The 55,345-nt window shown below is 61.7% G+C and carries 56 protein-coding genes (2 of these 56 cut by a window edge); 29 read left to right on the top strand and 27 right to left on the bottom strand.

From position 1 onward, the window contains the following. From KUG85_RS14020 to KUG85_RS14010, 3 genes are all read left to right on the top strand, one after another. Nucleotides 1–474: the 3' portion of an HpcH/HpaI aldolase/citrate lyase family protein gene (locus KUG85_RS14020; RefSeq protein WP_223005637.1), read on the top strand. Its footprint begins 432 nt before the window's first position; the window shows 474 of its 906 coding nt (coding positions 433–906); its start codon lies off the left edge, out of view; it ends in the stop codon at nt 472–474. Next, nucleotides 471–677, top strand: coding sequence for a DUF1737 domain-containing protein (locus KUG85_RS14015; protein WP_065816784.1), 207 nt, complete (start codon nt 471–473; stop codon nt 675–677). Before KUG85_RS14020 ends, KUG85_RS14015 begins: the two co-directional genes overlap by 4 nt. Nucleotides 678–744: 67 nt before the next feature. Continuing rightward, nucleotides 745–1,125, top strand: a complete 381-nt coding sequence (locus KUG85_RS14010) for a DUF6693 family protein (protein ID WP_223005636.1) — start codon at nt 745–747, stop codon at nt 1,123–1,125. Nucleotides 1,126–1,156: 31 nt separating this feature from the next. Here the strand turns inward: KUG85_RS14010 and KUG85_RS14005 are convergent, their stop codons facing one another. Next, entirely contained in the window at nt 1,157–1,579 is a 423-nt protein-coding gene (locus KUG85_RS14005; RefSeq protein WP_007010726.1) for a metallopeptidase family protein, read from the bottom strand. A gap of 137 nt (nt 1,580–1,716) precedes the next feature. On the opposite strand from KUG85_RS14005, the gene ybgF reads away from it, so the two are divergent. The 6 genes from ybgF (at nt 1,717) to KUG85_RS13975 (ending at nt 10,007) form a co-directional block, all read left to right on the top strand. Further along, nucleotides 1,717–2,745, top strand: a complete 1,029-nt coding sequence (ybgF, locus tag KUG85_RS14000; RefSeq protein WP_255606410.1) for a tol-pal system protein YbgF — start codon at nt 1,717–1,719, stop codon at nt 2,743–2,745. Nucleotides 2,746–2,753: 8 nt separating this feature from the next. Beyond that, the gene (gene tilS / locus KUG85_RS13995) at nt 2,754–4,058 is read left to right on the top strand and encodes a tRNA lysidine(34) synthetase TilS (protein WP_223005635.1); all 1,305 of its coding nucleotides are present in this window, start codon (nt 2,754–2,756) and stop codon (nt 4,056–4,058) included. Nucleotides 4,059–4,202: 144 nt separating this feature from the next. Beyond that, entirely contained in the window at nt 4,203–6,143 is a 1,941-nt protein-coding gene (gene ftsH / locus KUG85_RS13990; protein ID WP_065816788.1) for an ATP-dependent zinc metalloprotease FtsH, read from the top strand. 292 nt (nt 6,144–6,435) lie between these two features. Then, entirely contained in the window at nt 6,436–7,788 is a 1,353-nt protein-coding gene (gene glmM, locus KUG85_RS13985; protein ID WP_007010722.1) for a phosphoglucosamine mutase, read from the top strand. Between the two features lie 330 nt (nt 7,789–8,118). Next, nucleotides 8,119–8,982 (top strand): outer membrane protein, encoded by an 864-nt coding sequence (locus KUG85_RS13980; protein WP_223005634.1) that lies wholly within the window; start codon nt 8,119–8,121, stop codon nt 8,980–8,982. A gap of 185 nt (nt 8,983–9,167) precedes the next feature. Continuing rightward, nucleotides 9,168–10,007 (top strand): outer membrane protein, encoded by an 840-nt coding sequence (locus KUG85_RS13975; protein WP_223005633.1) that lies wholly within the window; start codon nt 9,168–9,170, stop codon nt 10,005–10,007. Between the two features lie 166 nt (nt 10,008–10,173). On the opposite strand, the gene KUG85_RS13970 is transcribed toward KUG85_RS13975, so the two are convergent. From KUG85_RS13970 to KUG85_RS13960, 3 genes are all read right to left on the bottom strand, one after another. After that, a complete protein-coding gene (locus tag KUG85_RS13970; RefSeq protein WP_223005860.1) occupies nt 10,174–10,797 on the bottom strand; it encodes a LysE family translocator in 624 nt (207 codons plus the stop codon). 7 nt (nt 10,798–10,804) lie between these two features. Continuing rightward, the gene (polA, locus tag KUG85_RS13965; protein ID WP_223005632.1) at nt 10,805–13,717 is read right to left on the bottom strand and encodes a DNA polymerase I; all 2,913 of its coding nucleotides are present in this window, start codon (nt 13,715–13,717) and stop codon (nt 10,805–10,807) included. Between the two features lie 333 nt (nt 13,718–14,050). Next, complete coding sequence (locus KUG85_RS13960; RefSeq protein WP_223005631.1) at nt 14,051–14,482, bottom strand: Fur family transcriptional regulator; 432 nt, start codon at nt 14,480–14,482, stop codon at nt 14,051–14,053. A gap of 195 nt (nt 14,483–14,677) precedes the next feature. On the opposite strand from KUG85_RS13960, the gene KUG85_RS13955 reads away from it, so the two are divergent. The 4 genes from KUG85_RS13955 to KUG85_RS13940 are packed head-to-tail and all read left to right on the top strand — an operon-like array spanning nt 14,678 to nt 18,217. Continuing rightward, a complete protein-coding gene (locus KUG85_RS13955; protein WP_065816793.1) occupies nt 14,678–15,571 on the top strand; it encodes a metal ABC transporter substrate-binding protein in 894 nt (297 codons plus the stop codon). Then, a complete protein-coding gene (locus tag KUG85_RS13950; protein WP_223005630.1) occupies nt 15,568–16,473 on the top strand; it encodes a manganese/iron ABC transporter ATP-binding protein in 906 nt (301 codons plus the stop codon). The genes KUG85_RS13955 and KUG85_RS13950 overlap by 4 nt, the downstream gene beginning before the upstream one ends. Continuing rightward, nucleotides 16,470–17,345 carry a metal ABC transporter permease gene (locus KUG85_RS13945; protein ID WP_223005629.1) on the top strand — a complete coding sequence of 292 codons (876 nt, stop codon included), beginning with the start codon at nt 16,470–16,472 and terminating at the stop codon, nt 17,343–17,345. Before KUG85_RS13950 ends, KUG85_RS13945 begins: the two co-directional genes overlap by 4 nt. Further along, nucleotides 17,342–18,217 (top strand): metal ABC transporter permease, encoded by an 876-nt coding sequence (locus tag KUG85_RS13940; RefSeq protein WP_223005628.1) that lies wholly within the window; start codon nt 17,342–17,344, stop codon nt 18,215–18,217. The genes KUG85_RS13945 and KUG85_RS13940 overlap by 4 nt, the downstream gene beginning before the upstream one ends. A 352-nt stretch (nt 18,218–18,569) precedes the next feature. Here the strand turns inward: KUG85_RS13940 and KUG85_RS13935 are convergent, their stop codons facing one another. The 13 genes from KUG85_RS13935 to KUG85_RS13875 form a co-directional block, all read right to left on the bottom strand. Next, nucleotides 18,570–18,977 (bottom strand): RidA family protein, encoded by a 408-nt coding sequence (locus tag KUG85_RS13935; RefSeq protein ID WP_065816797.1) that lies wholly within the window; start codon nt 18,975–18,977, stop codon nt 18,570–18,572. A gap of 35 nt (nt 18,978–19,012) precedes the next feature. Continuing rightward, complete coding sequence (locus tag KUG85_RS13930; protein WP_223005627.1) at nt 19,013–19,699, bottom strand: ABC transporter ATP-binding protein; 687 nt, start codon at nt 19,697–19,699, stop codon at nt 19,013–19,015. Next, the gene (locus KUG85_RS13925) at nt 19,696–20,445 is read right to left on the bottom strand and encodes an ABC transporter ATP-binding protein (RefSeq protein WP_223005626.1); all 750 of its coding nucleotides are present in this window, start codon (nt 20,443–20,445) and stop codon (nt 19,696–19,698) included. The genes KUG85_RS13930 and KUG85_RS13925 overlap by 4 nt, the downstream gene beginning before the upstream one ends. After that, the gene (locus KUG85_RS13920; RefSeq protein WP_223005625.1) at nt 20,438–21,409 is read right to left on the bottom strand and encodes a branched-chain amino acid ABC transporter permease; all 972 of its coding nucleotides are present in this window, start codon (nt 21,407–21,409) and stop codon (nt 20,438–20,440) included. Before KUG85_RS13920 ends, KUG85_RS13925 begins: the two co-directional genes overlap by 8 nt. A gap of 10 nt (nt 21,410–21,419) precedes the next feature. After that, on the bottom strand, nt 21,420–22,340 hold the full coding sequence (locus tag KUG85_RS13915) for a branched-chain amino acid ABC transporter permease (RefSeq protein ID WP_223005624.1): 921 nt from the start codon (nt 22,338–22,340) through the stop codon (nt 21,420–21,422). Between the two features lie 201 nt (nt 22,341–22,541). Further along, nucleotides 22,542–23,678 carry an ABC transporter substrate-binding protein gene (locus KUG85_RS13910; RefSeq protein WP_223005623.1) on the bottom strand — a complete coding sequence of 379 codons (1,137 nt, stop codon included), beginning with the start codon at nt 23,676–23,678 and terminating at the stop codon, nt 22,542–22,544. Between the two features lie 185 nt (nt 23,679–23,863). After that, a complete protein-coding gene (kynA, locus tag KUG85_RS13905; RefSeq protein WP_407673669.1) occupies nt 23,864–24,703 on the bottom strand; it encodes a tryptophan 2,3-dioxygenase in 840 nt (279 codons plus the stop codon). Further along, nucleotides 24,700–26,319, bottom strand: a complete 1,620-nt coding sequence (locus KUG85_RS13900) for an AMP-binding protein (protein WP_223005622.1) — start codon at nt 26,317–26,319, stop codon at nt 24,700–24,702. Before KUG85_RS13900 ends, kynA begins: the two co-directional genes overlap by 4 nt. A 10-nt stretch (nt 26,320–26,329) precedes the next feature. After that, nucleotides 26,330–27,469 carry an acyl-CoA dehydrogenase family protein gene (locus tag KUG85_RS13895; protein WP_223005621.1) on the bottom strand — a complete coding sequence of 380 codons (1,140 nt, stop codon included), beginning with the start codon at nt 27,467–27,469 and terminating at the stop codon, nt 26,330–26,332. A 207-nt stretch (nt 27,470–27,676) separates the two neighbouring features. Beyond that, nucleotides 27,677–28,489 (bottom strand): enoyl-CoA hydratase family protein, encoded by an 813-nt coding sequence (locus tag KUG85_RS13890; protein WP_223005620.1) that lies wholly within the window; start codon nt 28,487–28,489, stop codon nt 27,677–27,679. After that, the gene (locus KUG85_RS13885) at nt 28,486–28,962 is read right to left on the bottom strand and encodes a MarR family winged helix-turn-helix transcriptional regulator (RefSeq protein ID WP_007010704.1); all 477 of its coding nucleotides are present in this window, start codon (nt 28,960–28,962) and stop codon (nt 28,486–28,488) included. The genes KUG85_RS13890 and KUG85_RS13885 overlap by 4 nt, the downstream gene beginning before the upstream one ends. Next, the gene (locus KUG85_RS13880) at nt 28,956–29,714 is read right to left on the bottom strand and encodes an SDR family NAD(P)-dependent oxidoreductase (protein ID WP_065816807.1); all 759 of its coding nucleotides are present in this window, start codon (nt 29,712–29,714) and stop codon (nt 28,956–28,958) included. The genes KUG85_RS13885 and KUG85_RS13880 overlap by 7 nt, the downstream gene beginning before the upstream one ends. A gap of 166 nt (nt 29,715–29,880) precedes the next feature. Then, complete coding sequence (locus KUG85_RS13875) at nt 29,881–32,172, bottom strand: bifunctional salicylyl-CoA 5-hydroxylase/oxidoreductase (protein ID WP_223005619.1); 2,292 nt, start codon at nt 32,170–32,172, stop codon at nt 29,881–29,883. Nucleotides 32,173–32,404: 232 nt separating this feature from the next. Here KUG85_RS13875 and KUG85_RS13870 point away from each other — a divergent pair, with 232 nt between their 5' ends. From KUG85_RS13870 to KUG85_RS13835, 8 genes are all read left to right on the top strand, one after another. Further along, entirely contained in the window at nt 32,405–33,235 is an 831-nt protein-coding gene (locus KUG85_RS13870) for an alpha/beta hydrolase (RefSeq protein ID WP_223005618.1), read from the top strand. A gap of 55 nt (nt 33,236–33,290) precedes the next feature. After that, on the top strand, nt 33,291–33,527 hold the full coding sequence (locus KUG85_RS13865) for an Lrp/AsnC ligand binding domain-containing protein (RefSeq protein ID WP_007010700.1): 237 nt from the start codon (nt 33,291–33,293) through the stop codon (nt 33,525–33,527). Nucleotides 33,528–33,606: 79 nt separating this feature from the next. After that, a complete protein-coding gene (locus KUG85_RS13860; protein ID WP_223005617.1) occupies nt 33,607–34,290 on the top strand; it encodes a D-lyxose/D-mannose family sugar isomerase in 684 nt (227 codons plus the stop codon). A gap of 80 nt (nt 34,291–34,370) precedes the next feature. Beyond that, a complete protein-coding gene (locus KUG85_RS13855) occupies nt 34,371–34,868 on the top strand; it encodes a hypothetical protein (protein WP_223005616.1) in 498 nt (165 codons plus the stop codon). A gap of 147 nt (nt 34,869–35,015) precedes the next feature. Beyond that, complete coding sequence (locus KUG85_RS13850) at nt 35,016–35,291, top strand: acyl carrier protein (protein ID WP_065816811.1); 276 nt, start codon at nt 35,016–35,018, stop codon at nt 35,289–35,291. Further along, nucleotides 35,292–36,506, top strand: a complete 1,215-nt coding sequence (locus tag KUG85_RS13845; protein ID WP_223005615.1) for a beta-ketoacyl-[acyl-carrier-protein] synthase family protein — start codon at nt 35,292–35,294, stop codon at nt 36,504–36,506. Between the two features lie 138 nt (nt 36,507–36,644). Continuing rightward, on the top strand, nt 36,645–37,901 hold the full coding sequence (locus KUG85_RS13840; protein ID WP_223005614.1) for an imelysin family protein: 1,257 nt from the start codon (nt 36,645–36,647) through the stop codon (nt 37,899–37,901). Between the two features lie 58 nt (nt 37,902–37,959). After that, a complete protein-coding gene (locus KUG85_RS13835; protein ID WP_223005613.1) occupies nt 37,960–39,480 on the top strand; it encodes a di-heme oxidoreductase family protein in 1,521 nt (506 codons plus the stop codon). On the opposite strand, the gene KUG85_RS13830 is transcribed toward KUG85_RS13835, so the two are convergent. Next, nucleotides 39,477–40,268 carry a GntR family transcriptional regulator gene (locus KUG85_RS13830; RefSeq protein ID WP_223005612.1) on the bottom strand — a complete coding sequence of 264 codons (792 nt, stop codon included), beginning with the start codon at nt 40,266–40,268 and terminating at the stop codon, nt 39,477–39,479. The two genes, KUG85_RS13835 and KUG85_RS13830, sit on opposite strands and share 4 nt — an antisense overlap. Nucleotides 40,269–40,514: 246 nt before the next feature. On the opposite strand from KUG85_RS13830, the gene KUG85_RS13825 reads away from it, so the two are divergent. The 3 genes from KUG85_RS13825 (at nt 40,515) to KUG85_RS13815 (ending at nt 43,212) form a co-directional block, all read left to right on the top strand. Then, nucleotides 40,515–41,405 (top strand): N-acetylmuramic acid 6-phosphate etherase, encoded by an 891-nt coding sequence (locus KUG85_RS13825; protein ID WP_223005611.1) that lies wholly within the window; start codon nt 40,515–40,517, stop codon nt 41,403–41,405. 40 nt (nt 41,406–41,445) lie between these two features. Beyond that, nucleotides 41,446–42,477, top strand: a complete 1,032-nt coding sequence (locus tag KUG85_RS13820; RefSeq protein WP_223005610.1) for an SIS domain-containing protein — start codon at nt 41,446–41,448, stop codon at nt 42,475–42,477. Nucleotides 42,478–42,570: 93 nt separating this feature from the next. Then, nucleotides 42,571–43,212 carry a LysE family translocator gene (locus tag KUG85_RS13815; RefSeq protein ID WP_065816817.1) on the top strand — a complete coding sequence of 214 codons (642 nt, stop codon included), beginning with the start codon at nt 42,571–42,573 and terminating at the stop codon, nt 43,210–43,212. A 12-nt stretch (nt 43,213–43,224) separates the two neighbouring features. Here the strand turns inward: KUG85_RS13815 and rlmN are convergent, their stop codons facing one another. From rlmN to KUG85_RS13795, 4 genes are all read right to left on the bottom strand, one after another. Next, nucleotides 43,225–44,451, bottom strand: coding sequence for a 23S rRNA (adenine(2503)-C(2))-methyltransferase RlmN (gene rlmN / locus KUG85_RS13810; protein ID WP_223005609.1), 1,227 nt, complete (start codon nt 44,449–44,451; stop codon nt 43,225–43,227). A 138-nt stretch (nt 44,452–44,589) separates the two neighbouring features. Beyond that, nucleotides 44,590–45,090, bottom strand: coding sequence for an invasion associated locus B family protein (locus KUG85_RS13805; protein WP_065816818.1), 501 nt, complete (start codon nt 45,088–45,090; stop codon nt 44,590–44,592). A 316-nt stretch (nt 45,091–45,406) separates the two neighbouring features. Continuing rightward, complete coding sequence (locus KUG85_RS13800) at nt 45,407–45,787, bottom strand: YkvA family protein (protein WP_007010686.1); 381 nt, start codon at nt 45,785–45,787, stop codon at nt 45,407–45,409. 73 nt (nt 45,788–45,860) lie between these two features. Then, nucleotides 45,861–46,157 carry a 4a-hydroxytetrahydrobiopterin dehydratase gene (locus tag KUG85_RS13795; protein ID WP_223005608.1) on the bottom strand — a complete coding sequence of 99 codons (297 nt, stop codon included), beginning with the start codon at nt 46,155–46,157 and terminating at the stop codon, nt 45,861–45,863. Nucleotides 46,158–46,215: 58 nt separating this feature from the next. On the opposite strand from KUG85_RS13795, the gene KUG85_RS13790 reads away from it, so the two are divergent. Further along, on the top strand, nt 46,216–46,689 hold the full coding sequence (locus tag KUG85_RS13790; RefSeq protein ID WP_223005607.1) for a low molecular weight protein-tyrosine-phosphatase: 474 nt from the start codon (nt 46,216–46,218) through the stop codon (nt 46,687–46,689). Here KUG85_RS13790 and thpR read toward each other — a convergent pair. Both thpR and KUG85_RS13780 read right to left on the bottom strand, forming a co-directional pair. Beyond that, entirely contained in the window at nt 46,638–47,237 is a 600-nt protein-coding gene (gene thpR, locus KUG85_RS13785) for an RNA 2',3'-cyclic phosphodiesterase (protein ID WP_223005606.1), read from the bottom strand. The genes KUG85_RS13790 and thpR overlap by 52 nt on opposite strands. A gap of 79 nt (nt 47,238–47,316) precedes the next feature. Beyond that, complete coding sequence (locus tag KUG85_RS13780; RefSeq protein WP_223005605.1) at nt 47,317–47,997, bottom strand: arylesterase; 681 nt, start codon at nt 47,995–47,997, stop codon at nt 47,317–47,319. Nucleotides 47,998–48,077: 80 nt separating this feature from the next. Between KUG85_RS13780 and KUG85_RS13775 the strand changes: the two genes are divergently transcribed. The 4 genes from KUG85_RS13775 (at nt 48,078) to KUG85_RS13760 (ending at nt 52,939) form a co-directional block, all read left to right on the top strand. Beyond that, nucleotides 48,078–48,779, top strand: a complete 702-nt coding sequence (locus KUG85_RS13775) for an ABC transporter ATP-binding protein (protein ID WP_007010681.1) — start codon at nt 48,078–48,080, stop codon at nt 48,777–48,779. Between the two features lie 11 nt (nt 48,780–48,790). After that, entirely contained in the window at nt 48,791–51,334 is a 2,544-nt protein-coding gene (locus tag KUG85_RS13770; protein WP_223005858.1) for an ABC transporter permease, read from the top strand. Between the two features lie 201 nt (nt 51,335–51,535). Continuing rightward, nucleotides 51,536–52,276 (top strand): Bax inhibitor-1/YccA family protein, encoded by a 741-nt coding sequence (locus tag KUG85_RS13765; protein ID WP_223005604.1) that lies wholly within the window; start codon nt 51,536–51,538, stop codon nt 52,274–52,276. Nucleotides 52,277–52,366: 90 nt separating this feature from the next. Further along, the gene (locus tag KUG85_RS13760) at nt 52,367–52,939 is read left to right on the top strand and encodes a GNAT family N-acetyltransferase (RefSeq protein ID WP_223005603.1); all 573 of its coding nucleotides are present in this window, start codon (nt 52,367–52,369) and stop codon (nt 52,937–52,939) included. Between the two features lie 213 nt (nt 52,940–53,152). Here the strand turns inward: KUG85_RS13760 and KUG85_RS13755 are convergent, their stop codons facing one another. The 3 genes from KUG85_RS13755 to acnA form a co-directional block, all read right to left on the bottom strand. Next, nucleotides 53,153–53,536, bottom strand: a complete 384-nt coding sequence (locus tag KUG85_RS13755; RefSeq protein ID WP_025031307.1) for a DUF2794 domain-containing protein — start codon at nt 53,534–53,536, stop codon at nt 53,153–53,155. A gap of 623 nt (nt 53,537–54,159) precedes the next feature. After that, nucleotides 54,160–54,882, bottom strand: coding sequence for a DUF1223 domain-containing protein (locus KUG85_RS13750; protein WP_255606409.1), 723 nt, complete (start codon nt 54,880–54,882; stop codon nt 54,160–54,162). 234 nt (nt 54,883–55,116) lie between these two features. Beyond that, nucleotides 55,117–55,345 carry the 3' portion of an aconitate hydratase AcnA gene (gene acnA, locus KUG85_RS13745; RefSeq protein ID WP_223005602.1) on the bottom strand. The gene runs 2,468 nt beyond the window's last position, so 229 of the gene's 2,697 nt are visible here — the last part of the coding sequence; the start codon falls outside the window, past its right edge; its stop codon occupies nt 55,117–55,119.

Here is a 55,345-nt window from a genome sequence, read left to right as displayed (position 1 = left end):
CGCGATCCGGCTGCGCGCCTCTCCTGTCTCGTTGCCGGCACGAACGACCTTGCCAAGGAAACCGGCGTCGAACTGACGGAAGATCGCCGCTATCTGGCGCCGTTCCTTTTCCAGCTTGTCATGGCGGCGCGGGCCGGCGGCATCTCGGTGCTTGATGGCGTTTCCAATGATTTCCGCGACCTCGACGCATTCGAGAAGGGCTGTCGGGAGGCGCGGTCGATGGGTTTCGACGGCAAGACGCTCATCCACCCGGCGCAGATCGCGCCGGCCAATGCGGTTTTTGCACCTTCCTCCGAAGCCATTGCCGAGGCCGAGGCCATCGTTGCCGCCTTCGCAGATCCCGAAAACGCCGGACGCGGCGTGATTTCGCTCAACGGGCGCATGGTGGAGCGCCTGCACCTGGAGATGGCGCAGACACTGCTCGAGCGCGCCAGCGCAATCAGACTCAAAGAGAGTGGGGAGACGGCCCGATGAGGCTCTATCGTTTTTTGACCGGCCCGGACGATGCAAGCTTCTGTCACAAGGTGACAGTGGCCTTGAATAGGGGCTGGCTGCTCCACGGTTCCCCCAGCTATGCCTATGATGCCGAGGCCAAATCGATGCGATGCGGCCAGGCTGTCTACAAGGAAATCGACGGGCTGGAATACACGCCGGAGATGAAACTTAGCGACTATTAATGTAATTAAAGTTGCGTCCCGGCTCGTTTCTTGCTTTCCTCTCTCCGGGCAAGGGAGGGGGGACGAAATGAACACGATCAATATCGTCAATACGGGAAATCACTCACCGGAAGAGAGTGGCTCCGTGCGGTTGCGTTGCAACTACTCAATCATGGAGGCGACCGGCTATATAATCATCTGGGCGGTTGTCTCTATTGTCACGCTCGGGATCGGCGCATTCTTCGCGATCTACTATTTCTACAAGTCGATCATCAACAAGACCTACCTGATAAACCGCGAAGGGCATGCCATCGCCAGGCTCGAGTGCGAACTCAACCTTGCCGAAATCATCGGGCACGTGATCCTCTGGATCATCCTGACCGTTGTCACGCTTGGAATCGGACTGCTGTTCTACATGTTCCGAACACTGCGCCTGTGCATGAACAAGACGCGGATGGTTCGCCTTTAGATCGTCCTTTTTTCGGTCCGATGCTCCAGGATCAGGCAACGGCCTCTTCGATCCGGGCCATATCGTCGTCGGATAAGCCGAAATGATGGCCGACCTCGTGAATGAGCACGTGGTTCACGATATCTCCGAGCGTTTCTTCGTTCTCGGCCCAATAGTCGAGGATCGCCCGGCGGTAAAGCGTGATGCGGTTGGGGCCTTCTCCGGTCGCCGGGTTCCAGCGTTCGGCGATGCCGCGCCCTTCAAACAGGCCGAGCAGGTCGAAAGGCGTCTCCAGAGCGAGATCGTCCATGATCTCCTCCGTGGGAAACTCGGCCACCTGGATGATGATCTCGCCGGTCAGCGTGCGGAAGTCATCGGGAAAATTCGCATAGGATTCAAGCGCCAGTAGCTCCATCTCCTGAAGCGAAGGCGAAAGCTGGCTTTCCCAGGCCCGTGTCTGATAGATGCGTGCCATTCCTAGTCCTTTGAGGCGCCATATAGCGGTTTATGTGGCCGCTTTCGAGTACGAAATGCGCCCCTGCATTCGGCGTCAGACATCAAAAATCAAAATTTGGCCGAAGTCTCGCGCCCTGATAAAGAGCAAATGGGGCGATGAACAGCCCCGTTGTCTATTGCGAAAGCGAGAGTGGAATGTTTTTGCGAACGGTTCTCGGCGGCGTTCTGGCGTTGCCGTTTCTTATGGCGGGGCAGGCGTTGGCGCTTGGCCCTGCGGCGCTTCCCTCGACGGGGTTTGCCAAGCAGAATGGCGGAAATGTCATTCTCGCCCAGGCGGGAGACCCGCGTGTCAGCGGCCTGGAAGAGCAGGTGCGCCAGCTCAACGGGCGGGTGGAAGAGTTGAATTTCCAGATCCTGCAAATGCAGGATCAGCTCCGGCGGATGCAGGAAGACAATGAATTCCGCTTCCAGGAACTGGAAAAGAACGGCGGGTCGGGTGCCGCGCCTGCCGGTGGTCTGCCGGATCAGCGAACCGAGCGCATGCCGTCAGACGGCGGCCTCGGGGGCGGACCTGGGGGCGGCCTCGGGGGCGACACGGCGAATGGCATGGAAAGCGGTACACAAAGCGCGTCGCGGGACGCGCCGACCGTGGGTGAGCCACCGCGTACGCTTGGAAGTGTCCGCTTCGATGCGAACGGCAACATTGTCGGCGGCGAAGTCGGCGAGCCCATCGACCTCACCCGGTCGGGCGAGATCGGGCCGATCGGGCAGGGTGATCAGGTTGCATCGCTCCCCTCGGCTGATGATCCGGAAGAACTTTACAGGAATTCCTACGAATTCATCCTGTCGGGCGATTACAAAACGGCGGAGGCCGGGTTCCGTCAGCACATCGAGCGTTTCCCGGGCGACACCCGCACGCCGGATGCGCATTTCTGGCTTGGGGAATCCCTTCTGGGGCAGGACCGCTACCGCGACGCCGCCGAGATTTTTCTGCGCGCCAGCCGCGAATACCCTTCGGCCGACAAGGCACCCGACATGCTTCTCAAGCTTGGCATATCGCTGGCGGCAATGAACCAGCGCGACGTGGCCTGCGTCACCTATAATGAAATTGGTCAGAAATACCCTGATGCTTCCACGGCGCTGCGTGAGCGCGTGAAGCAGGAACAGGCGCTCGCGGGTTGCTGAACCCGGCGATGCAGCCAGATCCGAGACAGATCTTCGACGGTATCGCATTTTCCCGACAGACCGGGGTGATTGCAGCGGTTTCCGGCGGTGGCGACTCCCTCGCCCTTCTTCTCCTTTTGAAAGAATTCCTTGATTTGCAGGCAGGCGCTCCGGCCCTCACGGCGGTGACGGTGGATCACGCCCTGCGAGCCGAGGCGGCCGAAGAGGCGCGCTTTGTCGCTGCCCTTTGTGCCAGCCGCGACATAGCTCATCGCACAATGGTCTGGCGCGGCGAAAAGCCGGCGACGGGCATTTCCGCTGCCGCGCGCTCGGCACGGCTGTCGCTACTGGCGCAGGCGGCACGTGAGGCGGGTGCCGGTCTGGTTTTCACCGGCCACACGCGCGACGACCAGGCCGAAACCGTTTCGATGCGCGCCGGGCGCGGCACGGGGCTGGGCATGGGGCTAGGCGGGGCGGGGATTGCCCCCGCTTCGCTCTATGAGGGTGCGATCTGGTTTGTCCGGCCGCTGCTTTCTCACGGCCGCGCCGATCTGCGCAGCTATCTGGCGTCACGGGATGTGCGCTGGATCGACGACCCGACCAATGACGATACGACCTATGAGCGCGTGCGCGTGCGCCGCTCGCTGACTGCCGAGATGGCGGCCAGACGAATTGCGGAAGCCGAGACCGCTGCCGCCCGGCGTATTGCGCTTGGCGCGCGCGCAGCGCGTCTGATCGATGGGCATGCACGCTGTGTTGCGCCGGGGCTCTATCGCGTTGATCCGGCGTTCGTCGAGGACGCGGACGCCGAGGCTGCGCTTTATGCCCTGCGGGTGTTGACGGCGATGGCTGGCGGCGGCCTGCACTTGCCTTCCGAAGATCCGTCGGCCCGTGTGCTTGCCGGGCTGCGCGCCGGGGTTTGCGCCACATTGTCGCGGGCGGTGATCGACCGACGTTCAAGCGGCATCTACCTTCACCGCGAACGGCGCAACCTGCCGACAGGAACCGGAGCGATGCGGGAGGGACTATGGGATCGACGCTACAGGCTTTCCGCGCCGGAAGGTCTGCACATTGCTCCGTTTGGCGCTGCAGCACGCGATCTTTTGCCGGAGGCGAACCCCACCCTGCCGCAGGATCTTCTTTTTGCAGCGCAATTTGCCGAGCCGGCTCTGTGGCGCGGCGATGTCTGCATTGGACCCGCGCGTATGGCGGTGCCGGGAAACGGGATCGGCGTGCCAGCCCCCTGGGCGCACCTGCTTCCATCCTTCGATATTGACGTCGCGCAGGCCCTCATTCGGCTGGTTGGCGGCAAAACAGTTCTAAAACTGCCATGAGCGCACCACATTCGGCATGGAAGCTTAACCTAAAGGTGAGCAGGTGGGGCGCCCTGGCTTGGCAAGGAAGCGCCGGCTCCCTATGTTAATCCTGACTACGAAAAACGGACGATCGCCGGGCTTCGGCGAGTATGCGGGACTTATATGAATCCGAATTACAGAAACTTTGCGCTCTGGGCGATTATCGCCGTTCTGCTGATTGCGCTCTTCAACCTGTTCCAGGCTCCCCAGCAGCGCGGTGCGACGCGCGATATCGCGTATTCGCAGTTTCTGGAAGAGCTTTCGTCGGGAAGCGTTGAATCGGTGACGATCACGGGCGATCGCATCACCGGCACCTATACGGGCAACCGCACCCCCTTCCAGACATACTCTCCGGGCGATCCCTCGCTGGTGCAGCGTCTTGAAGAGCGCGGCGTGACGATCAATGCCCGGCCTGAAAGCGACGGTTCCAACTCGTTCCTCGGCTATCTTGTCTCGTGGCTTCCCATGATCCTGATCCTTGGCGTGTGGATTTTCTTCATGCGTCAGATGCAGTCGGGCTCGGGCCGCGCCATGGGGTTCGGCAAGTCGAAGGCCAAGCTGCTGACCGAAGCGCATGGCCGCGTCACCTTCCAGGATGTGGCTGGCGTCGATGAAGCCAAGGAAGACCTTGAGGAAATCGTCGAGTTCCTGCGCGATCCGCAGAAATTCCAGCGCCTCGGCGGCAAGATCCCGCGTGGCGTGCTGCTTGTCGGCCCGCCCGGAACCGGCAAGACGCTTCTTGCCCGCTCGGTGGCGGGTGAGGCCAATGTGCCGTTCTTCACCATTTCGGGCTCGGATTTCGTGGAAATGTTCGTCGGTGTCGGCGCGTCCCGCGTGCGCGACATGTTCGAGCAGGCCAAGAAGAACGCGCCCTGCATCATCTTCATCGACGAAATCGATGCGGTCGGCCGTCATCGCGGTGCCGGTCTTGGCGGCGGTAACGACGAACGCGAGCAGACGCTGAACCAGCTTCTCGTCGAGATGGATGGCTTCGAGGCCAATGAAGGCATTATCCTGATCGCAGCCACCAACCGTCCGGACGTTCTGGACCCCGCGCTTCTGCGTCCGGGCCGTTTCGACCGACAGGTCGTGGTGCCGAATCCGGATGTGGCCGGTCGTGAGAAAATCCTGAAAGTGCATGTGCGCAATGTGCCGATGGCGCCGAATGTCGATCTCAAGATTGTTGCACGCGGCACGCCGGGCTTTTCCGGTGCGGACCTGGCCAACCTCGTCAACGAAGCTGCCCTGATGGCCGCCCGGCGCAACAAGCGCCTTGTCACCATGCAGGAATTCGAAGACGCCAAGGACAAGGTCATGATGGGTGCCGAGCGACGCTCGCACGCCATGACCCAGGAAGAGAAGGAACTGACCGCCTATCACGAGGCCGGCCACGCCATCGTTGCTCTCAACGTGCCGAAGGCGGATCCTGTCCACAAGGCGACGATCATTCCGCGCGGGCGTGCGCTCGGCATGGTCATGCAGCTTCCCGAGGGCGACCGCTACTCGATGAGCTACAAGTGGATGATTTCGCGCCTTGCCATCATGATGGGCGGGCGCGTGGCCGAAGAGCTAAAGTTCGGCAAGGAGAACATCACCTCCGGTGCTTCCTCGGACATCGAACAGGCGACGAAGCTTGCCCGCGCCATGGTCACCCAGTGGGGCTTCTCCGACGAGCTCGGCCAGGTGGCGTATGGCGAGAACCAGGAAGAGGTGTTCCTGGGCCATTCCGTGGCGCGCCAGCAGAACATGTCGCAGGAAACGCAACAGAAGATCGATAGCGAAGTGCGCCGTCTGATCGATGAAGCCTACGCGACCGCGCGCGACATCCTGACCAAGAAGAAAAAGGGCTGGATCGCCATCGCCGAAGGGCTGCTGGAGTATGAGACGCTTTCGGGCGACGAAATCCAGGCGCTGCTCAAGGGTGAGAAGCCGTCGCGCGATTCCGGCGACGACACGCCCCCGTCCCGCGGCTCGGCCGTGCCGAAGACAGGCACGCGGTCCCAGGGGCAGAAAAAGGGCGGCGATGAGCCCGAAGGCGGCATGGAGCCACAGCCGCAGGGTTGAAGAACCGTCCTTCGGACGGACGTCACTTCTAAAAAGCCGTGAACACCGTTTCACGGCTTTTTGCTATGGTTTGACCAAACCAAAGTCGCGCTACGGTTGAGTTTGCAGGGTTGTCCTGCCTCTTAACTTGCTATTAAGCATAATTCGCAAGCAGACGTTTATTTGAAAAGCGTTACACTGTCTCACAGAATTTGATGCAAACGAGTGCTGCTCCTGTGGCAAAGAGTGAGCGAGGGACGCCGCTTTGACAGAAAAACCAGACAAAGTGCGCCGAACGGGCAGCAAGGGTAAAATGGCAAAAAAATATTTTGGTACGGACGGGATTCGCGGTCGCGCGAACCGCTTCCCGATGACGGGCGAAATTGCGATGAAGGTCGGCATGGCGGCTGGCCTTTCGTTTCAGAATGGCAGTCATCGCCACCGGGTGGTGCTTGGCAAGGACACGCGGCTTTCCGGTTATATGATCGAGAATGCGCTGGTTTCGGGCTTTTGCGCCGCCGGCATGGATGTCTTCCTGCTTGGGCCCATACCGACCCCGGCCGTTGCCATGCTGGTGCGATCGCTGCGCGCCGATATCGGCGTGATGATCTCGGCTTCGCACAATCCCTATTACGACAACGGCATCAAGCTCTTCGGCCCGGACGGCTACAAGCTCTCCGACAAGATCGAAGGCCGCATCGAGGCGATGCTCGACAAGGAGGTCGAGCTGGCGCTTGCCGATAATGGCGGGCTGGGCCGGGCAAAACGTGTCGACGGTGTCCATGACCGCTATATCGAGTTTGCCAAGCGCACCCTGCCGCGCTCCATGTCTCTTTCGGGGCTGCGCATCGTGGTCGACTGCGCCAATGGTGCCGCCTACAAGGTTGCCCCTGCCGTGCTCTGGGAACTCGGCGCCGAAGTGGTGGCGATCAATGACGAGCCGAACGGCGTCAACATCAATGAGGATTGCGGCTCCACGCATCCGCTCGGCCTTGCCAAGAAGGTTCATGAGGTGCGGGCCGATATCGGCATCGCACTCGATGGCGATGCCGATCGCGTGGTCATCGTCGATGAGAACGGCACGGTGATCGATGGCGACCAGATCATGGCGCTCATCGCCCAGTCCTGGCACAAGGCCGGCAAGCTGCAGGGCGGGGGTGTTGTCGCCACTGTCATGTCCAATCTCGGGCTTGAGCGCTTTATGGGCGATCTGAAGCTCGATCTGCACCGGGTGAAGGTTGGCGACCGCTATGTGGTCGAGCGCATGCGTGCCAATGGGCTGAATGTCGGTGGAGAGCAGTCAGGTCATGTCGTCCTCTCGGATTTCTCCACCACAGGAGACGGGCTGGTGGCGGCGCTGCAGGTGCTGGCCTGCATCAAGCGCGAGAACCGCCCGGCGAGCGAGGTCTGCAAGAAATTCGAGCCGGTTCCGCAGCTGTTGAAAAATGTGCGTATCTCCGGCGGGAAGCCACTCGAATCGGCGCCGGTCAAGTCGGCCATTGCCGAGGCCGAGGCCCGGCTCGGTGGCAAGGGACGGCTTGTCATCCGCCCGTCCGGCACCGAACCGCTTATCCGCGTGATGGCCGAGGCTGACGATCCGGCGCTGGTTGAAAGCGTGGTGGATGACGTGATCAACGCAATCGCCGATTCGAAGAACGCAGCCTGACGCGGCAGAACAGAGACAGTGGAAAAGCCGGTGCTCAGCGCCGGCTTTTTTCGTTCCGGTGTTGCGTGTTCGCTTAAAGCTGGCGGTTGCCCTCATCTGTCTGCCCACGGCAGGGTGGATGTCTTCCTTCACCTGTTCGGTGGCCTCCCCGGCCCGGCACAAATGGGGCGCTTTGGTCCCTTGATCATGCAATTCCCGCAAAACGTGCATGCCGAACGTGGTTAAGGCTTAGGGTTAAGGCGTATTTAACTTTTTTCCTCAAATACTCCGGGCGAGTTGCAATTTGCCACTGTGCCCAGGGGGGCGCGGCAACGCCAAGGATGGGAAGATATGTTGAAGTCTATGAAGGTCTTCGGGGCGGCCTTGCTGCTAATCGCTCCGACCGCGGGCTATGCTGCAGATCTGTATGAGCCACCGATCATCGAAGCTCCCGAACCCCTGCCGCCCGTGATCCAGCCGGATCCGGCTCCGTCCTTCGGCGGCTGGTATATTCGCGGCGACATCGACTATCACTGGTCGAAGCTGCGGGGCACCGAATACATCACCTATGGAGACGCGCCGGGCGGCCTTCGCGGCGGAACGGCCTCCTTCGATACGACAGACCTCAAGGGCGCCATGTCGCTCGGGGCCGGTATCGGCTACCAGATCAACAAATACCTGCGCGCCGACCTGACGGCGGACTACTGGTTCAAGTCCGACTTCACCGGCTCCACCTCGGGCACCTGCGGCGTTAGTCCCTGTGTTTCCACGGATACGTCGGCTTACAGCGCCTGGCTCCTGATGGCCAACGCCTATGTGGATCTCGGCACCTATTACGGGTTCACGCCCTATGTCGGTGCGGGCATCGGTGGCGCCTACATCATGTGGGACGATCTGACGAACTCGATATCGGGTGGCAGCACCACCGTGCATGAGGGCTCCAGCAACTGGCGTTTTGCCTACTCGCTGATGGCGGGTACCTCTTACTGCCTCACCGAAAACCTCAATCTCGATATGGGCTATCGCTTCACGCGCGTCGCAGGCGGCCGCATGTTCGAATACGCTTCGGGCGTTGCACCGGGCTTTGACGATGGCTTCAACGTGCACGAGGCACGCGCCGGCCTGCGCTACCAGTTCGGCGGCAACTCGAACTGTGCACAGCCGCAGGTGGTCAGCTACGACCCGCCGCCGTTTGAACCGCCGGTTTATAAGTAAAATCAGCCAGTTGGAATTTCGACCGCCCGGCTTTGCGCCGGGCGGTTTTTTGTTTGCGCGGTGGTACTGAGCAAGTGCGGTAACCCTGCGTTAGCCTTAACCTCGGCTTAACCCGAATGGTTAACAATGCTCTCCAACAGCGGCGGGGGCAGCGTTTATCCGTCGCATTTTGCGGAGTTCGGATTATGCGCACCATCACCCGTTTGCTTGCTTCTTCGGTATGCCTGACGCTGATTTCGATCGGCGCGGCAGCCGCCGCTGACTATGATCCACCCATCATCATCGACCAGGCGCCTGACGTGGTGCCGGTGGAGATCGGCAGTGGCTGGTATCTGCGCGGCGACATCGGCTATTCGCTGAAGACCGAGGCGAAGGATCCCTTCACCTACCGGACATTTGACGGTGTCAGCTATGGATCGGCGTCGTTCGACAGCGTTTCCTTATCCGACAATTTCACGTTCGGCATCGGCGCCGGCTATTCCTTCACGGACTGGCTTCGCGCCGATGTGACGCTGGACCGTTTTTCGGCTGATTTCAGCGGCACGACCTCAAGCTCGTCTCCCTGCCCGGGAAGCCCGGGCGGTACCACCTGCCGGTCAGAGGATTCGTCCGAGGTGACCGGATACTCCATGCTTCTCAATGGATATGTTGACCTTGGCACCTATGTCGGCTTCACGCCTTATGTCGGTGCAGGCATCGGTTACACCTATCTTCGCTGGGATGATCTCTCCAACAGCTCATACTGCGTGGGCGGAAGTTGCGGTGGCACCGGTCTTGTCGGCACGACCACCCATGCCGGCGAGTCCGACTGGCGCTTTACCTATGCCTTGATGGCTGGCGTTTCCTACGATTTCTCCAACAACATGAAGGTCGATCTGGGTTATCGCTATCGCAATATCGACGGCGGTCAGATGTTTGGCTGGGATGCCGCCACGGCGGCGGCCGGAGCTACCGGAATTCAGGGCACCGACAGCGGCCTGTCGACGCACGAAATCCGTGTGGGTCTGCGCTACGAACTTTGGTGAACGCAGGATCGCCGTGCGTCCATCCGGACGCACAAAGGACGATCTAAAATATTGATGGAGCATCGGAATAGCCGAAAACCGGATTCCACTTTTCGGTCCGATGCTCTATTCACAAGCGGCCATCTGAAATGCGAGACCCCGCTCCTGCAGCGGGGTCTTTTCGTGCTCAACGCGCAGTCGACCAGCCGAACCACAGGGCGACAAGCGCGAGCAGAGCAGAAAGCGTCCGCCGCGCGATGCGTTCTCGCCGCGGGTCGGTCAAAAAGGGCTGCAAGCGGCTTGCTAGCAAAACGATAAGCCCGTGGATCAGCGTCGCAATGCCCACATAGACCATCGTCAGAAGCATGGTCTGCGGCGTGAGCGGCTCCAGCGGATTGACGAAGGTCGGCAGCACCGCGATATAGAAGACGGCAGCCTTCGGGTTGAGCAGGTTGGTGACCAGCCCGCGCAGGAAGTGTTGTCCGTCCGGCCTGTCGCCTGCCGAGACCACGTCAGTGCCCTGGCGCCAGCCATCCCAGGCCAGATAGAGCAGGAACAGAACGCCGGCCCAGCGCAGGCCCTCATAGAGCAGCACGGATGCCTGAATGATCTGTGCAACCCCGAGGGCTGCGACAATGCCGACAATGCCGAGCCCGAGCGCAACACCGGCGACGGTGGCAAACCCGGCGCGGCGGCCCTCCGACGCGGATATCAGCGCCAGATAGGCCATGTTGGGGCCGGGTGTGAGCTCGATCAGCGTGGACGCCAGGGCGAAAGAGGCGATGACGGTCAGATCGAGTCCCAGAAGCATCATCGTGTCAGTGGGCTTCGTCCCAGTTGCTTGCCGCGCGCGCCTCGACCTGTAGGGGAACGGAGAGGGCGCGTGCGGGAAGTGCCGCGTTCTCCATGACCTCGCAGATAACGGGAATGGCCTTCTCCACCTTGCTTTCCGGCGCTTCAAAGATCAGTTCGTCATGCACCTGAAGCAGCATCTGCACGTCTTCAAGACCGGCATCGGCAAGAGCGTTTTCCATGCGCGCCATCGCGCGGCGGATGATGTCGGCTGCCGAGCCCTGGATCGGCGCGTTGATCGCCGCGCGTTCGTTGAAGGCGCGCAGTTGCGGGTTTGAGGAGCGGATTTCGGGATAGTGTGCCCGGCGGCCGAACACGGTCTCCACATAGCCCTGCTCGCGTGCCTGGGTCTTGGTGGAATCCATATAGTCCTTGATGCCGGGGAAACGCTCGAAATAGCGCTTGATATAGGCGCTGGCCTCTTCACGCGGAATGCCGAGCTGATTGGCCAACCCGAACGCCGAGATACCGTAGATGATGCCGAAATTGATTGCCTTGGCGCGGCGGCGCACCTCCGGCGGCATGCCTTCCACCGGTACATCGAACATTTCCGACGCCGTCATTGCGTGAATATCGAGCCCGTCGGCAAAGGCTTTCTTGAGCTCGGGGATATCCGCCACATGGGCGAGCACGCGCAGTTCGATCTGGCTGTAGTCGGCCGAAATCAGCCTGGCGCCCTCAGGTGCCACGAAGGCGGTGCGGATTTTACGGCCCTCTGTGGTGCGGATCGGGATGTTCTGCAGGTTCGGTTCGGACGATGAGAGGCGTCCGGTCGTGGTGGAAGCAAGTGCGTAGGAGGTGTGCACCCGCTTGGTTTCAGGGTTGATGTAGCCCGGCAGGGCATCCGTATAGGTGGATTTGAGCTTGGTGACCTGGCGCCAGTCGACGATCTTGCGCGGGAGCTCATGGCCCGCGGCTGCAAGGTCTTCGAGCACCTGCGCCGAAGTCGACCACTGGCCGGTCTTCGTCTTGCTGCCGCCCGGAAGGCCCATCGTGCCGAACAGGATCTCGCCAAGCTGCTTGGGCGAGCCGATGGTAAAGCGTTTACCGGCCAGCTCGTAGATCTCGTCTTCGATGCCTGCTGCCGTCTGTGCGAAATCGCCTGAAAGCCGCGAAAGAATCTGCCGGTCGACGGCGACGCCGCGATGCTCCATGCGGCCGATCACCGGGATCATGGGCCGTTCGAGCCGCTCATAGACGGAAACGAGGCCTTCGGCGGCAAGCCGCGGCTTCAGCACCTGCCAGAGCCGGAGCGTGATGTCGGCATCTTCGGCGGCGTAGGCGGTGGCGCGCTCCAGATCGACCATGTCGAAGGTGACCTGCTTGCGGCCCGTTCCCGTCAGTTCCTTGTAGGGGATGGGTTTGTGACCCAGCCAGCGTTCGGATAGCGCGTCCATGCCGTGGCTCACCGTGCCGTGGCTGCCGGTTCCGGCATCGAGCACATAGGACATGAGCATGGTGTCGTCGACGCCGACGATCTCCACGCCGAGTCGATACATCAGCAGCCAGTCATATTTTAGGTTCTGGCCGATCTTGAGCACGGCAGGATTGGCCATGACGGCGCGGATCGCCTCCAGCGCGTCCTTCTGCGGTATCTGGTTCTCGATCAGTCCGCCGCCCAGAAGGTCGCCGTCGCCGCTCTTGTGGTTGAGCGGGACATAGGCGGCACGACCGGGTTTCGTGGCGAGCGAAAAGCCGCAGAGTTCCGCCTGCATCGGATCGAGCGAGGTGGTCTCGGTGTCGAAGGCGAGGATGCCGGTCTCGCAGGCTTCCTCAATCCAGCGCTTCAGCGTGTCCAGATCGCGGACGCATTCGTAGCCGGCATGGTCGAAAGTCTGCGCTGCGCCAGCTTCTGCGATACCGGCTGCAAGCTTCGCAGGGGTTGCTGCGTCTCCGTCGCTTTCGGCGGGGGAGGGGTCGAGGTCCGGCCCGTGGGCGCTTTCGCCTGCCTCCACCTCCACATGAGCGGCTTCGATTTCCGCCACTTCAGCGCCGGTGGCTTCCGCCACGCGGCGCGTCAGGGTGGAGAACTCCATCGCTTTCAGGAAGCCGATCAGCTTCGGCCCGTCGGGCGGAGCGAGCTCGAACGTGTCGATCCCGTGCTCGACCGGGACGTCGATCCTGAGCTTCACCAATTCGCGGGAAATGCGTGCCTTTTCGGCGAATTCGATCAGGTTTTCGCGTCTTTTGTTCTGTTTTATCTCATTTGCGCGAGAAAGCAGCGTGTCGAGATCGCCATACTCTTCGAGCAGTTGCGCGGCCGTTTTCGGACCGATTCCGGGGACGCCGGGGACGTTGTCCACCGAATCGCCCGTCAGCGCCTGAAGGTCGATCATTTTCTCGGGCGGAACGCCCCATTTCTCGATCACTTCCGGAACCCGGATCTCGCGATCCTTCATCGGGTCGTACATGGAAACGCGATCGGTGACGAGCTGCATCAGGTCCTTGTCAGAGGAAATGATGGTGGTTTCGCCGCCTGCTTCACTCGCAAGCCTGGCATAGGTGGCAATCAGGTCATCGGCCTCGAAACCGGCCATTTCGATACAGGGCAGGTCGAAAGCCAGTGTCGCTTCGCGGATCAGGCCGAACTGCGGCACGAGGTCTTCCGGCGGTTCGGAGCGGTTGGCTTTGTATTCCGGGTAGAGATCGTTGCGGAAGGTTTTCGAGGAATGGTCGAAAATCACTGCAAAATGCGTCGGTGTGACGCCGACATCCGTGTCGCGCGCATTCTGCAGCAGTTTCCAGAGCATGTTGCAGAAGCCGGCCACCGCACCGACCGGCAGGCCGTCGGATTTGCGGGTCAGCGGGGGCAGTGCGTGATAGGCACGAAAGATGTAGCCCGAGCCGTCAACGAGGAAAAGATGATCGCCTTTTTTCATGGCTGTACGGGTAGCGCGGCAGGGTGCGCCTGTCCACGGAAAAGGGGGTGTTCAGCGCCTTTCGGAGAAGAGTGCTGACATGGTCGAACGCCGCCTACCGCTTTCTATCACGCGTTTGTTACGAAGATGTAATGTTCGTGCCCTTGAATAGCCACGTTCGAACACAAAATAACAGACAGCGGCAATTTTTCGCCGTGGTCCGGCCTAGGCTCGTCCCCCGCCTTTTCCGGACGAAATAGCGGCAGCCTCATCCCCCCTCTCCGGGCTGCCGCGGTGTTTCAAGCATGGCCGCCGTGGTTTCCCCTCCACCACGGCGGCTCTTGCGTTTAGAGGTCAGGGTTTCCTGCGTCTTCTGCCGTAAAGCTCCAGCCGGTGATGCACGATATCGTAACCCAGGGCGCGGGCTATCTCTTCCTGCAACTCTTCGATCCGGTTTGAATGAAATTCGATCACGTCGCCCGTGTCGATATCGATCAGGTGGTCATGATGCTCGCCATCGGCCTGTTCGAAACGGGCGCGGCCGCCTTCAAAGGCATGGCGGTGGATCGCGCCCATCTCTTCCAGAAGCTTCATGGTGCGGTAGACAGTCGATAGTGAGATGCTCGGATCGATGGCCGAAGCACGCTGGAAAATTTCCATGGCGTCCGGATGATCGTCCGTTTCTGTCAGAATCTGCAGAATCACCTTGCGCGGCCGGGTGATGCGAACGCCGGCGCGGCGAAGTTCTTTCTCGTAATCCGGCTTGTGGCTGGCATGCTGATTCATAGGGCAACTATGCGCCAGATGACAATCAGTTGCAAAGATTCCATCTGTTCGCACTCAAGTTTCTCCTCAGGAAACCCCGCATTTTCAGGATTCCAGCTTTTTTATTGCAAACGATTTGCAATTGCATTGACGGGCTGAAAAAATCAACCTAGCTTCAGACCACCACAGCAGTTCGATGTGTTTCAGGGGATATTCATGCGATTAGCCAAGGGATTGGCCACTTTCATCGTTGTGGCGCTCGCCGCGACCTCCGCCTTCGCTCAGGATGAGCGCTTCAAGGCGGTCACCACATTCACCGTCATTGCCGACATGGCACGCAACGTTGCGGGCGAGGCGGCGGTGGTCGAATCGATCACCAAGCCGAATGCGGAAATTCACAATTACCAGCCGACGCCGGGCGATATTCTGCGGGCTCAGGACGCCGACCTGATCCTGTGGAACGGACTCAATCTCGAGCTCTGGTTCGAGCGCTTCTTCCGCAATCTCAAGGATGTTCCAAGCGTGGTGGTCTCGCAGGGCGTGGAGCCGATGAGCATTGGCGAGGGTCCCTATACGGGCAAGCCCAACCCGCATGCCTGGATGTCGCCGAGCGATGCGCTGACCTATGTCGACAACATTCGCGACGCGTTTTCGAAGCATGATCCGGAGAATGCCGGGGTGTATGCGAAAAATGCCGAAGCGTACAAGGCGCAGATCAAGGCGGTTGTTGATCCGATTCGCGAAAGGCTTGCTGCCATTCCCGAGGATCACCGGGTTCTCGTCACCAGTGAGGGTGCGTTCAGCTATCTTGCCCGCGACTTCGGGCTGAAAGAGCTCTATATCTGGCCGATCAATGCCGACCAGCAGGGTACGCCGCAACAGGTGCGTCACGTGATTGACCAGATCAGGGAAACCAGGGCGCCGGCCGTCTTTAGCGAGAGCACGGTCTCTCCCGATCCGGCGCAGCAGGTGGCGCGTGAAACCGGCGCGACGTATGGCGGGGTTCTCTACGTGGATTCGCTGAGCGATGCGAGCGGCGAGGTGCCCACCTATCTGGACCTCCTGCGGGTAACAAGCGAAACAATCGCCGAAGGACTGACCGGGCAATGAATGCACCCGTGATCAACAAGAATAGAACGCCGGCAGCTCAGTCTGCCGGCATTGACGTTCAGGATGTGACCGTCACCTACCGGAACGGTCACACGGCGCTGCGTGACGCCAGTTTCTCAATTCCCACGGGCACGATCACGGCGCTTGTCGGCGTCAATGGCAGCGGCAAATCCACGCTTTTCAAGGCGATCATGGGTTTTGTGCCGCTTGCCCGCGGGGAGGTGTGCATCCTGGGCCAGCCGGCAGGGCGGGCCCTGAAGCGCAACGTCGTTGCCTATGTGCCCCAGGCCGAGGAGGTTGACTGGAACTTTCCCGTTCTCGTCGAGGACGTGGTGATGATGGGCCGCTATGGCCACATGAATTTCACGCGCTGGCCGCGCCGGCACGATCATGAAAAGGTCGAGGCGGCGCTCGAGCGTGTGGGCATGGCCGATTTCCGCAAGCGTCAGATCGGCGAACTGTCCGGCGGCCAGAAGAAGCGCGTCTTCCTGGCGCGGGCGCTGGCGCAGGAGGGCCGGGTGATTCTGCTCGATGAGCCGTTCACCGGCGTCGATGTGCGCACGGAGGAATCCATCATCGCGCTTCTGAAGGCGTTGCGCGAGGAAGGGCATGTCATGCTGGTCTCGACGCACAATCTGGGCAGTGTCCCGCGCTTCTGCGATCGGACCGTTCTGATCAACCGCACGGTGCTGGCTTCCGGGCTGACACCGGACGTTTTCACCCGCGCCAATCTGGAGAAGGCGTTCGGCGGTGTGCTGCGCCAGTTCACGCTTGGCGGCGCGGATCTGCATGAAGACGCAGAAGAGGATTCCCGCAAGCTCACGGTTCTGACCGACGATGAGCGCCCCTTCGTCATTTATGGCGATGAGGACGGTTCCTCGGAAGCGGGTGACAGGACATGAGCGCCTATCTGCTCGAACCCTTCTCCTACGGCTACATGGTCAACGCCATGTGGGTGAGTGCGCTGGTGGGCGGGGTGTGTGCTTTTCTCTCCGCCTATCTGATGCTCAAGGGCTGGTCGCTGATCGGCGATGCGCTCTCGCATTCCATCGTGCCCGGCGTGGCGGGGGCCTATATGCTGGGTCTGCCATTTTCCATCGGCGCGTTCTTTGCCGGCGGGCTTGCGGCGGGTGCAATGTTCTTTCTCAACCAGCGCACCAAACTGCGAGAGGATGCGATCATCGGCCTGATCTTCACCTCGTTTTTCGGCCTTGGGCTCTTCATGGTCTCGCTTTCGCCGGCGGCGGTGAACATACAGACGATCGTTCTGGGCAATGTGCTGGCGATCACGCCATCGGACACGCTGCAGCTTGTCATCATTTCCGGCGTGACACTGCTGGTCCTCGCATTCAAGTGGAAGGACCTGATGGTCGCGTTTTTCGACGAAAACCATGCGCGCTCCATCGGCCTCAATCCGGGTTTTCTGCGGCTGATCTTCTTTACGCTTCTGAGTGCCTGCACGGTGGCCGCCATGCAGACCGTGGGTGCCTTTCTCGTCATCGCCATGGTGGTGACGCCGGGGGCGACGGCGTATCTCCTGACGGACCGGTTCCCGCGGCTCGTGGCCATTGCGGTTGCGATTGGCGCGCTCTCAAGCTTCGTTGGTGCTTACGCGAGCTATTTCCTCGATGGGGCGACGGGCGGGATCATCGTGGTGCTGCAGACGCTGGCGTTTCTGACAGCCTTTGTCCTTGCACCGAAGCACGGGCTTCTGGCGGCGCGCAGGCGGGCACGTGAGGCGCTGGAAGGCGAGATGCGGGAGATGGGCGCATGAGTGGCTTTTTCGACGCGCTGATGCTGCCCTTCGCGTTTCCCTTCATGCAGCAGGCCTTCATCATCTCGGTGCTGATTGCCGCGCCCATGGCGCTGCTCTCCTGCTTTCTCGTGCTAAAGGGCTGGTCGCTGATGGGCGATGCCGTGAGCCATGCGGTGCTGCCGGGCGTGGTGATCGCCTATATTATCGGCATACCCTTTGCCATCGGCGCTTTCGTGGCCGGCATGACCTGCGTTGTGGGCATCGGCTATCTGAAGGAGAACAGCCGTGTGAAGGAAGACACGATTATGGGCGTGGTCTTCTCGGGCATGTTCGGGCTCGGCCTGTTGCTCTACACCAAGATCCAGACCGAAGTGCATCTGGACCACATCCTGTTTGGCGACATGCTGGGCGTGACGTGGGGCGACATCACGCAGACGGGGATTATCGCGCTTTTTGTCTGCGTGGCGATCGTGCTCTTTCGCCGGGATCTGCTTCTGAATGCGTTCGACGGGCAGCACGCCAAGGCGATCGGCCTGCCGGTGCGGGTGCTGCATTACGGGCTTCTGGCCATCCTCTCGCTAACCATCGTGGCGGCGCTGACGGCAGTGGGCATTATCCTCGCGATCGCGCTTCTGATCGGGCCTGGGGCCGTGGCCTTTCTGTTGGTCAGGCGGTTCGACAGGATGTTGATGGTCAGCCTGGCAGTTGCACTGTTCTCGTCGTTCTTCGGCGTTTATCTGAGCTTCTTCCTCGATAGCGCGCCGGCGCCGACAATCGTGCTTTTGATGACGGGGCTGTTCCTGGCGGCATTCATCTACACGCTGCGCCGCAATGCGCGGGAGGATGCCGCGCGGGAGATGGACGGCGGCGAACTGGGCGTTGGGCGATGAATCTCACCGGTACGGCGCCAAGCACCCTCGCCCTTCGACAGGCTCAGGATGAGGGTTACTGGAAGCTCCGTGCCTTCTTCAAACGTGAAATGCGGACGCAGAAGCATATGCCACGCGTGGGGCGGTGAAGCTGACCGGTACGGCGCCAGGCACCCTCGCCCTTCGACGAGCTCAGGATGAGGGTTACTGGAAGCTCTGTGCTTACTTCAAACGTGAAATGCGGACGCAGAAACATATACCGTACGTGGTGCTACCGCTTTTCTGAGCGGGCTAAACAGCCCTCATCCTGAGCTTGTCGAAGGGCGAGGGCGCTTGGCTCCAGAGCAAAGTGCTTGCGCCGAGCGTCGTTGGGCTAATCGGGCAGGACCGCCGTGGCCTCGATCTCCACCTTCGCTTCGTCCTCGATGAGCGCGGTGACCTGAACCACGCTCATGGGCGGGAAGTTGCGGCCCATGACGGAGCGATAGGCCTCGCCCAGTTCGCGCAGGCGGGTGGCGTAGGCCTGCTTGTCTGTGATGAACCAGGTGAGCCGCACCACATGCTCCGGTCCGGCGCCGGCTTCCTTCAGAAGCGTGACGATGTTCTCAAGCGCCTGCCGTACCTGACCGATGAAATCGTCCGTCTCGAACACCTGACTGCCGTTCCAGCCGATCTGCCCCCCAAGGAAGACGGTGCGGCCCCTTGCAACAACACCATTGGAATACCCCCTGGCAGGAACCCAGTCGGCGGGCTGGAGAATCTGGTGAAGCGGGACAGTCATGCTATTTCCTTCATGCTTGGTATAAACAGGCGCGATCACACGCCGAGAAAGCGCTGCTGGATCTCGTCCGTGAGTGCTGTGGGTGCACCGGTCCATGCGGTGCGGCCTTTTTCGAGAATGACGCAGCGATCCGCCACGGGCAGAAGCTCGCTCAGCGTCTTGTCGACGATCAGGATCGACTGGCCTTCCGCCCGGATGGTGCGGATGGCGCGCCAGATATCCTGCCGGATCACCGGTGCGAGCCCTTCGGTCGCTTCGTCGAGAATGAGGAGGCGCGGATTGGTGGCCAGCGCCCGGCCGATGGCGAGCATCTGCTGCTCGCCGCCCGAGAGCGTGCTGGCATACTGGTCCCGCCGCTCGGCGAGCCGGGGGAACAGCGCGTTCACGCCATCGAGCGTCCACTTGCCCGGACGGGCAGCGGCGAGGATGTTTTCCTCCACCGTCAGGTTCGGGAAGCAGCGACGGCCCTCCGGCACCAGCCCGACGCCGAGCCGGGCGATGCGGTGCGGCTTCATACGCATAATTTCTTTGCCGGCAAAGTTTATGCTGCCTGATTGTGCGGGCGTGAGATGACAGACGGAGCGGATCGTCGTCGTCTTGCCCATGCCGTTGCGGCCCATCAGCGCCACGGCCTCGCCTTCCTCGACCGAAAGATCGACGCCGAACAGCGCCTGCGATTTTCCGTAGAAGGTTTTCAGATCCCGGATATCGAGCAGCTTCATGCGCCGTCTCCCAGATAGGCTTCGCGCACGGCGGGATGATTGCGGATGTCGTCCACCGTGCCGGTGGCGATGATCCGCCCATAGACGAGGACCGAGATGCGGTCGGCAAGGGCAAAGACGGCGTCCATGTCGTGCTCGATCAAGAGGATCGGCGCTTCGGCTCGAAGCCCATCAAGAAAAGTTGTGAGCGCCTGTGAGCCTTCGGGCCCCATGCCGGCCATGGGCTCATCAAGCAGAAACGCCTTCGCGCCGAGCGCCAGGGCGATGGCGATTTCGAGCTGGCGGCGTTCGCCGTGGGAAAGCTCAGCGGCGGGCACGTCGGCGCGGTCCGACAGGCCGACGCGGGCGAGCGCTTCGCGGGCCGGTTCGGTGAGGCTCGTGTCGTGCATGACGGGTTTGAAGAAACGGAAGCTGGAGCCCTGACGTGCCTGCGCCGCGAGCATCACATTGCGCAGGGCGGAAAACTCAGGCGCAAGCGAGGACACCTGAAATGTGCGCCCCATGCCAAGCTGTGCGCGGGCGGCCATGTCGAGCGGCTTGACGTCGCGGCCCTCGAAACGGATTTCGCCGCTGTCCGGCTTCAGTGAGCCGGCAATCTGATGAATGAGGGTCGATTTGCCGGCACCATTGGGACCGATCAGGGCGTGGATTTCGCCGGGCCTGAGCTCGAGGCTCACGCCGTCGGTCGCCTTCAGCGCGCCAAAGCTTTTTCTCAGGTCGCGAATGTCGAGGATCGGTTCAGCCATGACGCGCCCTCCCGGCCAGAAGGCCCATCACGCCGCCGCGGGCAAACAGCACCACCGCCAGAAGGATGAGGCCTAGGAAAAACTGCCAGTGCTCGGTGATGCCGCCCAGCGCGAACTCGAACAGCACATAGACGATGGCGCCCGCGAGCGGCCCGGCAAGCCGGCCGACGCCGCCGATGATAATCAAAACGATCAGCTCGCCCGACATGTGCCAGGAGAACATGGACGGGCTGACGAAGCGGTTGAGGTCTGCGAAGAGAGCGCCGGCAAGGGCGGTCATCATGGCGGACAGGACAAAGGCCACAAGCCGAATCCTGAAGGGGCCGATGCCGACGGCGGCAAGCCGTGTCTCGTTCTGCCGCCCGGCCTGAAGTGCTGCGCCAAAGCGGGAATCGCGAATGAGCGCGAAGAGGATGAGGCCGATCACCAGAAGGCCAAAACAGATAAGGAAGAAGCTCATCGGGGCGAGTGTGTTGGTGCCGGGGAAGGCGTTGCGCACATAGATCGACAGACCATCCTCACCGCCATAGGCCGGCCAGGAGATCGCGAAATAGTAGATCATCTGCGCGAAGGCGAGGGTGATCATGATGAAATAGACGCCTGAGGTTCTGAGCGAGATCAGTCCGATCAGCGTTGCCACGAGCGCGGCAGCGATGGCGCCGGTGATCCAGATCACGATCATCTGGTTGGTGCCGGGCAGGCCGAAGAGAAGCGGCTCGCTGTTGAATGCGTGGGTGGCGAGAATGCCTGCCGCATAGCCGCCAATGCCGAAGAAGGCGGCATGGCCGAAGGAGACCAGACCGCCGAGACCGAGCGCGATGTTGAGACCCGTGGCGGCGAGGCCGAGGATCGCCATGCGGGTCGCCAGCGTGATGTAGAAGGTTTCACCCATGGCCTGCGCGATGAAGGCTGCGGCAAGCAGGCCGATGACGATGACGATGCTGAAGACTGTTTCGCGTGTCATGTGCGGCCCCTCATGCATTCGCCGCGAACAGGCCCTGTGGCCTGAAAGCGAGGATGAGGGCCATGACGATGTAGATCAGCATGGAGGCAAGTGCCGCGCCGACCGTGGCGGCTTCGGAATTGGGCATGAACAGGCCGAAGACATGCGGCAGCAGGAAGCGGCCCAGCGTCTCTGTCAGCCCCACCAGTATGGAGCCGACCAGCGCGCCCTTGATGGAGCCGATGCCGCCAATGACGATGACCACGAAGGCGAGGATCAGCACCGGTTCGCCCATGCCCACCTGCACCGACTGAAGCGCGCCCACCATGGCGCCGGCCAGACCGGCAAGGGCTGCGCCCAGCGCAAAGACGAGCGTGTAGAGCGTGCCTATGTCGATGCCGAGTGCGCCGATCATTTCGCGGTCGGATTCACCGGCGCGAATGCGCATGCCAAGCCGGGTCTTGCCGATCAGGAGATAGAGTCCCACGGCCACCGCAATGCCCACACCGATCACTGCCAGCCGGTAGATGGGGTACTGCGCGCCGCCGGGCAGGTACACAGCGCCCGACAGAAGCTGCGGAATGTCGAGATAGAGCGGGAAGGAGCCGAAAACCCAGCGCGTGCCCTCGGAGAAGATGAGGATCAGCGCAAAGGTGGCGAGCACCTGATCGAGATGGTCGCGTTCGTAGAGCCGTCTTATGACGAGGATTTCGACCAGTGCGCCGGCGGCGGCTGCGGCGGCAAGGCTGGCGACGAGGCCGAGCCAGAAGGAGCCGGTGGCCGCAGCCACGGCCGCGCAGGCAAATGCGCCAACCATGAAGAGCGAACCATGCGCAAGGTTGATGAGCCCCATGACGCCGAAGATCAGCGTCAGGCCGGCGGCCATCAGGAACAGCATCACGCCGAACTGCAGTCCGTTCAATATCTGCTCTATGAGGAGGGTGAGGGTCACGGGTCATCTGTTGTTTGGGTTGAACTTGAGGCGACTGAGGTTGCGTTTCACCCTCGCCCTTCGACAAGCTCAGGATGAGGGTGAAACAGCTGCGTCAGGCGAAACACGCCAAAAAATGGAGTGCATGTTGCAGAACTCACGCCACCCCAGCCCTCATGGTGAGCTTGTCGAACCACGAGGGCGGGATGTCGCATGGCTGTCCTACATCTTGCACTCGGCCGCGTAGGCGTCCTTGTGGTCGGTGAATGCCGTGGCCACGATCTTGTTGGTCAGCGTGTCGCCATCCTTCACCACCTCGCGGACGTAGAAGTCCTGGATCGGGTGGTTGTTGGTGTTGAAGGAGAACTTGCCGCGGACGGAATCGAAGTCCGCTTCCTTCAACGCCGCGCGGAAGGCTTCCTTGTCTTTCACGCTTGCCTTTTCGGCAGCGGAAAGAATGAGGTTCGCCGTGTCATAGGCCTGTGCGGCATAGACGGAAGGCAGGCGGCCATAGGCTTCCTTGAACCCTTCCACGAAGGTCTTGTTGGCCTCATTGTCGAGGTCATAAGCCCAGGAAGCGGCGTTTTTGACGCCTAGTGCGGCATCACCGATAGCCGGCAAAACATCCTGGCTGAACGAGAAGGCGGGGCCCATCAGAGGCACGTCGACGCCAGACTGTGCATATTGCTTGGTGAAGGCGACGCCCATGCCGCCCGGCAGGAAGATGAACACCGAATCCGCGCCCGATGCACGGATTTGCGCGATCTCGGCGGCATAGTCCGTCTGGCCGAGTTTGGTGTAGACCTCACCGGCCAGTTCGCCCTTGTAGAAGCGCTTGAAGCCGGTCAGCGAATCCTTGCCCGCCGGGTAGTTGGGGGCCATGATGAAGGTCTTCTTGAAGTCCTTGTTGGCGGCCTCGCCCATCGCCTCGTGGAAGTTGTCGTTCTGGTAGGCGACATTGAAATAGTTCGGGCTGCAGCCTGCGCCGGCAAGCGCCGAGGGGCCGGCATTGACCGACAGGTAGATCACGTCCTGCGCCGTAGCCGACGGCACGACGGCCATGGCGAGGTTCGACCAGATGATGCCTGTCATCAGGTCAACCTTGTCGCTCTGGATCATCTTGTCGGCGATCTGGACGGCGAGTTCCGGCTTGCGCGCGTCATCCTCGGTGATGACCTCGATTTCCTTGTTGCCGGCCTGCTCGATTGCCAGCATGAAACCGTCGCGGGCGTCGATGCCAAGCCCCGCGCCGCCGCCCGAAAGCGTGGTGATCATGCCGATCTTGATCGGTTCGGCGAAGGCGTTTCCGGCAACACTTGCCGAAAGGGCAAGCAGGCTTGCTGCAAGTAGCTTCTTCATGTGTGGTCTCCCTTTTTTGTTCCCGTTTATCTGCTGGGCAGGTGTTTGCCCCTCATCCGCCTGCCGGTACCTTCTCCCCGCAGGCGGGGAGAAGGGGGCTGAATGCAACGTTTATGCCTCCCTCGCCCCGCTTGCGGGGAGAGGGTAAGGGTGAGGGGCTGGTGCGGCGGTTGATCATCATCCCCTCACATGTCCGTTCGGACCCGCCAGAGCTCGGGGAATAGTTCCACATCCAGCATCTTGCGCAAGTAGGAAACGCCGGATGTGCCGCCGGTGCCCCGTTTCAGCCCGATGATCCGTTCGACGGTGGTCACGTGGTTAAAGCGCCACCGGCGGAAATAATCTTCAAAATCGATCAGTTTTTCGGCCAGTTCGTAAAGCGCCCAGTGCTCGTCGGGCCGCGCGTAGACCGCCTTCCACGCCGCCTGCACCTGATCGTTGGCCTCCCGCTTGTCGCGCCAGCTTGCGCGTTCTGCGTTCGGACCGATGTCGAAACCGTTGCGTGCCAGAAGCCGCAATGCCTCGTCATAGAGGCTGGGCTCAGCCAGAATCTCCTCCAGATGCGCTGTAATTTCCGGCAGGTCGGCATGCGGCTTGAGCATGGCAAGATTTCTATTGCCGGCCAGAAACTCGATGGAACGGTATTGCCAGGACTGGAAGCCCGAGGACTGGCCAAGCGCATCGCGGAAGGTGGAATACTCGCTGGGCGTCATGGTGCGCAGCACGTCCCAGGCGCTGTTCAACTGCTCGAAGATGCGTGCCACGCGGGTCAGCATCTTGAAGGCCGGGCGCAGGCGGTCTTCGGCGATGGCCGCGCGTGCGGAGCGGATCTCGGTGATGGCGAGTTTCATCCAGAGCTCGGAGGTCTGGTGCTGGATGATGAACAGCAGCTCATCACGCGCTTCAGACAGGGGTTCCTGCGCATCGAGAATCTTTTCCAGATGCAGATAGTCGCTGTAGGACATGGGCGGCTTGATATCCGCTGCCCTGTCGTCGTCGAGCTCCGGCTGGCTTGCCATGGTCATTGCTTCTCCCGCAGGCGGAAACGCTGGATCTTGCCTGTCTCGGTCTTCGGCAGGGCGTCCAGAAACTTGATGGAACGCGGATATTTGTAAGGCGCGATTGCTGCTTTCACGTGGTCCTGAAGACGTTTCACCGTCAGCTCATCGCGCGCGACGCCTTCGGCCAGAACCACATGAGCCTCGACAATCTGCCCGCGCTCCTCGCTCGGTGCACCGATGACGGCGCATTCCATGACGTCGGCATGGGCAAGCAGTGCCGCTTCCACCTCGGGACCAGCAATGTTGTAACCGGCGGAAACGATCATGTCGTCAGAGCGGGCGGCGAAGTGGAAGTGGCCGTCCTCATCCTGATAGAAGGAATCGCCGGTTAAGTTCCAGCCCTCGCGCACATACTCCTTCTGTCTGTCGTCGGCGAGATAGCGGCAGCCGGTGGGGCCGCGCACGGCCAGCCGGCCGGTCTCGCCGCGCGGCAGCTCGTTCATGTGCTCGTCCACGATGCGCGCTTCATAGCCGGTCACCGGGCGGCCCGTGGTGGCCGGATGGCGATCGTCGAAACGATTGGAGATGAAGATGTGCAGCATCTCGGTGGCGCCAATGCCGTCGAGGATCGGCTTGCCGGTCTTTTCCGTCCACGCCTCGAACACGGGGCCAGGCAGGGTTTCGCCGGCCGAAACGGCAACGCGCAGCGAGGAAAGATCCGCGCCCTCATCCATCGCCGCCATCATGGCGCGGTAGGCGGTGGGTGCAGTGAAGCTCACTGTGGCACGGTACTTCTCAATGATCTCGATCATGTTGGGCGGGGTGGCGCTTTCAAGAAGCGTCGCCGTCGCGCCGAAACGCAGCGGGAAAATCGCCAGACCGCCAAGCCCGAAGGTGAAGGCGAGCGGAGGCGAGCCGACGAACACGTCGTCGGGTGTGACCTGCAGCACTTCCTTTGCATAGGCATCGGCGATGATCAGCAGATCTCGGTGGAAATGCATGGTCGCCTTGGGCGTGCCGGTGGTGCCGGAGGTGAAACCCAGAAGCGCGACATCGTCACGACCGGTTTTGACGGCATCGAACTGGACCGGCTTGTCGAGGGCGATGCGGTCGAGTTCGGCGTCGAAATTGGCGGTGCCGTCGAAGCCGACGACCTTTTTGAGGAACTTGCTCTCCTTCGCGCAGGCGACGAGCTCGTCCTTGATGCGCGTATCGCACAGGGCAAGGCCGATCTCCGCCTTGTCGACGATCTTGGCGAGCTCGCCGGCGCGCAACATCGGCATGGTGTTGACCACCACTGCGCCCGCTTTGGTGGCGGCCAGCCAGCAGGCCACCATGGCCGGGTTGTTGGCCGAGCGGATCAGGATGCGGTTGCCGGGTTTGACGCCGTAATCCTCGACCAGCGCATGGGCGAGGCGGCTCGTCCAGTCCGCCAGTTCCTTGTAGGTGCGGCGGCGGCCATTGCCGATCAGCGCCACATGGTCGCCAAAGCCGCGCTCGACGAGGCGGTCGGTCAGTTCAACGCCGGCATTCAGATATTCCGGGTAGTCGAAACCATCGAGAAGGAAGGCCGGCCATTGATCCTGCGGCGGGAGATTGTCCCGCGCGAATGTGTCTGTGTGACCCGTCGGTCCGAGCATGTGTTCACCCTCATTTAATCTGCCGTGCAATGACGACTTTCTGGACGTCTGATGCGCCCTCATAAATGCGGAGCGCCCGGATCTCCCGGTAAAGGCTCTCCACGATATGTCCGCGGCGCACGCCGTCGCCGCCATGAATCTGAACCGCCTTGTCGATGACCTGTTGTGCGCGGTCGGTGGCAAAGAGCTTCGCCATTGCCGCTTCGCGGGTCACGCGCGGCGCGCCCATATCCTTGGTCCATGCGGCGCGGTAGATGAGAAGGGCCGCAGCATCCACATCCAGCGCCATGTCCGCAATGTGGCCCTGCACCATCTGCAGCTCGAACAGCGGAGCGCCGAAAAGTTCGCGGTTGCCGGCACGGTCCAGCGTCTCGTCCAGCGCGCGGCGCGCAAAGCCAAGTGCGGCCGCGCCCACGGTCGAGCGGAACACGTCGAGCACCGACATGGCGATCTTGAAGCCATCGCCCGGCTTGCCGATCATCGCGGAGGCCGGCACACGCACATCGTTGAAAGAAAGCCGCGCCAGCGGATGTGGCGCGATCACGTCCAGACGTTCCGCGACCTCCAGCCCCGGCGTGTCCGCAGGGACGAGAAAGGCGGAGATGCCCTTCGCGCCCGGCGCTTCGCCGGTGCGGGCAAAGACCGTGTAGAGATCGGCGATGCCACCATTGGAAATCCAGGTCTTTTCGCCGGAAAGCACATAATCATCGCCATCGCGGGTGGCGGTCATGTCCATGTTTGCAACATCCGAACCGGAGCGTGGCTCGGAAAGGGCGAAGGCGGATATAGCCTTGCCGGCGCGGGTCCTGTCGAGCCATTGCTGCTGTTCGGGCGTGCCGAACAGGCTGATGGCGCCGGTGCCAAGCCCCTGCATGGCGAAGGCGAAATCTGCCAGCCCGTCATGGCGGGCCAGCGTTTCGCGCGTCAGGCACAGCGTGCGCACGTCGAGCGGGCCGGGATTGGCGGTGTCGAGCGCGGTGGGTTTGAGGAAGCCGGCTTCGCCGAGCCGCGCAACGAGGTCGCGGCATGCAGTGTCCACATCGCTGTGATCGACGGGGAGGTTCTTGGCGCACCATGCGTCGAGTTTATCGGCCCAGTCGCGGTGGCGCTGTTCGAAGAAGGGCCAGTCGAGGAAGGAGCGATCAGGCATGGGGTGCGGCTCCCAGGTTGACGTGTGGCGCTGCACCCCCCTCTGGTCTGCCGACCATCTCCCCCTCAAGGGGGGAGATTGGCTGTGGAGATGCCGGCCTGCTTTCTCCAGCATCGGTGATTGGCGAAAACCATGCCGCCGCATGATCTCCCCCCTTGAGGGGGAGATGGCTGGAAAGCCAGAGGGGGGTAATGCTGCGCATCTTCATCAATCCCCCTCAAACACCGGCTTTTCCTTGGCGACGAACGCCCGGTACGCCCGCTCGAAATCCTTTGTCTGCATGCAGATGGCCTGTGCCTGGGCTTCCGCCTCGATGGCCTGTTCCAGACCCATCGACCATTCCTGATTGAGTTGGGTCTTGGTGATGCCATGGGCAAAGGTCGGGCCGGCGGCGATGCGCGCGGCCATGCTGAGTGTCTCCGCTTCCAGTGCGTCGGCAGCCACGAGCCGGTTATAGAAGCCCCAGCGCTCGCCCTCTTCGGCGCTCATGGAGCGGCCAGTGTAAAGCAGTTCCGCCGCACGCCCCTGACCGATGATGCGGGGCAGCATGGCGCAGGCGCCCATGTCGCAGCCGGCGAGCCCGACGCGGGTAAAGAGGAACGCTGTCTTTGCCTCCGGCGTTGCAAGCCGCAGATCGGATGCCATGGCGATGATCGCGCCTGCGCCCACCGCCACGCCATCGATGGCGGAGATGATGGGCTTGTTGCAGGCGATCATGGCCTTGACCAGATCGCCGGTCATGCGGGTGAAGGCGAGCAGGCCCTTCATGTCCATATCGACCAGCGGGCCGATGATGTCGTGCACATCGCCGCCCGAGCAGAAATTGCCGCCATTGGGCAGGAACACCACCGCGTCCACGTCATCCGCATAGGGCAGGGCGCGGAATGTGTCGCGAAGTTCCGCGTAGGACTCGAAGGTGAGCGGATTCTTGCGGTCTGGCCGGTCGAGCTGGATCAGCGCGACATTGCCTTCCATACGCCAGATGAAGTGCTTCGGCTTCAAACCCGCCATGGTGCTCATACGCCGCCCTCCCAATTGCTTTCGAACGTCTTGAGTGTGCCGGCGAGCGCCCGTGCCTCATCCTCCGGCAGACTGCCGAGAAGCTCGTCGACCCAGCGCTCATGCGCTTCGGCCATCGCCGCGAAGGCTTCCTTGCCGGCCGGTGTCAGCTTGATGATGGATGTGCGCCTGTCACCGTCGCGCTTCGTGCGGCTGGCCAGACCATCCGTTACCAGGCGTTCCACGATGCCCGTCACATTGCCGTTCGAGACCAGAAGGAAGCGCGATATGTCGCTCATCGCCATGCCTTCGGGTGCACGGTCGAGGGCCGACAGCACATCGAAACGCGGCAGGGTCGTGTCGAAGCGGGTCTTGAGCCTTTCGCGCAGAACGGCTTCGATGAGGCGCGAGGCGCGCAGAATCCTGATCCAAAGGCGCAGGCGTTCCTTTGCCGGTGCGCCGCTGCGGACGGAAGCCAGGGGAGCGCTTACCATGTTTCACCTCCAGATATGGAAATCGACTGGCCGGTGACCGACGAGGCGGCCGGACTGACGAGCCACAATGCCGCCGCCGCCACTTCATCCGGCTGGATCAGCCGGCCATGGGGATTGGCTTCGACAAAACCCTTGCGGGCCTCCTCGTGGCTGCGCCCGGTCTTCTCGACCACGCGCTCGATGGATTCTTCCAGCATCTCGGTTTCCACGTAACCGGGGCAGATGGCATTCACCGTCACGCCGGTCTTGACCAGTTCCACGGAAAGCGCCCGCATCAATCCGATGACGCCGTGTTTGGATGCGACATAGGGCGCGACATAGGCATAGCCCTTGAGGCCAGCGACCGAGGCGATGAAGACGATGCGTCCGCTGCCGCGCTTTGCCATCGGGGACAGTGCGGGCTTCACCGTGAGGAACGCGCCCGTCATGTTGACGTCGAGGATGCGGTTCCAGTCTTCGAGCTTGGTGCGGTGGGCCGGCGCGCTGGAGGCGGTGCCTGCATTGGCGATGACGATGTCGAAGGGGCCGCGCGCGGCTTCCGCCGTTTCATAGAGCGCCTGCATGGAGGCTTCGTCGGTCACGTCGGCGGTGAGCGCGTGGATGCGCTCGTGGCGAGCGGCGACTTTTTCCAGCGGCTCGGCACGCCGCCCGCATATGGTGACGTCGATGCCGGCTTCCGCGAGGGCCAGTGCGACGGCTTCGCCGACGCCCGTTCCGCCGCCTGTCACGAGTGCGTGGCGTGAACTGGTCATTGTGCTGGCCTTTTCCTTGAAGTTCGGCGATGCCCCTCATCCGCCTGCCGGCACCTTCTCCCCGCATGCGGGGAGAAGGACGAAGCGGCGACGTCTATGCCCCTTTCTCCCCGTGCGCGGGGAGAAGGTGAGGATGAGGGGCAGAGCCGGCATTCGAAAAACATCGTCACACCTTCCCTGTCATCTGCTCGGCCCGCTCGGCAAGCCGGTAGAGCTGATCGCGGCCTGGCAGGTAGGGATCGGGCCAGGTCACGCCTTTGTCTCCGAGCGTTGCCGCAGCGTGCAGCGTCCAGTAGGGATCGGCCAGATGCGGGCGGGCGAGGCAGACGAGGTCGGCGCGGCCGGCCATCAGGATCGAATTGACATGGTCGGGCTCGTAGATGTTGCCGACGGCCATGGTCGCCATGCCGGTCTCGTTGCGGATGCGGTCGGAGAAGGGCGTCTGGAACATGCGTCCATAGACGGGGCGGGCGCGCTTCGAGGTCTGGCCTGCCGAGACGTCGCAGATATCGACGCCGGCCTCCTGCAGCATGCGGGCGATCTCCACGGCCTCTTCCGGTGTCACGCCTTCATCGCCGACCCAGTCATTGGCCGAGATGCGCACGGAAATGGGCTTGTCGTCGGGCCAGACGGCACGCACGGCATGGAAGATTTCCAGCGGATAGCGCATGCGGTTTTCAAGGCTGCCGCCGTAGTCATCCTCGCGCCGGTTGGTGAGCGGCGAAATGAAGGACGACAGGAGGTAACCGTGGGCGCAGTGCAGTTCGAGCATGTCGAAACCGCAGCGTTCGGCCATCTGGGCAGCCGCGACGAACTGGTCGCGCACCATGTCCATGTCGTTGCGATCCATGGCTTTCGGTGTCTGGTTCTGCTCGGACCAGGACACTTCGGAAGCAGCCAGAACCGGCCAGTTTCCGTCTTTCAGCGGCGCGTCCATTTCCTCCCAGCCAAGCTGGGTCGAGCCCTTCGGGCCGGAATGGCCGATCTGCGCGCAGATCTTCGCGTCCGTCTCCCGATGAACGAAATCGACGATGCGTGTCCATGCGGCCTCGTGCTCGGGTTTATAGAAACCGGGACAACCGGGCGTGATGCGGCCCTCGGGGCTGACACAGGTCATCTCGATATAAACGAGGCCGGCACCGCCCTTGGCGCGCTCGCAGTAGTGCACCATGTGCCAGTCGGTCGGTGAGCCGTCGACGGCCTTGTACTGAGCCATGGGCGACACGACCACGCGGTTTTTCAGCGTCAGGCCGCGCAATTTGTAGGGCGCGAACATGGGCGGGCGGGGGGCGTTGTCTTCCGCACCGGCCTGCTGCTGGAACCAGCTTTCGGCGTCCGCAAGCCATTCGGGGTCGCGCAGGCGCAGGTTTTCATGGCTGATGCGCTGGGAGCGGGTGAGCAGCGAATAGTTGAACTGCACCGGATCGAGATCGAGATAGCGCTCCACCTCCTCGAACCATTCCAGCGAGTTGCGTGCCGCCGACTGAAGGCGCAGCACTTCCAGCCGCCTTGCGTCTTCGTATTTGTCGAAGGCTTCCTTCAGCGTCGGCTCGGTGTGGAGATATTCGGCCAGGGCAATGGCGCTCTCGAGCGCCAGCTTGGTGCCCGAGCCGATGGAAAAGTGCGCGCTGGCGGCGGCATCGCCCATCAGCGCGATGTTTTCGTGCGACCAGCGTTCGCACAGGACGCGGGGGAAGTTGATCCACGCCGACCCGCGAATGTGGTTGGCATTGGTCATCAAGCTGTGGCCACCCAGATGATCCTTGAAAATCCGCTCGCAGACCGCGATGGATTCCTGCTGGCTCATCTCGCCGAAGCCGAATTTCTCCCAGGTCTCCGGGCCGCATTCCACGATGAAGGTCGCGGTGTCGTCATCGAACTGGTAGGCGTGCGCCCACACCCAGCCATGCTCCGTTTTCTCGAAGATGAAGGTGAAGGCGTCGTCGAATTTCTGATGCGTGCCGAGCCAGACGAACTTGCACTTGCGCACGTCGATGTCAGGCTTGAACACGTCGGCGAAGGTGGTTCGCGTCCGGGAGTTCAGGCCGTCGGATGCCAGCACCATGTCGTATTCGGCCATGAAGGGGCGGGGATCGTCGATCTCGGTCTCGAATTCGAGCCTGATGCCGAGTTCGCGGGCGCGCTCCTGCAGGAGAATGAGCAGGCGCATGCGGCCGATGCCGCAGAAACCGTGTCCCGTGGAGAGCGTGCGCACGCCCTTGTGGACCACGGCGATGTCATCCCAATAGGCGAAATGCTCGCGGATGCGTTCGGCGCTGACGGGATCGTTTTCAGCCAGATTGTCGAGGGTCTCGTCGGAAAGAACCACGCCCCAGCCGAATGTGTCGTCGGGCCTGTTTCGTTCAAAAACCGTGATGTCGTGAGCCGCATCGCGCAGCTTCATCGAGATTGCGAAGTAGAGGCCCGCCGGGCCACCGCCGAGAACAGCAACTTTCATGCTGGCGCTCCTTCCTCCCAGGATCGCTTAACACCTGGCTTGTAAGCTTGGAGCATTGCACCGGACCGGGAACATTTCAAGTATGAAATTTTAAGGTTGAAATATATCCGGCCTGGGCGCAGTCTACATGACGTGCTGCAATGATGACAGAGTCTGGGATGACAGGGTTGCGACCACAGGGCCTGCGAGAACGTCAGGCAGGCGGCTCGCTTCACCACAGGGAGGGATGCTCGTGTTTTACCGCCAGGTTGCTGACTGGGACGACGCTTATGCCAATGGCGCGAACATTCCTCAGGGTGAGCGATGGCCCGGTGTCTGGGTCGAGCCCGCGCAGGCTTACCGCGACGCGCTTTCCGCTGCGGGACGGGCCAAGCTCGACATTCCGTACGGGGAAGGCGCGCGCAACCGTTTCGATCTCTTTCTGCCGGAAGGCCGGCCAGCCGGCCTGGTCGTCTTCATTCATGGCGGCTTCTGGCTGAAACTCGACAAGAGCTACTGGTCGCATCTGGCGGCCGGGGCGGTCGACAGCGGCTATGCGGTTGCCATGCCGTCCTACACACTTTGCCCGGAGAACTCGATTTCGGGCATTGTGCGCGAAATCGGTGCAGCCGTTTCCGCCGCGGCGGAGCGCGTTGATGGACCCCTGATCCTGACCGGCCATTCGGCGGGCGGGCATCTTGCCTCGCGCATGGCCTGCGAGACCTCGCCACTGCCTTCGGATGTGCGTGCGCGGTTGCGTCATGTCCTGTCCATTTCCGGCGTGCATGACCTGCGCCCGATGATGAAGACCGCGATGAATGAGGGGCTCAGGATCACGCCCGAGGAAGCACAGGCGGAAAGCCCGGCGCTGCTTGCGCCCATGCCTGGCGTCAAACTCACCTGCTGGGTTGGTGCCTCCGAGCGGGGCGAATTCCTGCGCCAGAACGCACTTCTGGCCAATGTCTGGGTCGGGCTCGGCGCGGAGACCGCGGCTGTGGAAGAACCAGACCGACATCATTTCGATGTCATTGACGGACTGGCGGATTCGGATCATCAGATCGTCCGCTGTCTGTTGACAGTATGAGACTATGGGCCAAGTCTGGTCCGACCCCGTTTAGCATCCGCTCCATGGAGCCCCTATGAGACCTGTCTTCGTTCAACTGCGCTGCAAGCCCGGCAAGACCTACGAGGTTGCCGATGAGCTCTACAAGCGCGAAATCGCCTCGGAACTCTACTCGACCAGCGGCGACTACGACCTGCTCATGAAGGTCTATATCGACGATGGCGTCGACATCGGAAAATTCGTCAGCGAGAATATTGCCAATGTGCCGGGCATCCGCCGCTCGCTCACCACGTTGACCTTCAAGGCATTCTGAACAAACAAACGTCTTGGCGCGGCGCCCGGCTTGCGATACGAACCGACGATCTAAATCGGTTCGCATATGGGAGGCGGCGGTGAAACGGTCGAAAGTCAACGAGATTCTGCGCGAGGGAGACGCGTTCATCCGCTCCTTCGGCTACGCGATGCCGCCATTTGCAGACTGGACGCCCGACGAGATGAAACGGCGGCGCGAGTCGATCAATGGCATTGTCGATGCGAGACTCGGCTGGGACATCACAGACTATGGCGGCGGCGATTTCGACCGGCGCGGCCTGTTCCTCTTCACAGTGCGCAACGGCAATCAGGACGATCTGAAACATGGCCGCGGCATGCTCTATGCCGAGAAAATCATGATCTCCCGGCGCGATCAGGTTGCGCCGATGCACACCCATGCCATCAAGGCCGAAGACATCATCAACCGCGGCGGCGGCACGCTCTGCATCGAGCTTTTTGCGTCGGATGCCGACGGCAAGATTGATCGCACGGCCCCGGTCAGCGTGCCGACGGACGGCGTAATGCGCCGCGTGGATGCAGGCGGTGTCCTGAGACTGCAGCCGGGAGAGAGCGTTACACTCCTGCCCGGTGTCTGGCATGCCTTCTGGGGCGAGAAGGACGATGTGCTGATCGGTGAGGTTTCAACCGTGAACGACGACGTGACGGACAATATTTTCGCCGACCCGATCGCGCGGTTTTCCGAGATCGAGGAAGACGAAGACCCCTATCGGCTGCTCGTTTCGGATTACCCGACCTGGCTCTGAGGGAACCCGCACCATGGTGTGCCCGTTGCCTTCCGTGGCAGAACATGTTTTCTGCGCGACGGAACATACGGGATTGAATCATGAGCTTGAGCACTGCGGCGCGGCCGGGATCGGTCGATGCCAGATTTCACTGGATCGCGGCCCTGGCGCTGGCAGTGGCATTTGCCCTGCAGACCCCACTTTCTGCACAGGGCCTGCAGAGCGAAGAGGCTATCGATGCCATCGTTGGCTCCGAGGTAAAGACCGAAGAGGTCGAGGCCGAAACGGCGAGCGCGCGCATCGTAGCGGCGATCGGCGCAACGGCGGAGAACGCCGAGCGGGTGCGCAAGACCTTTTCGTTGGAAGAGATCGACATCGTCTTCCTTCCGGATCTGGATGAAAAGAAAAGCGAGATCGCCTCGGTGATTGCCGAACACGAGGATGAGATTCGCCTGCTGCGCGAGTCGATTGAGGGCAGCGCGCTGTTTTTCCATGCGGTGGATTCGCGCTCCATCCAGCTCAAAGACGTGGTCGCGCTCGAATATGCCGACAGTGGCGCCGTAACAATCTTCGTCAAAGGCGGTGCAAACGGAAACTGACTGTGCGGTGTCGGCGGATATGCACCACATACCCTTGCCGCCCGCTCCGCTTTGGTTTCTTATGGCTGCAAATTGTCAAGAGTAACGCGTGGACACCTTGCCCCATGGTTTTACAGCCGGCGCAAACGCAGTCCCAGGAGATGTTTCATGAATGCTGAAGCCAGTTTGAGCACGGACGAGATCGGCAAGGCGATCCTGGAAAAGATCAAGACCCATGCGCAGGACGATGTCGAGACCATCACGCTCGACACGCCGCTGGCCGACCTTGGCATTCACTCTCTCGAACTCACCGAGATCATTTTCGATGTCGAAGACGAGTTCAATATCGAGGTGGAAATGAACACGGCTGAAGCCTGGGAGAACATGGAAACGGTCAAGGACATCGTTGCCGCCGTTCGTGAACTGGTGGACGCCAAGAAATAGATGACAGCGCCGCGCATCGTCATAACCGGCATCGGCGGCATTTGTGCGCTTGGAACCGACGCCCCGGCCATCTGGTCGGCCATGCGGGCCGGTCGTCCTGCCATCGGACCAATCACCACCGCAGCACTTCACGAACTGAAAGTGCGCATCGGTGCCGAGATCAAGGATTTGCCGGATCACGGGATCGACCGGAAACGGCTCGTGACCATGGACCGCTTCAGCCTTCTTGCGGCGATCTCCGCCCAGGAAGCGCTGAGCCAGTCGGGTTTTACGGTTGACGCATCGAACACGCATCGTGTGGGGGCCGTCGTCGGCACAGGCGTTTGCGGCTGGGAAGCCATCGAAGACAGCTATCGGGCCATTCTCCTTGAGGGGAAGCCGCGGACCGGAATTTTCACGGTGCCGCGTGTCATGCCGGGCGCTGCCGCCGGGCAGGTCAGCATGACGCTCGGTCTGCGCGGACCTGTTTTCGGCGCCACGTCTGCCTGTTCGTCATCCAACCATGCGATACTGGCGGCTGCCGATCAGATCAGGCTCGGCCGTGCGGATGTCATGCTTGCCGGCGGTTCTGATGCGCCTCTCATATACGGTATTCTGAAGGGGTGGGAAGCGTTGCGGGTTCTCGCGCCCGAGACCTGCCGGCCCTTCTCTGCCGACCGCAACGGGCTGGTGCTCGGCGAAGGCGCCGGCATCGCCGTTCTCGAAACGCTGGAACACGCACAGGCGCGCGGCGCAACCATTCTGGCCGAGCTTGCCGGCGGTGGCATGTCCGCCGACGCCTCGGACATTGTGGCTCCAACGGTCGACGGGCCGGTGTCCGCCCTTAAGGCGTGTCTGGATGAAGCCGGGCTTTCGCCGGCGGATGTCGATTACATCAATGCGCATGGCACCGGCACCAAAGCCAACGACAAGATTGAAACCGAGGCGATCAGGCGCGTGTTTGGCGGGCATGCGGAGAAGCTCTCCGTGTCTTCGACCAAATCGATGCATGCGCATTGCCTGGGCGCATCCGGTGCGCTGGAACTGATCGCCTGCGTCATGGCGATCCGGGATGGCGTGGTGCCTCCCACGGCCGGTTACCGGGAGGCCGATCCCGACTGCGATCTCGACGTGACGCCAAATGAGGCGCGCAGGCGGGATGTGCGCGTGGCGCTCAGCAACGGGTTTGCATTCGGTGGCACCAATGCGGTGATCGCAGTCAGAGCGATGGAGTAGCCCCGCAAAAGCGACGCCGGGGTTGCCTTCATAAACCTGATAATCTAAATCCACATTAGTTGATGGCCGTCGATGGCCGCTGGTTGATCGCATGTTTCCTGCGGTCGATGATCTGGATTGGACGAGAGGGGAAGTCACATGAAGCGTCGTTTACTCATCGGTACCGCACTCGCAGCCGTCATGGCATCGCCGGCTGTTGCAGCCGAGCCGCAGGAGGTGGTTTCCACCTATGCAGACATTGCGCTGGCCACCTATGAAGACAGCCTGGAGACCGCGAAGACGCTGCGCGAAGCGGTGAACCGGCTGGTGGAGGCGCCGTCTGAAGAAACGATGGCAGCCGCCCGTGAAGCCTGGCTCGCGGCGCGTGTTCCCTACCAGCAGAGCGAGGCTTATCGCTTTGGCAATGCGATTGTCGATGAATGGGAAGGCAAGGTGAACGCCTGGCCGCTCGATGAGGGCCTGATCGACTATGTCGACGCCAGCTACGGCACGGACTCCGATGCCAACGAATTCTACACGGTCAATGTGGTCGCCAATGACAAGGTGAGCGCCGGCGGTACGGAGATCGATGTCTCCGAGATCACGCCCGAGGTGATCCAGTCGCTTCACGAGGCTGGCGGCATCGAGGCGAATGTGGCCACGGGCTACCACGCCATCGAGTTTCTCCTCTGGGGGCAGGATCTCAACGGAACGGATGCTGGCGCCGGCGCGCGCTCCCACACCGATTTCGATGCGGACAACTGCACCGGCGACAATTGCGACCGTCGTGGACAGTATCTTCAGGCCGCTGCCGACCTCCTGGTCACCGATCTGGAAGAGATGGTGGCCAACTGGCAGACCGATGGCGAGGCGCGCGCGGAGGTGACGGCTGACCCGAAGGCCGGCCTGACCGCCATGCTGACGGGCCTTGGATCGCTTTCCTATGGCGAGCTGGCAGGCGAGCGCATGAAGCTGGGCCTGCTTCTGAACGATCCCGAAGAGGAGCATGACTGCTTCTCCGACAACACCCACAACAGCCATTATTATGATCTCGTCGGTATCCGGAATGTCTATTTCGGTTCCTATGAGCGTGTCGATGGGTCCAAGGTTGAGGGTCCGAGCCTTGCCGACCTGGTGTCCGAGAAGGACCCGGCTCTGGCCGAAGAGGTGAAGGCGAAGCTCGACACCACGCTGGAGGCGATGACGGCTTTGAAGGAACGCGCCGAGGGCGGCGAAGCCTATGACCAGATGATCGGTCAGGGGAACGAGGAAGGCAATGCGGTCGTGCAGGCAGCCATTGACGGGCTTGTCGACCAGACCCGCTCGCTGGAGCGTGTGATCGTTGCACTCGACCTTTCCGGTATCGAACTCGAAGGCTCCGACAGCCTCGACAATCCCGATGCCGTTTTTGAGTGAGATCAATTCCGCACCGGGCCGCTTGCCGGCCCGGTGTCCGTTTGTATAGACCCTTTCCATGAACGCTTCTGTCCGCGCCGCGCTTCTGACCGGCCTGTTTTCTCTCGTGACGCTATCCGTTCAGGCGGACAGTCTTTCACCTGATTCCCGCGAGGATCTGAGCGAGAAGGATCGCAAACGGGTTGAGAAGGTCATCCGGCCTGCGACCGCTTTCGACAAGCCGGAGCGTTTCGAGCGCATGTCCGCAGGCGCGACCACGTCGACGAAGCTGATCAATGCGGACGCGTTCTCGCACTCTTCCGCCAATCTGGAATTTGCCGAACTGGAGCGCTTCCTGCTCGGCAACGGTCTTTTCCGCAAGGACTGGGTTTCCTCGCCGTCGTCAACGCAGGCCTCGGACGGGCTTGGACCGCTGTTCAACGCGCGGGCCTGCCAGTCGTGCCATATCAAGGACGGGCGCGGTCATGCGCCGGCGCGGCCGGAGGATTCGGCGGTGTCGCTGCTCGTGCGCCTGTCCGTTCCAGCGAACAGGGAACAGGAAGCGGCGATTGCAGACGGTCGTTTGCCGGCGGCACCTGACCCTGTCTACGGGTTGCAGCTTCAGGACCATGCGGTGGCCGGGCTCAATCCCGAGGGTCGCGTCGCGATCACCTATGAGGATATGCCTGTGGCGCTCTCCGGGGGCGAGACGGTTACGCTGCGCAAGCCGACGCTGCGGGTCGCCGATCCCGGTTTCGGCCCGATGCGCGATGATCTGATGATGTCGGCGCGCGTCGCGCCGCCGATGATCGGGCTCGGTCTTCTGGAAAGCGTGCACGAGGCCGACATTCTCGCCTGGGCCGACCCCGACGATGAAGACGGCGACGGTATTTCCGGATGCGCGGCAAGAGTGCGCGACGCGGAGGGCCAATGGAAGCTTGGCCGCTTTGGCTGGAAGGCCATCGCGCCCACCATCGCCGAACAGACGGCAGGCGCGTTTTCCGGCGATATGGGGCTTTCGACCCCGCTTGCGCCGGATCATTGGGGCGACTGTACCGAGGCGCAGGCCGAATGCCGTGCCCTGCCGCATGGCGCGCAGGAGCGACTGGGCGCCGAGGAGGTGCCGGAAGACCTGTTGAACCTCGTGACCTTCTATTCGAGCCACCTCGCCGTGCCCGTACGGCGTGACGTGGACGACCCTGCGGTGCTTGCCGGGAAGAAAGTCTTTTACGAGAGTGGCTGTGCCTCGTGCCATCGGCCGAAATATGTGACCCGGCGCGATGTGGACGATCCGGCCCTGCGCTTCCAGCTGATCTGGCCGTATACCGACATGCTGCTGCATGACATGGGCGAGGGGCTGGCCGATGGTCGCGGCGAGGGGCTTGCCGATGGCTATGAATGGCGCACGCCGCCGCTCTGGGGGATCGGCCTTACCGCGACGGTGAATGCGGAAGCGACCTTCCTGCATGACGGTCGTGCGCGGACGCTGCTTGAGGCCGTTCTCTGGCACGGCGGAGAGGCGCAGGCGGCGCGTGATCGCGTGGTCGACATGGCAAAGCAGGATCGGGACAATCTGATCCGTTTCCTGGAATCGCTTTAAGTTTCCCGGTGCAGATTGAGTTCGGCGACGAAGTCGAACCGGTCGCCTTTGAAGTGGGAACGGGTGAACTCCACCACGCGCCCTTCTACCGTGCGGGATATGCGTTCCAGAAAAAGTGCGGGCTCTCCGGCCTCGGCTTCGAGAAGGCGCGCTTCGAACTCCGGCAGGGCACATGCGCGCATGCGCTGCAGCGCCTTGTGCGGCCGCGCCCCGGCTGATGCCATGGACTCGTAGAGCGAGGTCCCCAGGGCTGAAAGGTCCGGCAGAAGGTCTGCCGGCACGATGGCCAGTTCGACCGCAAGCGGCAGGGCATCGGCAAGCCGCAGACGATGCAGCCGCAGCACGCGGTCGCCGGGCGAGAGACCGAGTGTCATGGCCTCCTGCGCCGAAGGGCTTGCATATTCGCGCGCCAGCCAGCGCGTTTCGGGCTTCCGGCCGTAGGAAAGCATATCCTCCGTGAAGCTGGTGATCGCCGCCAGCGGCTGCTCGAAACGCTCGACCGGTGCAAGAACATAGGTGCCCGAGCCCCGGCGCTGTTCCAGAACGCCCTCGCGCACCAGAAGCTCGATGCCGCGCCGCACGGTGACGCGCGAGAGGCCGGTTATTTCAGCCAGGAGACGCTCCGACGGCAATGCCGCTCCGGTGCCCAGAGCATCGGTCTCGATCAGAAGCCGCAGCGCATTGGCGAGCCGGATGTAGCGCGGTGTCGCGTCGGCGGCATCGATTTCGATGCCCCGGGCGAGGAGTGCGCCGAGATATTCCCTTGTTTCTGGAAGGGTATCTGTCATCGGTTGGGCGGGCTCATCATCGTAGAAATGGTATTTATCCTATAAGTCCAATTATGGATTCTACGGAAACTCAATGCAAGCGGGTTTGACCGGAAGCGCGTTGTCTTGTTTCTGAAACAGGCGAATAGTAAGGCTTCGGCTTAATTTCGCTGAAGGGGAATGGATTTTTGCGAGGATGCCTGATAAATCATTTGGTATTAAATTGGTCTATCATAGATGGGCAGACCCGAAACCAGAGAGCCGGCCATGACAACAGCGACAGAAACAGCAAGCCAGGCGTATCGTGACATTGAGCGGTTTTCGACCGCGGATATGCTGAGCGCCATGCTCGATGGTCAGCGGGCCGCCCTGGACGCGGCCGCTGCCGCCCTCCCGGCGCTGGAAGAGGCTGTCGAGGCGGCGGCGAAGCGTCTGGCGAACCCGGAGAGCCGACTCATCTATGTGGGTGCCGGCACATCGGGCCGTGTGGCCATGCTGGATGCGGTCGAGCTTTATCCCACGTTTGGCTGGCCGGAGGAGCGCAGTCTTTTTCTGCTCGCCGGCGGCAGCATCAGTGTGGCTGAAGCGCGCGAAAGTGCCGAGGACGACACGAATGCGGGCAGAGCCGAGATCGACGCCGTCAACTGTGGTCCTCAGGACGTGGTCGTCGGGCTCGCTGCGAGCGGAAGCACGCCCTACACGCTTGCGGCAATCGATGCCGCGAAGGCGCGCGGTGCGCTGACCATCGGAATCGCAAACAATCCCGGCAGCGCGCTTCTCGAAGGGGCTGAATGCGCCGTGCTTCTGGAAACGGGCGCGGAGGTGCTCGCCGGTTCCACGCGCATGGCGGCCGGCACCAGCCAGAAGATCGCAATGAACCTTTTTTCCACCGCGGTCATGATGCGGCTGGGCAAGGTTTATCGCGGTCGCATGGTGGACATGAAGCCCTCCAACAGGAAGCTGGTGCGCCGCGCTGTCGAGATGCTGATGCAGGTTGCTGACTGCGACGAGGCCTCGGCGCGGAGGGCGCTCGAGGAGACGAAATTCCACGTCAAGCCGGCAGTGCTCGTCCTGCGTGGCCTTTCGGCGGGGGAGGCGAAGGCCGCCCTCGATCGCAATGGCGACGACCTGCACCGTGCGCTTGCCGAACTTGGCTGAATGGTCCCACATTTACCTACGAACCCACGGAAAGACTGACATGACTGACACGCCTTCCCTGATGTTTCAGGAAACCGCCGAGGCCGCCGAGGCGGTAGAGCGGCTTTTTGCGCAAGAGGCAAAGACCTTCGCCGAACTTGGCCGGGTGATTGCCGAGCGTGGGCCCGCCGTGGTGAGCATGTCGGCGCGGGGCTCGTCGGATCACGCCGCGAGCTTCTTCAAATATCTGTTCGAGATTCACACGGGCATTCCCGTGGCGTCCATCGGCCCTTCGGTGGCCTCCGTCTATGACGCCTCGCTGAAGCTGGAGCATGCGCTACACATCACGATTTCCCAGTCCGGCGGGAGCCCTGACATCGTCGCCGCGCAGGCATCGGCCAAGAAGGGCGGTGCGGTTACGCTCGCAGTGGTCAATGTGGCCGAGAGCCCGCTTGCGAAGGCGGCCGACATCGTTTTGCCGATCCATGCCGGACCGGAACGCAGTGTCGCGGCGACCAAGAGCTTCATCGCGTCCGCAGCGGCACTTGCCGGTGTCACGCAGGCAGCCTCGGGTGATGCAGCGCTCAAGGACGCGCTCGGTCGGCTGCCCGGGGCGCTGGCCGCCGCCTGCGACGTGGACTGGGAGCCGGCGCTGCCACTCCTGACAAATGCCGGGTCGATCTACACTGCCGGTCGTGGTCCGGGCTTCGCCATTGCGCTGGAAGCGGCGTTGAAGGCAAAAGAGACGGCTCAGCTTCATGCGGAAGCCTTCTCCCTCGCCGAGCTAATGCACGGACCCATGCAGCTGGTCGACAAGGGCTTCCCCATTCTAGCCTTTGTGCCGGAAGACGCAGCGCTTGCTTCAAGCGCGCAGTCACTCGAAAAGCTGCGCGGTTTCGGTGCGCAGATTGCGAGCTTCTCTTCGCGTGATCTCGGAGAACGCACCATCAGAACGCCATCCACCGGCCATGGCCAAGTGGACCCGCTGGTCTCGCTCGTCGGATACTATCGCCTGATCGAGCGGGTCGCGCGGGAGCGTGGGCTCAATCCGGACACACCGGACAAGCTCAAGAAGGTGACGGAAACGATCTGATCCTGCACCAGCGGCCTCCCAATCATGCCGCTGGCGTCGGGTCTGATCCTGCGTTAGCTTCCGGCAGATCAACACCGTGCCGGAAGCACTTCCATGACCTTCATTCCCGACTTCGCCACCATTCTCCAGTTTGCCCTCGCCACCTTCGTGATTTCGATTACGCCGGGCCCGGATATGACGCTGTTCGTCGGCCGGGCGCTGAGCCAGGGCAGGGCGGCCGGCTTCGCCTGCATGTTCGGTGCGATGACCGGGATCATGATCCACACGGCGCTTGTGGCGCTGGGGCTCTCGGCGCTGATTGTCGCTTCACCCGAGGCATTCCTTGCGCTCAAGGTGTTCGGTGCGGGCTATCTGATCTGGCTGGCAATCCAGGCGATCCGCAAAGGCTCCGCCTTCTCGCCGGAGAAGAAGGGCGGGGCGGGGCGGTCGCTCTTGAAGAACTGGGCCACGGGGCTCGGCATCAATCTTCTGAACCCGAAGATCATCCTGTTCTTTATGACATTTCTGCCGCAGTTCGTGTCGGCCAGCGATCCGCACGCGCCGGGCAAGCTGTTCTTTCTTGGGCTTCTGTTCATTCCGCTGGCGCTGCCCATCGTCGCGCCGATGGTGATCGCGGCAGACAGTTTTTCCAAGCTTCTGAAGAAGAGCCCGCGTGTCACCCGCGTGGTCGACTATCTGTTCGCAGGCGTTTTCTCGGCCTTTGCGCTGAAGATCCTGACAGCGCAGGCGCGGTGAGCCAGAATTGCCCTATTCGCCGTGGCCGGCGATCATCATGGCTTCCAGCTTCAGTCGGTCGGCCTTCTTCATCCGCTCCGATGCGGATTTGAGCTGACCGCAGGCGGCCAGGATGTCGCGCCCGCGCGGGGTGCGGATGGGCGAGGCGTATCCGGCCTTGTTGACCAGATCCGCAAACTCCTCGATCTGCTCCCAGTCTGAGCATTCATAGTCGCTGCCCGGCCATGGGTTGAAGGGGATCAGGTTGATCTTGGCAGGAATGCCCTTCAGAAGCCGCACCAGTTCGCGGGCATCGTCGAGCGAGTCGTTGACACCCTTCAGCATCACATACTCAAAGGTGATACGCCGCGCGTTCGAGAGGCCCGGATAGGCGCGGCAGGCGTCGAGCAGCTCCTTCAGCGGATACTTTTTGTTGATCGGCACCAGCTCGTTGCGCAACTCATCGCGCACGGCGTGCAGCGAGATCGCCAGCATAACGCCGATTTCCTCGCCGGTGCGATAGATTTCGGGAACGACACCGGAGGTTGAAAGCGTGATGCGGCGCTTTGAGAGCGAAAGGCCTTCGCCATCGGAGGCGATGAGAAGCGCCTGCTTTACATTCTCGAAATTGTAGAGCGGCTCGCCCATGCCCATCATGACGATGTTGGTGACCTTGCGGCCTTCCGCCGGCACGATGGCCCCGTCCGGCGTATCGGCATCGGGAAAATCGCCGAGGCGATCGCGCGCGACGAGAAGCTGGTCGAGAATTTCGCCCGGCGTGAGATTGCGCACCAGCTTTTGCGTGCCGGTGTGGCAGAAGGTGCAGGTGAGCGTGCAGCCTACCTGGCTGGAGATGCACAGCGTGCCACGGCCTTCCTCGGGAATGTAGACCGTTTCCACATCCACCGGGCGGCCCGCGCCGCGCGCCGGAAAGCGCATCAGCCACTTGCAGGTGCCGTCCTTCGAAATCTGCTCTTCGATGATTTCCGGGCGGGCGATTGTAAAGCGCTCATCGAGCTGTGCGCGCAGGTCCTTCGAGATGTTGAACATCTGCGAGAAATCGGAAACGCCGCGAACATAGAGCCAGTGCCAGAGCTGGCGCACGCGCATGCGTGTCTGCTTCTCGGGCACGCCGAGCGAGAGCAGGGCTTCCGCCAGCTCATCCCGCGAAAGGCCGATCAGCGATTGTTTTTCAGCGGTTGCGGCGGGGCGCAGCTCAGCGCGCCCCTCGGGCGTCGATAGATCGAGTGTCAGTGCCATGGCGTTCTTGAAGTGCTTTGCGGGCAGCACTCTGTGAATTCGCTCTTCGAATTCCAGGCCACCCCTCATTTGCCGCGCTCATAGCACGCCTGAAGGCTGCCGTCACCTGTTGCGACTGGCAGCCTGTTTCACTGAACGCTATTTGCAGTTCTGCGTGGCGTTGATGGCAGCCGTGACGCCGCTCAGCGAGAAGGTATAGCTGGTGTCGTTGCCGCGGCCCGATTTGGCGGCGATCTTCATGTCTGCGCCGCCCTTCATCGCGGCGATCAACTGGGGCTCCTCGGCGGCATTTTCCAGCCAGGCGGATTTGCCCTGGGTGAACATGCTGAACCTCTTGTTGCCAATCGTGACGATCACCTTGGATCCCGACTGGAAATTGTAGGCGGCGATGAACTGCGGTTCTGAAGCCACGTTCTGACCGGGCTTCTGGCTGACGAAGAAGAAGATATCGCCATGGTCGAGGCTGGCCGGCTGCTTTTCCTTCGGCACGCTCATGGCGTAGCACACCTTGCCGTTACCGGACTGGTAGCTGTAGACACCCCAGTCGCGATGCTGTCCCACCGCCGTTGCCTGGGCCAGCGCGGGGCTTGCCGCCGCCATTCCGCAAATGAGCATCAGTGTCGAAATCAGTACGCGCATCGTCTTGACCGTCTTTTTCTGCCAGTGTTTGGAGACCGGCTGGTCCCTCTAGATCACTTCATTTTTATTTAATCTGGGTTACCAAAGCGTGAAGCGAATCGACGGATTCTTCATGCGTTCAACCCCGATTGTCCGTTGCCGCAAAAAATGCGCCAACTCCCGAACACCCTTCATTTGCGGTTGAAACGAATGAAAGAGGCAAGAATTTGACTGGCTAGATCGTCGTGCGTCCATCCGGACGCACAAAGGACGATCTAAATTATTGATGGGACATCGGAATAATCCGAAAATCGGATCCCACTTTTCGGGCGATGCTCTAGGCTTTGCGTTCGGTTTCCGTGAGGGCCTGTCTGGCGGCAATGCGATGCGCCGGCGTGATGTGGCGGCGTACGGCGTTAAGCGCCGCCGCCAGCACGGCGACGTCATCCGTGAAGCCGAAACCCAGCAGAAAATCAGGCACCACATCAAGCGGAAGCACGAAGTAGGCCAGAGCGGCGAGGAGAATGCCGCGCACCTTTGGCGGTGTGTCATTGTCGAGTGCGCAGTAATAGCCGGCGACAAGATCTTCCATGAAGGGCACCTGGCGGGCGGCCTTCTTCACCGTGCGCCAGAATTTGGCGCGCACACGTTCCTCGCGTTCCCGGTTCTCGCCGGGCCCGACAGGTTCAAGGATTTCGCCGATTTTCACATCTTCCATGGTGTGCTCCTGCAGGCAAAGATGTGGGAATCAGCCTGCAAAATTCAATGCTCAGTCGGAATCGGTGGCTGGATCAGCTGCGGGCCAGGTCGTTCATTGCCGCAGCAAGCTTCAGATCGAGCTCGGTCAGCCCGCCCGCATCATGCGTGGACAGACTGACATCCACGGTCTTGTAGACATTCGACCAGTCGGGGTGATGGTTGAGTTTCTCGGCCATCAGTGCCGAACGCGTCATGAAGGCGAACGCTTCGGAGAAATCGGCGAAGACGAAGCGCCGCTGGATGGAGGAGCCATCCTCCGCAAGATCCCATCCGTCGAGTGTTCTGAGCGCCTGTTCCAGTGCTGCTGGATCGAGCTTTGCCCTTGCCATTGCGTCTCTCCATGGTATCGCCTGTCGGAACCATCACCCGGATGATAGCGCATAGACGATGAACGCAAAGCCCCGTACCTCTATCCTGTTTGTCTGTCTCGGCAATATCTGCCGTTCACCACTTGCCGAGGGCGTGTTTCGCAGTGTGGTGACCGAGCGCGGGCGGCATGCGGATTTCATGATCGATTCTGCCGGAACGGGTGCCTGGCATGTGGGCAGTGCGCCCGACCCGCGCTCGATCGAGATCGCCCGCCGGTTCGGCGTCGACATCTCCATGCAGCGGGCGCGGCAGGTGAACGCCCGGGACTTTGAACGGTTCGATCTGCTTCTGGGCATGGACCGCAACAATGTCCGGACGCTGCGTGAGCGCGCGCCGGAGGCGGCGGCAGGGAAGATCCACCTCTTTCTCAATTATGCAGATGGCCGAACGCTCGACATTCCCGATCCCTATTACGGGGGCGATGACGGCTTCGCTTCAGTCTACCAGACGATCCGCGAGGCTTCCGAAGCACTGTTGTCGAAACTCGCCTGACGGTCGTAGTCCGCGCCCACCAGAGGCCAGGCTTCCTCTATGATGTACGGTCCGCCGCCGAACGAGGCGCGCGAAGACATCAGCACGAAACGACCAAGGGTGAAGGGGACCGAGGCAAAGTTGCCGCGGGCGGAAAGATAGTTTGCCACGTCGCGTGGACTGGCGTTCTTCAGGCGCGCCAGCGTTACATGCGGTGTGAACTTCCTGGGGTCCGGCGGCAGTCGTAAGCGCCGGCAGATGCCTTCAATCTCACCCTGCAGGGCGTAGAGATCAGGCGAAGCGGACACGCCGGCCCAGATGGAGTGCGGCTTCTTCTGCCCGAAGGCCCCGACGCCGGAAAGCTTCATCGTGAAAGTTGGACGCCGAACCCTATCGAGGGCATTGGCGATCTCGTCGGCCGTGTGGCCTTCCACATCGCCAAAGAACCGCAATGTCAGATGATAGTTTTCGACGTCGATCCAACGAGCTCCTGGGAGGCCCCCGCGCAGAAGTGACAACGACAAAGCGGCGTCACGCGGGATCTCGAGGGCGGTGAAAAGTCGCGGCATGGCAACCTCCTCGAATCGCACTGTCAATGACAGCGAATCACCGATTGCCACCGTGAGCAAGCGGTTTCTTCATCAAGTTTTACGTGCCTTCTTCCTGTTGCTTGTCGAGCACTTCGCGGAAGGTGGGCAGGATGCGCTCCACCATGCGTGCAACACCCTGGGCATTCGGGTGCATCCCGTCTTCCAGAAGCAGTGACGGTTCGGCGGCCACGCCGTCGAGAAAGAACGGGATGAGGGGGATTTCGTGTTTCTCCGCCAACCGCTCATAGAGCGGGTTGAAGGCGGCGGCATAGTCTTCGCCGAGATTGGGCGCGGCCAGCATGCCGGCCAGGATCACATGCTGCCCGCGTTCCTTCAACGTGGCGATCATCCGGTCGAGATTTTGTTCGGTGGATGCGGGGGGAATGCCACGCAGCATGTCGTTGGCGCCCAGCTCCAGAAGCACAATGTCTGCCGTTTCGGGAACGGACCATTCAAGGCGTGAAAGCCCGCCGCTGGTGGTATCGCCGGAAACGCCGGCATTGGTGATTGCGACATCGTAATCTTCCGCCCTGAGCGCGTCTTCGAGCTGCTCCGGAAAACCTTCTCCCGGCCCGAGATTGTAGCCCGCCATAAGACTGTCGCCGAAACCGACAATCTCAATTGTCCCGGCTGTTTCGGCGCGTGCGGTCACGGCGATGCAAAGCGCCAGCATGAATGCTGCGGCGGCCGATGAAATTTTTGTGAACTGGCCGGAAGGACGAAAAAATTTGAATGCCATGCGGGAGAACCCATATTTGCCAGAATCGAACATTTGTACGATCCCAGCGTCATTTCTTCCCAATATAGGATGTCTTTTCCGTGACAGAAGCCGTGATCGAACTTGAGAACGTGTCGCTGACGCTGGGTGAGGGGGCTTCCTCTGTGCATGTTCTCAAAGGGGTGAGCCTCTCCGTCGAACGGGGACGCTCCACAGCGATCGTCGGCCCGTCCGGTTCGGGCAAGTCCACGCTGCTGATGGTGATCGCGGGGCTCGAACGCGTCGATGACGGCATCGTGCGGGTTGGCGGAACACAGATCAACGGGCTGAGCGAAGATGCGATTGCCGCCTTTCGCGGCCGTTCGATCGGTATCGTTTTCCAGTCCTTTCACCTCATCCCCAACATGACGGCGCTGGAGAACGTCGCCGTGCCGCTGGAACTGGCCGGGCATGCCGATCCGTTCGGTGCGGCCGAGGAGGAACTGGCCGCTGTCGGTCTTTCGCAGCGCCTGACACACTATCCGGGCGAGCTCTCGGGCGGTGAACAGCAGCGCGTGGCCATTGCCCGCGCGCTGGCGCCGGGGCCGGCGATCCTGATCGCCGACGAACCGACCGGCAATCTCGATCAGGCCACGGGCCGGCAGATTGCCGATATGCTGTTTGCCAAGGCGAAGGAGCGGGGGACGTCGCTTGTGCTCGTTACCCACGATCCCGCCCTTGCCGCACGCTGCGAGCGACAGGTGGCGATGCGCTCGGGGCGCATCGAGCCCGAGGTCGCGGTCGAGAAGGCCGCAATGGCATGAATTCGGACGAGATGAGCTTCCGTCGCAGCCTCAGCCTGGCATTTCGTTTCTCCTTGCGCGAGATGCGCGGCGGGCTCTCGGGCTTTTTCATCTTTCTGGCCTGCATTGCGCTGGGCGTGGGCGCCATTGGTGGCGTCAACTCCGTCGCCACGGCTATTACCGGAGCCGTGGAAGCCGAAGGCCAGTCGCTGCTTGCCGCCGATCTGCGTTTCGAGTTGAACCAGAGGCGTGCCGGCGATGCCGAGCTGTCGTTCCTTTCCGGGCTGGGCGACGTTGCCGAGAGCGCGAACATGCGCTCCATGGCGCGGCTCCCGGACGGTTCCGACCAGACGCTCGTGGAGGTGAAGGCGGTCGACGCGCTCTATCCGCTCTATGGAGAGCGGGTGACCGAGCCGCAGCTTTCCCATGCCGAACTCTTCGATGAGAAGGCGGGCGCGTATGGCGCCGCGGCGCCTCAACTGCTTTTTGAGCGGCTGGGTCTCGGTATCGGCGACCGCATCATGCTGGGTGGGGAGACCATCGAGCTGCGTGCCGTGCTTGTCACCGAGCCGGATGCCGTTTCCGACGGGTTCGGCTTTGCGCCGCGGCTGATGATTTCGGTGGATGCGCTTCAGGCGACCGGGCTCATCCAGCCGGGCAGTCTCGTCGAGCACGTCTACAAGGTGCGGCTCGATGGCGACGCGGGCGCTCTCGAAACCGTGCAGGCACGCGCCGCAGCGGAATTTCCGGAGGCCGGGTGGAGCATCCGTACGCGCAGCAACGCCGCGCCCTCGCTTTCGCGCAATATCGAACGGTTTTCGCAGTTTCTCACCCTGGTGGGTCTAACGGCTCTTGTGGTGGGGGGCGTGGGGGTTGCCAACGCGGTGCGCGCCTATCTCGACAGCAAGCGTGCCGTGATCGCGACCTTCAAGAGCCTTGGCGCTTCCGGCGGTTTCGTCTTCACCGTTTACCTCGTGCAGATCCTGATGATCGCCGGGATCGGCGTTCTCGCCGGCCTGGCGATTGGCGCCCTGATGCCGTTCGGCGCATCGGCTGTTCTGGCGAATGTCCTGCCGGTTCCCGCGACGGGCGGCGTCTATCCGGCGGCGCTTATGGTGGCAGCGCTTTTCGGCGTGATGATCACGCTTGTGTTCGCGCTGATGCCGCTCGGCCGGGCGCGGGATGTGCCGGCGACGGCGCTCTTCCGGGAAATGGGTGTCGACGGGCGCGGCTGGCCGCGTCCCGTCTATATCGCTCTTTCGGTTGCCATCGCGGCGGGTCTTGCCGGTTTCGCGGTCTGGTTTTCCGACGACCGGCGCATGGCTGCGATCTTCGTCGGCGCAACCGTGTTTGCCTTTATCGTGCTGAGGGTTGTGGCGCTTGGCATTGAGGGGCTGGCGCGCCGCAGTCCGCGTGTGGCCTCGACGCCGCTGCGCCTGGCGCTCGGCAATATCCATCGCCCCGGCGCGCTGACGCCGTCCGTGGTGCTGTCGCTGGGCCTCGGCCTTACGCTGCTTGCCACGCTGGCGTTGATCGACGGCAATCTGCGCCGGCAGATCACCGGCAACCTGCCGGAGGTCGCGCCGAACTTTTTCTTTGTCGACATCCAGAGCGGTGAGGTGGAGGCCTTTGCCGATCTGGTGAAACGGGAAGCGCCAGACGGAAAGCTCATTCAGGTGCCGATGCTTCGTGGACGCATCACCGCGCTCAACGATGTGAATGTGCGTGACATGGAAATTCCGCCGGAGGGCGGCTGGGTGCTGCGGGGTGACCGCGGCATCACCTATGCCCGCAACGCACCCGAAAACGCGACGCTGACACAGGGCGAGTGGTGGCCGGCCGACTACGAGGGCGAACCGCTCGTTTCCTTCACGGCGGAGGAGGGCGGAGAGCTTGGTCTCAAGATTGGAGACACGATCACCGTCAATGTGCTTGGCCGTGACGTCACGGCGCGGATCGCCAATTTCCGCGCCGTCGAATGGGAATCTCTGGCCATCAACTTCGTGATGGTGTTTTCGCCCAACACATTTGCTGGCGCTCCGCACGCCTGGCTGGCGACGCTGACAGATGCGGAAGCGACACAGGCTGACGAATCGCAGATTCTCAATGCCGTTACGCGCAATTTCCCGACGGTGACCACCGTGCGCGTGAAAGATGCGCTCGATGTGGTGAACCGGCTTGTCGAGCAATTGGCCACCGCAATCCGTGCGGCAGCCGCCGTTGCGCTGATTGCCTCGGTTCTCGTGCTTTCCGGTGCACTGGCAGCCGGCAACCGGGCGCGGGTGCACGATGCCGTGGTCCTGAAGACGCTGGGCGCGACACGGCGCACGCTGATTGCCGCCTTTTCGCTCGAATATCTGCTGATCGGTCTCGCCACGGCGGTGTTCGCGCTGCTTGCGGGCGGGATTGCAGCCTGGTTTGTGGTGACGCAGGTGATGGGCCTGCCCTCAAGCTTCCTGCCGGAGGTGGCGTTCACCACCGTTGTGGTGGCGCTGGTGATGACGGTTGGCTTCGGCCTGATCGGCACGTGGCGGGTTCTCGGACACAAGGCGGCGCCGGTTCTGCGCAATCTGTGAGCGTGAAAAACCGTTAACCCTTCGCACGGAGAGGTGTCGTTTCGCCCGCGAACTGTTGCCGCAGGTGCATTTCCGGCGTGGAGAGGTCTTGTCCTGAACACAAACTGACATCATATTTGATCTACGCATGCTGGTATCCCGCCAGCGGCGCACGGCCTCGTGGCCGTCACCGGACGGGATTTAAGCCAGAAAGGGGTAATTATGGCTGACCTTCGTAACTATCAGGCCCGCGCAACGCCCGGCGTGCGCGCGGACGCGGCCATCGACGAGGGCCTGCGCGCCTATATGATCCGCGTCTACAACCTTATGGCGCTCGGCCTGGCGATCACCGGCCTTGCAGCCTTTGGCGCGTTCAACCTTGCCATCGCCGACGGCCAGCTCACGGCTTTCGGCCAGCTCATCTATGCCAGCGCCTTCCGCTGGGTTGTCATTCTCGCACCGCTTGCGCTGGTGTTCTTCCTGAGCTTCCGCATTCAGAACATGAGCGTGGGAGCGGCACAGACAACCTTCTGGGTCTATTCGGCTCTGGTGGGTCTGTCCCTGTCGACGATCTTCCTCGTCTACACGGGCGAGAGCATCGTCCGCACCTTCTTCATCACCGCCGCTTCGTTCGGCGCGCTTTCGCTCTGGGGCTACACGACCAAACGTGACCTTTCGGGCATGGGGTCGTTCCTGTTCATGGGTCTGATCGGCATCATCATTGCCTCGATCGTGAACATTTTCCTCGGCTCATCGGCGCTGCAGTTCGCCATTTCGGTGATCGGCGTGCTGGTGTTCGCCGGCCTGACGGCCTACGACACCCAGCAGATCAAGGAGATGTATTACGAGGGCGACGATGCCACCGTGTCCGGCCGCAAGGCGATCATGGGTGCGCTGCGTCTTTATCTCGACTTCATCAACCTGTTCATGTTCCTGCTGCAGTTCCTCGGAAATCGCGAGTAGCGGGCGCGGAACCAGAAACAGTGCTATGGAGAGGGCGGCTTTCGGGCCGCCCTTTCTTTTGCTTCATTCGAGAGCGACCACCGAGTTTCCATGAAACCCACCATTCGCCCCGCAACGCCGGCTGACCTCCCGGCCATCACCCGCATCTATGCGCACGCCGTTGCCGGGGGCACGGCAAGCTATGAGCTGGAACCGCCGGGCGAGGCCGAGATGCGCGAGCGCATGGAGGCGCTCGTTCGCAACGGCTACCCCTATATCGTTGCTGAGAATGGAGACGAGATTCTCGGTTACGCCTATGCGGGTCCGTTTCGCCCGAGACGGGCCTATCGCTTCATGGTCGAGGATTCCGTTTATCTGGCGCCGGAAGCGCAGGGTCGCGGCGTGGGGCGGCTTTTGCTTCAGGCTCTGGTTGAAGCGTGCGAACGGTGCGGATTTCGCCAGATCGTCGCCGTTATCGGCGACGGCTCGGAGGAAAGCGCCTCGGTAAAACTGCATCGGGCCGCAGGTTTCCGCGATGCCGGCATTCTTCGCGGCAGCGGTTTCAAGCACGGGCGCTGGCTCGACACGGTGTTTATGCAGCTCACGCTGAATGAGGGCGATCGTGCGCCGCCTGATCCCGATTCCATCCCCGAACGTCTGTTTCGGGGCGAGTCGGTTCGTTGATGCCGGTTAGATCGTCGTGCGTCCATCCGGATGCACAAAGGACGATCCAAAATATTGATGGAGCATCGGAATAATCCGAAAACCGGATTCCGCTTGTCGGCCCGATGCTCTACAGCGCCGCGCGTCTTATAAGACGCGCAAAGGACGCTGTAACACTTTTAAATGATGCATGTTCGTTGTCTTTCAAATGAATTCATTTGAAAGCGACATGCATTAGGTGACGAGTTTCAGCTTCTTGTCGAACACGGCCAGGACGCGTGCCAGTTCATGCCCGCGTTTCAGGATTGCGCCTGTGGCGGCGATAACGCTGTAGGCACCCTGCTTCCGTGTCAGCTTGGGATCCTTGACGATCTGAAACAGCGGGACTTCGCTGGTTCGCCGGAACACGGAGAACACCGCCCGGTCCCTCAGATGATCGATGGCGTAGTCACGCCACTCGCCTGCCGCGACCATGCGGCCATAGATGCGCAGAATCTGATCCAGTTCGCGCCGCTCGAAGGTTACGGGGAGATCGGAACGTGCCCTGCGTGCCTCGTGCAGCGGGATCAGTATCCCGGAGCCGTCCCTATCCTCCCCCGCGCTGCCGTAATCGGTCATTGGCTGTACCTCATGACGATTTGGTGACAGGGGAAGGTTCGCCCGCCATAGGCGGAATTGCAAGCCCGCATTCCCCGGGCTGCATTTGGCCGGGCCTGAGATGCAAAAAAAAAAGCGCCTCATCCTTCTTGATGGCATGGTTCATCAGAGTGGTTAGAGTTACCCACATCTTTTGCCGGCACGGCCATTCTTGCTCTGCAAGCCTCAATTGTTAGCCGGTAGTCACAAATCAGGACCGTTTGTCGGAATTGGTGATGACTTGCCTTTTTCTTGCCGCATTTTGTCCAAGCTCACGCCCCATTGTGCCGCAACGATCCACCCGTTGCCTGAGACGGTTCGGTCCGGACACGGATCCCGAAAACCCCAAGCCCCCCCGCCCTCGGGGTCATGACCGGATCGAACCAACTCTCGGATGTCCGAGCGGGCAGCGGTCCCAAGAGATCAAAACCGGTGCTGAATGAGTCAGCGCCGGTTTTTCTTTTGGGACCAGACCGCGCGGCTACTCACCCAGGTCCTGATCCTGGATCGCCGTGCGTCCGTCCGGACGCACAAAGGACGATCTAAATTACTGATGGAGCATCGGAATAGTCCGAAAACCGGATTCCACTTTTCGGTCCGATGCTCTACGGGTTCATGGCAAATGCACCCAATATCGCGCCTGGTCGACCGTCTTTGTCGACGCGCTGGAGCAGGAGTGCGCAGCCATTGCCCTTCTGCACCAGTTCGGCCTTGGGCATTTCGAAGCTCTTGGCGGCGCCATCCCACATGCCGATCGTCTGGATGCGGTTGACCGCGTTGCGATATTGTATCGATCGGCCGCGGTTTTCGCCGGCGCGGATATCCACCGTGCTTTCCGGCGTGTAATCGACAAAGACCAGATGCGCATTAACGGGTTCGCCCTTCAGGTTCTCGGGTATTGAGCCGACACTGACGACGATAGTGTCGCCCCTTTCCTTGAGGGAAATATCCACCTGAAGTCCGCCCACGGTTCCTGCGAGGGCTGCGAGCGTTGAAGTGACCTTCCCCCGGTCCGCACCATTCATGTCGCGCCGGCCGTTGACTATGGCCTGTGGCGTGTAGACGGATGCCCTTTGAAGTGCACCGGCATATTTTCTCTGCCGTTCGGAGTTCGCCGGGCTTGCGAGCGCATCACGCCAGCCCAGATAGTCCCAGTAATCGACGTGGTAAGCGAGGGCGACAACATCGCCTCGTGCCGCGAGTTCACCCAGCACGGCGTCTGCGGGTGGGCAGGAATTGCAGCCCTGGCTCGTAAAGAGCTCCACAACACCAATCGGGCCGACCGGGCGGCTGGTGCTTTCGGCACTGCCGGGGTCAGTGAAGGCCAATAAGCCTAAAGCCACAGCCAGAAAATGGCCGGGTATCCAGAGCCGAAACATGCGCTCTCCGTTTGGGATGTGAAGCGATCATTGCTTTGTTTCAGAACTATAGGAGCGACCCCGCCTCAACAAGAAGTCACGTTCAGGTGAGACCGGCCCGCAGCGCGGTTTCCAATGGCAGAAACAAAAAAAGACCGCCGGCGTTTCCGCCGGCGGTCTGACTGAAGCGATCCCGTGGGCGGATCAGGCGGCCAGGTCGCGCAGGACGTATTGCAGGATGCCGCCATTCTTGAAGTATTCAAGCTCATCCAGCGTATCGATGCGGCAAAGAAGCGGGACCTCCTTTACCGAACCATCAGCAAAGGTGATCTTCGCGTTCACCGTGGCGCGCGGCTTGATGGTTTCGAGCCCGTCGATGGTGACGGTTTCATCGCCCTTCAGGCCGAGGCTTGACCAGCTCGTTCCTTCGTCG

Origin of the sequence: Nitratireductor rhodophyticola (genome assembly GCF_019891355.1) — a bacterium.
Lineage (GTDB): Bacteria > Pseudomonadota > Alphaproteobacteria > Rhizobiales > Rhizobiaceae > Nitratireductor > Nitratireductor rhodophyticola.
This window is presented reverse-complemented; position numbering and strand designations above follow the sequence as displayed.

Coding starts and splice junctions, on each gene's coding strand:
- KUG85_RS13765 (WP_223005604.1), top strand. CDS start 51,536: ATGGCTGACCTTCGTAACTATCAGGCCCGCGCAACGCCCGGCGTGCGC.
- KUG85_RS13975 (WP_223005633.1), top strand. CDS start 9,168: ATGCGCACCATCACCCGTTTGCTTGCTTCTTCGGTATGCCTGACGCTG.
- KUG85_RS14015 (WP_065816784.1), top strand. CDS start 471: ATGAGGCTCTATCGTTTTTTGACCGGCCCGGACGATGCAAGCTTCTGT.
- KUG85_RS13865 (WP_007010700.1), top strand. CDS start 33,291: ATGAGACCTGTCTTCGTTCAACTGCGCTGCAAGCCCGGCAAGACCTAC.
- KUG85_RS13955 (WP_065816793.1), top strand. CDS start 14,678: ATGCGATTAGCCAAGGGATTGGCCACTTTCATCGTTGTGGCGCTCGCC.
- KUG85_RS13840 (WP_223005614.1), top strand. CDS start 36,645: ATGAAGCGTCGTTTACTCATCGGTACCGCACTCGCAGCCGTCATGGCA.
- KUG85_RS13960 (WP_223005631.1), bottom strand. CDS start 14,482: ATGAATCAGCATGCCAGCCACAAGCCGGATTACGAGAAAGAACTTCGC.
- KUG85_RS13895 (WP_223005621.1), bottom strand. CDS start 27,469: ATGCCTGATCGCTCCTTCCTCGACTGGCCCTTCTTCGAACAGCGCCAC.
- ybgF (WP_255606410.1), top strand. CDS start 1,717: ATGAACAGCCCCGTTGTCTATTGCGAAAGCGAGAGTGGAATGTTTTTG.
- KUG85_RS13790 (WP_223005607.1), top strand. CDS start 46,216: ATGAACGCAAAGCCCCGTACCTCTATCCTGTTTGTCTGTCTCGGCAAT.
- KUG85_RS13920 (WP_223005625.1), bottom strand. CDS start 21,409: ATGACACGCGAAACAGTCTTCAGCATCGTCATCGTCATCGGCCTGCTT.
- KUG85_RS13820 (WP_223005610.1), top strand. CDS start 41,446: ATGACTGACACGCCTTCCCTGATGTTTCAGGAAACCGCCGAGGCCGCC.
- KUG85_RS13970 (WP_223005860.1), bottom strand. CDS start 10,797: ATGCTTCTGGGACTCGATCTGACCGTCATCGCCTCTTTCGCCCTGGCG.
- KUG85_RS13755 (WP_025031307.1), bottom strand. CDS start 53,536: ATGACCGATTACGGCAGCGCGGGGGAGGATAGGGACGGCTCCGGGATA.
- KUG85_RS14005 (WP_007010726.1), bottom strand. CDS start 1,579: ATGGCACGCATCTATCAGACACGGGCCTGGGAAAGCCAGCTTTCGCCT.
- KUG85_RS13950 (WP_223005630.1), top strand. CDS start 15,568: ATGAATGCACCCGTGATCAACAAGAATAGAACGCCGGCAGCTCAGTCT.
- ftsH (WP_065816788.1), top strand. CDS start 4,203: ATGAATCCGAATTACAGAAACTTTGCGCTCTGGGCGATTATCGCCGTT.
- KUG85_RS13795 (WP_223005608.1), bottom strand. CDS start 46,157: ATGGCAAGGGCAAAGCTCGATCCAGCAGCACTGGAACAGGCGCTCAGA.
- KUG85_RS13800 (WP_007010686.1), bottom strand. CDS start 45,787: ATGGAAGATGTGAAAATCGGCGAAATCCTTGAACCTGTCGGGCCCGGC.
- KUG85_RS13890 (WP_223005620.1), bottom strand. CDS start 28,489: ATGAGCACCATGGCGGGTTTGAAGCCGAAGCACTTCATCTGGCGTATG.
- KUG85_RS13815 (WP_065816817.1), top strand. CDS start 42,571: ATGACCTTCATTCCCGACTTCGCCACCATTCTCCAGTTTGCCCTCGCC.
- KUG85_RS13940 (WP_223005628.1), top strand. CDS start 17,342: ATGAGTGGCTTTTTCGACGCGCTGATGCTGCCCTTCGCGTTTCCCTTC.
- KUG85_RS13900 (WP_223005622.1), bottom strand. CDS start 26,319: ATGCTCGGACCGACGGGTCACACAGACACATTCGCGCGGGACAATCTC.
- KUG85_RS13935 (WP_065816797.1), bottom strand. CDS start 18,977: ATGACTGTCCCGCTTCACCAGATTCTCCAGCCCGCCGACTGGGTTCCT.
- KUG85_RS13910 (WP_223005623.1), bottom strand. CDS start 23,678: ATGAAGAAGCTACTTGCAGCAAGCCTGCTTGCCCTTTCGGCAAGTGTT.
- KUG85_RS13830 (WP_223005612.1), bottom strand. CDS start 40,268: ATGACAGATACCCTTCCAGAAACAAGGGAATATCTCGGCGCACTCCTC.
- glmM (WP_007010722.1), top strand. CDS start 6,436: ATGGCAAAAAAATATTTTGGTACGGACGGGATTCGCGGTCGCGCGAAC.
- KUG85_RS13930 (WP_223005627.1), bottom strand. CDS start 19,699: ATGAAGCTGCTCGATATCCGGGATCTGAAAACCTTCTACGGAAAATCG.
- KUG85_RS13855 (WP_223005616.1), top strand. CDS start 34,371: ATGAGCTTGAGCACTGCGGCGCGGCCGGGATCGGTCGATGCCAGATTT.
- KUG85_RS13825 (WP_223005611.1), top strand. CDS start 40,515: ATGACAACAGCGACAGAAACAGCAAGCCAGGCGTATCGTGACATTGAG.
- KUG85_RS13885 (WP_007010704.1), bottom strand. CDS start 28,962: ATGGTAAGCGCTCCCCTGGCTTCCGTCCGCAGCGGCGCACCGGCAAAG.
- kynA (WP_407673669.1), bottom strand. CDS start 24,703: ATGACCATGGCAAGCCAGCCGGAGCTCGACGACGACAGGGCAGCGGAT.
- KUG85_RS13760 (WP_223005603.1), top strand. CDS start 52,367: ATGAAACCCACCATTCGCCCCGCAACGCCGGCTGACCTCCCGGCCATC.
- KUG85_RS13945 (WP_223005629.1), top strand. CDS start 16,470: ATGAGCGCCTATCTGCTCGAACCCTTCTCCTACGGCTACATGGTCAAC.
- KUG85_RS13880 (WP_065816807.1), bottom strand. CDS start 29,714: ATGACCAGTTCACGCCACGCACTCGTGACAGGCGGCGGAACGGGCGTC.
- tilS (WP_223005635.1), top strand. CDS start 2,754: ATGCAGCCAGATCCGAGACAGATCTTCGACGGTATCGCATTTTCCCGA.
- KUG85_RS13875 (WP_223005619.1), bottom strand. CDS start 32,172: ATGAAAGTTGCTGTTCTCGGCGGTGGCCCGGCGGGCCTCTACTTCGCA.
- KUG85_RS14010 (WP_223005636.1), top strand. CDS start 745: ATGAACACGATCAATATCGTCAATACGGGAAATCACTCACCGGAAGAG.
- KUG85_RS13835 (WP_223005613.1), top strand. CDS start 37,960: ATGAACGCTTCTGTCCGCGCCGCGCTTCTGACCGGCCTGTTTTCTCTC.
- KUG85_RS13805 (WP_065816818.1), bottom strand. CDS start 45,090: ATGCGCGTACTGATTTCGACACTGATGCTCATTTGCGGAATGGCGGCG.
- rlmN (WP_223005609.1), bottom strand. CDS start 44,451: ATGGCACTGACACTCGATCTATCGACGCCCGAGGGGCGCGCTGAGCTG.
- thpR (WP_223005606.1), bottom strand. CDS start 47,237: ATGCCGCGACTTTTCACCGCCCTCGAGATCCCGCGTGACGCCGCTTTG.
- KUG85_RS13925 (WP_223005626.1), bottom strand. CDS start 20,445: ATGGCTGAACCGATCCTCGACATTCGCGACCTGAGAAAAAGCTTTGGC.
- KUG85_RS13770 (WP_223005858.1), top strand. CDS start 48,791: ATGAGCTTCCGTCGCAGCCTCAGCCTGGCATTTCGTTTCTCCTTGCGC.
- KUG85_RS13980 (WP_223005634.1), top strand. CDS start 8,119: ATGTTGAAGTCTATGAAGGTCTTCGGGGCGGCCTTGCTGCTAATCGCT.
- KUG85_RS13780 (WP_223005605.1), bottom strand. CDS start 47,997: ATGGCATTCAAATTTTTTCGTCCTTCCGGCCAGTTCACAAAAATTTCA.
- KUG85_RS13845 (WP_223005615.1), top strand. CDS start 35,292: ATGACAGCGCCGCGCATCGTCATAACCGGCATCGGCGGCATTTGTGCG.
- polA (WP_223005632.1), bottom strand. CDS start 13,717: ATGAAAAAAGGCGATCATCTTTTCCTCGTTGACGGCTCGGGCTACATC.
- KUG85_RS13850 (WP_065816811.1), top strand. CDS start 35,016: ATGAATGCTGAAGCCAGTTTGAGCACGGACGAGATCGGCAAGGCGATC.